Here is a 52,629-nt window from a genome sequence, read left to right as displayed (position 1 = left end):
GAGACTCGGGGCAAACAGTTCTCCACCCGTGCGGATCAGCGGGCTGCCCCATTGGTTGGTGCTCAGGTTGTTGGCATTGGCCATCACCGCCATGCCAGTGCGCCAGTCGTCGCCGTAGATTTGCCGGGCGACACCCTCCAGCGTGTCGCCCTTCTGGACAGCGTAGGTTTGCGGCGCCCTGAGTCTGTCCGTGGCTTCAGTGATGCCCTGGCCACCGCTGCCGCTGATGTTGAAGCCTGCATTCACCGGATAGGCACCGATGCCTGCGGCGCCGAAGTACCGTGATCCGGGGCCATAGCCCGTACTGGCCGTATCGCCCAGGTTCAGCACCCAGTCATCGCTGGAGCCGGGCCCCACCTCCATGGCTTGCGCGGGCAGTTGTACTTCAAGCGTGCCGCCCTGGCCATCGGCCACCGGCCGGCTGGCGCTCTGGCCATTGGCCGCTGCCAGCGAGTCCCCAATCACATTGCCGAACGCATCGGCCGCGATGCTCGCGGCGTTGAGCTTGCCGCCCCTTGCCGCGTTGCCCACGATGCTGCCGCCTAGCCCCGATACCAAGCTTCTGCCCAGGTCGAAGTCCGTGATGGCGTTGGCTGGCGCGGTTAGTCCAGCCACTTGGCCAGGGGCATAGCCCATCGCCGCGTTCAGCCCCTGGCCGATACCCCCACTCAGCGCGCTGGCCGCCACGCCCTTCCAGTCGAAGCTCTTCTGCAGGCCGGTGGCCACAGCAATGCCTTGCGTGACCGTGTTGCGCACCGCCCCACCAAGCGCCCCTCGCACGAACGCGTTGCCTGTGTTGGGCAATAAGCCGGCCGCACCCAGCCCAGCCGTTACGCCTGCACCGACTGCGCCAAGGGCTACGCCCTTCCAGTTGATGCTGTCCTGCGCGCCGATGGCCACGCCTACTGTCTGGCTGGCCAGCGAGCCGGCTGCGCCCCCAACCATTGCGGCGCCGATGCTCGCGCTTGTCAGACCTCCTGCACCCCCCAGCACGGCGAGGCCGCCAGAGAAGCCCCCGGCGCCTGCGGCTCCAGCCGCTCCGAAGTACGCACCCGCCACCCCCGCCGTATAGATGGTCACCACCACGGCCACCACGGCCACAATGATCTGCCCCAGCCCGCCGCACCCGCCGCCGCCATTGCCCTGCGGCATGGCCATCGGGGTGGGCGTGGTGTCGCCGATGACCTTGGTGGGGTCATAGGGCTTGAAGCTGGAAGCGCTGTTGGACGAGCCCACCCGGCTGGGGATGGTCAGCACCTGGCCCGACTTGAGATCGCCATTGCCCGACAAGCCGTTGGCGTCTGCGATCAGGTACCAGAGGCTCTGGTCGCCATAGGCACCCCGTGCAATGCTCTGCAGGGTGTCGCCGGCGCCGACCGCATAGGTGCCGGGACTGGACGACGGATAGTTGCCATCGATGGGCTGGTAGCCGAAGTTGAAGTCGGCCTGCACGTTGAACAGCGGCACGCCGCCGGGCAGGGTCGGATTGTTCGCGTCGCGCACCTTGCCGTAGCGGCCCAGCACCTGGCCGTTGACCACGAGTTGGTACTGCTCCTGGCCTCCCTGATTCGAGTACAGGATGTTGCCCTGCATGTCGCTGACGAATGTGCGGTTGTTCATGGGCGCCATGGCGTCCGTGATACCGGTGAGCTCGCCGGCATTGCCATAGGACCAACTCGTCAGGCCCGGCTGAGTCAGCGTGCTGCTGGCAAAGCTGGTGAGCTGGCGGTAGCCCTCCGCACGGCCATAGGTGTTGGAGTAGTTGGTGATGTTCTGGCTGGTCCAGTCGAAGACCGTGTAGCCCTGCAGGTTGCCGGCATTGTCGTATCCGCCGGTGGTGCCCATGCCCGGGACGGGCGAAGTCTGCAGTGGGCTGTACTCGACGCTGTACTTTGGCAGGTTGTCGCTCTTGAGAACGTCCTGGTGAATGATCTGGCCGTTGGCGTTGTAGCGATTGATGCGGGTCTCGCTGCCAGTGCCGGCGAGGGTCTGCAGGCTCCAGTTGACGCCGTTGAGGGCGTTGACGTAGGCCTGGGGCAGGGCGCCGGCAGGACCGGACTGCACGACGCGGGACGCGCCGTCGTACAGGCGCCGGTCCGTCTGCACGCCGTCGCGCACGACGCTGGCCAGGCGCCCGAGCGCGTCGTACCGGTACTCCTCGCGCGTGTACCCGGTGGTCGTCAGGTACATGGTCGGCGCGGAACTGTAGATGGCCTGGTTGTTGCTGTCGTAGCCGGTGATCTGACTCTGGCCCCCGACGGTGACGACCTGGTTGCCCCACCACCTGTCGCTGGCGCGGTTGCCGTTCTTGTCGTAGGTGATCTCATGGCCCTGGGTGCCCAGGTTGCCCGAAGCATCGATGGCGTCCACAACCGTCTGACGGTTCATGGCGTCGTACTTGAAGAACTTGTCGCTGTCGAGCGAAGAGTCGCCGGCCAGGACATGCGTTTTGATGCGCGTGCGGTTTCCGACCTTGTCGTATTCCAGGGTGATGAACGCCCGCCCGTCGGCGACCCACCGCATGCGGCCCAGCGCGTCGTAGGCGATGCGGTTGTCCTGGTACGTCACACCGGACTGGGCCATCCACTCGCGCACCCGGTTGCCCGCAAAATCGTACTCGTAACGCTGATCCTGGCCGGTGTTGCCGTCCACGACGCGCGCCAGCAAGCCTTCGCTGTTGTAGGTGTAGGTCCGGTTGGTGCCGCTGTCCCGGGTCAACTGGCCTGCGTTGTCATAGGTGTAGCCGAAGCTGTGGCCGCCGAAGTCCGTGTGGGTGAGGGTTCGGCCGAAGTAGCTGTAGCTCCAGGTGGCAAGATAGCCGTTGCCGTCCAGCTCGCCGACCTTGTTGCCCATCGCGTCGTAGGCCACCTTCGTGGTCTGGCCCAGCGGCTGGATGGTGCGGACCACCCGCCCTGCCATGTCATAGACGTAGCGTATCGTCTCGCCATTACCGTTGGTCTGGCTGAGCTTGCGGCCGGCCTGGTCATAGACGTTGGTCTCGACGATGGCTCGGGTCGCCGCGAGCGTTGCCAACTGGTTGTTGTTGTTGGCGACGTAGACCTGAGCAACGCCACGGTTTGTGGTGAGCAGACGGCCAAGGCTGTCATAGGTGAAGGTGGTGACGTTGTTCATGGCATCCGTCGTTGCCACCTTGTCACCGAACACGTTGTAGCTGTTGCGGATCACGCCGGTATCGGCGTGGAGCTCCTGCAGCACGTTGCCGCGCGCGTCATACACCGTTCCCTGTACGTTGCCGTTGGCATCCTTGACAGCAACCTGGCGGCCCAGCTTGTCGTAGAACAGTTGCGTGGTCGCCGCGCCGGCGGTACCTTGGTTGCCGTCGGCATCGGTCTGCTTCTGCTCGATCAGCTGGTTGTTGGCGTTGTAGCGGTAGGTCGTAACCCAGTTTGCAGAGCGTGGGTCCGAGATCGAAATCACATTGCCCCACCGGTCGGTGTTCTGGTTGACGACTGGCCTGACCGTGCTGCTGATACCTTGCACGCCCGTCGACACCGAGGCGTTCGCACCGTCGGTGTTGTTCTCGCTCACGGCTGCGCTGTTGGCAGGGGTGGTCACCGACGTCGAGTAGAGCGCCGGTATGAACGGAGTCCAGGTGCCCGGCGTGTAGGGCGGCGTGTGATCTTCGACCGCGGGCTTCCCACTGCCGACCTGCACTTGATAGGTGTACGGGACGGTCGTGTACTGGGTCTCGTAGCGCGGCTGGTAGCCCGTGATGATGGGTTGCTGAACGGGAACCTGGACCGGATAGGTCTCGGTGTTCCAGCCCGTCACGACCAATGCCCAGCTGTAAGCCGTCCTGTAGCGCGTTTCCCACCAACCGTTGTAGACGATGTTGCCGTTTCCATCGCGTACATAGATGGGCTGATTCTGCTCGTCGTACCCTGCGATCTGAGGAGACCCTTGCACCCAGACGTTGTATGCCTCGGTGTACGGGAACTGTACCCAGCCGTATACCGGCACCTGGCGCGTCTCGTAGTGGGTCTCATAGACCGTTTGGTAGAGGATGTTGCCGGCTTCGTCGCGTGCATACACAGGGTCGGAGCCCACTTGCACTTGCACCGGCACTGTCATGACGCCGCTGACCGTCTGGTAGATCGGCGCTTGGTTGTTGATCAGCGTGCCCTTTGCCTGGGCCATGGGAGCGCCGCCACTTGTCGACGCTGCCACGATCTCGTAGTCATAACGACCATCGGGCAACGACGAGATGTTCACCATCTGATAGCCGTTGCTGGCGCCGGACTCGCTGGTGCCGCCGTTGGTGCTTACCGCGAGCGTGTTCCACTGCGAGCTACCTTCCAAGCGGTAGCGGAATGTCACCGACGGCGTGGATCCAGCGTGCCCAGTCACTGCAGACAGCGGCCATTTGATGGCGTAGCCGTTGGTGCCTCCGATGGGCATGCCGGACTCGTCATTCCCATTGGCGCCCACCGCCATGATTTCGATCCCACCGATCTGTGGCAGGTTCTGGGGAGGGATCCACTGTGGGGCTGTAATGCCTGAGGACGTGATGGTGCCTGTTGCGTGCGCATATGGGACGCCCTCACCAGCGTGGATCCACAGCAGTTCGAACTGGTAGTTTCCGGCCGCCACCAACGCAGACAGATCGACGCCACTGTTTCCGCTTCCGATCGAAGACACCGGCACTGTGGTCCAGGCGCCGGAGCTTCCGGCCGGGCGGTAGCGGAAGACCTGATCGATGCTGGAATCGGGTGACTGCCAGCTGAAGACATTCATGTCGGCCACGCCCGGCCGGTAGAAGCCCATGGGGGCGCTGATCAAGGCCAGGGGAGGCGAGCTCAGCGTGACCGTTCCACTTGCGGTGACCGATGTCGTACCGCCCGTGGTGGTCTGAGTGACCTTGTATTCGTACGAGCCTGCAGCAAGTGCACTCGCATCGAAGCGCAGCATGTCTCCGAAGTTGATCAGCGGCTGGTCCGCCCATCCGCTGTCTCCACTGCTGCCTGCCGGCCGCATCTGCAGCCGCATCGCCGCTGCCGGATCATCCGGTGCGTCAATGTCAATGCTCTGCCCGCTGTAGCCCACCGGTGCGTTGGCGATGACCGGTTGCCAATAGCCGTAGGCGTCCTTCTTGTAGATCGCGACCTTGTTGACCTTGGCGATGCCCTCGTTCACGTCATCCGACCAGCTCATGAGGAACCCATTGGTTCCCTCGGCTGCGTTGGTAATCAACTGCGAGCGGGTCTTGATCGTGCCACCCGCCATCTGTTGCTGGCTGGACTCGTTCGATTGCGCCCCTTCGACGACATACGTCTTGGTGGTGTACTCCACGACGACCTTCAGGTCGCCGCTACCCAGGTTGCGAAGAGGAGACCAGTTCAGGTTGATGGCGTTGGTACCCGTCCAACCCGTCAGCGTTTGAGATTCGTTCCTGACCTCTGAACTTGAGCTGGTTACCACCGCCTGGGTTTGCAGGCGACTGACGGACACACCTCCGGTGGCCTCCGTGCGGACCGCCTGAACGGTCTGCTTGAGCTGACCGATGGCGTTGTAGACCATGTCGGTCCGGCGCAGGTTGGCCTGGGCCGCCTGATCGGGTGCGCTGTACGTTTTCAGGTTTACATTCCCTGAAGTCGTCCCAAAGCTGGTGATGTTGGCGGTCTGGTTGCCCACCAGGTCGTAAAGCGCGATCTTGTCGACGCCATCGCCCGAGTTGGTCCGCCATAGGCGTCCGGCGTTGTCGTAGTCGAAGTATTCCTGCCGCGTGCCATTCACGCCCTTGGCGGTAAGTTCCCCGAAGGCGTTGTAGTCGAGAACCGTGTCGACGACGCCCGCCTGCTGCTGGGTAACCGTCGAGATGGTCCCGTTGCTCACGACGCTGGTCGACGCGGGATCGATGATGTGCGTTTGTTGTCCCAACTTGTCGTACTGATAGGCGCGGAACAGCGTGCGGGTGGTCGCGTCATCGGTGACAAGCTGCCATTCTTTCGCCACATGTCCTGCTGCGTCGTAGGAGGAGTAGTGACTGACCCCCGCTGCATCGGTGGACTGCACCGCGCGTCCCAGGATGTCGTAGCGGGTGTAGCTTGTTCGATCGGGCTGGATCTGGAAGTCGTTGTCTTGCCCAGTCCACCAGACGCCTGCGTTGGCACTCGTATAAAGAACCAAGTTGCCGTCGTTCTGCAGCTTCAGCGACGTGCCGCCCTGGCCTGTGGTGCCCGAGGCCCAAACGGCCTCCGTGCCCTTGTACATGACGAGGTTGCCGTCTGACTGAAGAAGAAGCTTGTCTGCGCCCTTCCCATAGGTGTCGGTATGCCAGATGGGCTGATGGGCGCCATCGTGCATGTCGTACATGACGAGGTTGGAGTCGGTCTGAAAAGTGAGGATGTACCGCCCGTCCGGGGAATAGATGCTGGATCCGGGGGTCAGCACCTGGTTGGGCGCCAGGCTTGTCGTCCCGACCGAAGCCAGCGGGTCGGCACTGGCCGATGTCTTGTAGACATGGGTCTGGGTCTGCGAAACGGCATTGCCATAGGCGTCCCGCTGGTACTTGGTCACCGCGGTGAGATTGCCTGCGGCGTTGACGAGCGACGCCGTCGCGGTCACGCGTCCCAATGCGTCGTAGTAGCTGTAGCTGACGTCGCCGTTGGGGTTCGCGGTGCGCAGAAGATTGCCTACGGCGTCGTAGGCATAGCTGGTGGTGAGATTTCCCCTTGTGCTCGTGGCATTCGACGCAGCGCTGTACTCCACATTGACGCGCGTTTCGCTCGTCTTCTGACCAATGCGGTCATAGGCGTAGGTGGTCTTGCGATCATTGTTGGCGTCGGCCGCGATGGTCGGCGGCGTCGTCGTGCTGGCCGTTCCGCCGTTCCAGCCCGCAATCGCCTTGGCGAACTCTGTTCGGGATGTGAGGTTGCCGACTCCATCGAATGTCTGAGTCGTGGCGTAACCAGCTGCGTCGACCGACGTCGTCAGCTCGCCGCGCAGGCTGTAGTAGTTGTTGGTGTAAACCCAAGTGTTCAGGGAGGCATTCTTCAGCAGCCCGACCCGGATCACGTCGCCGAAGGCGTTGTAGGTGTTGACGGTGGTCCGGCCGGCAGATGCGTATTGGGAACCCGCTGCAGCCGACGAGTCGTAGACATACGACTGGGGTTCGATGACTTTGGCGACTCGCCCGAGCCGGTCATAGGTGGTGGTGATGGCGCGGTCTGCGCCGTGATTGACGCCCGCGGCGCTCACCGCCGAACTGATCTGGGCGACGGTGAGTCGCGCGGGATTTCCACTCACCAGCGTGGTGGCAACAGCAAATCGCTTGAGCTCTGAGACTTCTCCGAAGGTGTTCCGCTGATAGCCGGTGACATAGCCCAGTGCGTCCACCTCATAACGGAGCTTGCCGAGAACGTCATAGGCCTTGTAGCTGTAGCTTCCGGCGACATCGCGGTTCGTGGTGGCATTGCCGAAGACGTCGTAGCTGGTCAGCGTGTAGAGGGCCTGGGTGGTCTCTGTCCGGGACGCCAGACCACTGGCACCGTTCGTGGTCAGCGTGTCTCCGCTTGCGTTGTAGACGCCGACCGACGGGTAGTTGACGCGGATCTGATGCCCCAGTGCGTCATATTCGTAGCTGGTCGTGCGCTGTTCCGGGCGGCCCACAGCTTCTGTCCGCGACTTGAGATTGCCGAGCGCGTCATACGCCAGCTGCGTGATGACGTTCGCAGCGCCCGTCTTGGATGCGTCGATGACAAGATTGCCGTTGCTGTCGGTGGTTACCGCGGCCAATTGGACCGAGGGCGCTGTTTCTTTGGTGAGCCGGCCTCCAGCGTCGTAGGTATAGGTCCAGGTCGAGTTCTTCTTGTTGGTAAAGGAAACCTTCTGGCCGAGTCCGTTGTACGCGTAGCTCTCTGTGAAGTTGAGCGAGTCCGTGGTGCTAAGCAGGCGACCCGCAGCGTCGTAGCTGAAGGAGCTCGTCCGGTCCGACGCGGTCGACTTCACAATGGCTGCCTTGACGGCGTCGCCGGTATTCGCGGTCGCGGGCGGGATCGAGTACCAATAGTCAACGGTCTGTGTAATGTGTCCCAGCCCGTCGTACGAAGTGAGTTTTACGTACCCAAGAGAGTCGACGGTGTAGACGAGTCGGTTCGCCGCGTCGAAGGTGCGCTTCACGGTGCGGTCGTTGGCCGTGTCGGCGCTCATCAACGCCCGGATGGTGCTGACGCTCGCGGTCAAGTTGTTCTGCAGCGACGTCAGTACGATGGGCCTTGCGTATGACTTCGTCATGATCGCATTGCCTGCTGCGTCGTATCCGGTCTCGGTCACCGCGCCGGCTGCATCTACCGCCAAGATCTGCCTGTTGGCCGCATCGTAGGCAGCGCGCGTGACGCGGTCTGCCCCCGCATAGTCGTACACCCGCGCAGCCCTGATCTGGGCTTCGGTCAGCTTGCTGGTTGCCGTCGGCGCAGTAACGGCTGTGGCGAAGGCGTACCGCGTGGTGACGTTGCCATTTTTGTCATAGACAGTTTCGGTCAGACCGCCAAGCGCGTTTGTGACGAACACCTGCCGGTTGGCACGGTCGTAGACCATGTCCGTGATTCGGTCACCCGTGGCGGCGGACGCCGTCGAGGGGACGGCCGTCGCCGAGATTGCAGTGGCGTACTCGACGGTCTTGAGCACGTTGCCGTTGTTGTCGTAGACCCATTGCGTGACTGCGCCTACGCCATCGGCGCGCCACGTCATGCGGTTTGCTCTGTCGAAGATGAAGCGGTCGTGCGCGTCCTTCGCGGAGTTGGCAACCAACGCGACGGCGGTCGACAGGGCAGAGGTCGTGGCGGCCGTTGCTGTTGGCACGGGCGCAGCGTACGCAAAGCGTTCGACGACGTTTCCATTTCCGTCGTAGACGTTGCGGGTGACCGCCCCGATGCCATCAATCGTGTAGGTCGCTCGGTTCAACTGGTCGTAGACCGATCGCAAGCGCAGGTCGCGGCTCGAGTCCGCCGCAGGGGCGGGGAGGGTGCCAACCGTCCACGTCGCGAGGGTGATGCGGTTTGCATAAGCGAGGCGATCCGTCACATTGCCGTTGGCGTCGTAGATGTATCTGACGACCTCGCCTAGCCCATTGACGGTAGCGGTCAATCGGCCGTCCTTGTCTCGTACGCGGTACTCGGTCGCGTCCTTTGCGGCGTTGGCGATCGCCGCTGCCTTGGCTTCCAACTGCGAGACACTCGGAGCCGCGCTCAGATCCGTGACGTCGATGGGCGCCGCGTAGGCCGTCGTCTGGCTCACACGGCCTTCAGCGTCGTACTTGGTTCGCTGGAGATCGCCCATCGGGTCGAGCGTGAAGACCAACCGATCTGCTGCGTCGTACGCATACCGCGTGACCTGCAAGTTCGGATCGGTGCGGCTGATCAGATTCCCGTTCTTGTCGTATGCATAGGCCGTAGTGAGGTTCAGCCCGGCGGGGTCGACTCGCGTTTGGATGCGCCGGCCCAGGTTGTCGTAAACGTACTGGGTTGTGGTGCTGTTGGGATCGACCACGGTGAGTGTGTTGCCGGCACCATCGTACGAATACCGCGTGACAAGATTCAGACCCGTAGGGTCAACAGCGCGGCTGATGACCTGGCCCTTCAGGTCATAAGTGATCACAGTCGCGACGTTGTTTGGATCCGTGATGGTGTATTGCTGGCCCTTGGCGTCGTAGGTGAATGTCGTGACGAGGTTCAGGCCCGTCGCATCGACAGTGCGCGTGAGAACTCTGTTCGCCGCGTCGTACGCAAGCGTGGTGATCGTGCCGTTGGCATCTTTCGTCGTTGCCAGCCGGCCTGAGCGGTCGTATGTGTTCGTGACCGTGGTCAGGGCCGTGGATGTGCTGGTCAGGTTGCCGTTCTTGTCGTAGGCGAAGGTCGTCGTGTTGCCGTTGCCGTCGACAACGCTCTGCTTCTGCCCCAGCCGCGTGTACGTCGTGGTGACGGTGATGTTCTCCGGCGTCGTTACCGCCACACTCCGGGCTGCGGAGTTGTAGGTGAACGTGGTGACTTGTCCCAGTGCGTCGGTTTGAGTCAGTACACGGTCGAATGCATCGTAGGTCGCCGAGCGCACGGCGCCGATAGAGTCCGTGGATCCGACCATACGGCCCAGACGGTCGTATCGTTGTTGCCGAACGTTGCCGTTGGCGTCCGTACTGCTGGTGAGCCGACCGAATGCGTCGTACACCGCGCTCGTGATGGCGTTGACTCCCGAAGCGTCCGAAACTGTGCTTGTGACCTTGCCCCGATGGTCAACGGTCAGCGACTGAGTAAGCTGCCGTCCGCCGCCAAGCGCCTGTGTCTTGCCGGTTAGGTCCCCGAAGGCGTTGTAGGTGGATTGGGTGACGTTTCCGAGTGCGTCCGTCGCAGTCGAGATCTGACCCGTAGCCGTGTAGGTGAAGGTTTGTACGCTGTCCACGGACGCGTTCTTCAGCGCCGTGATCGTTGACGTGAACGCCTGCGTGACCAGCCCGCCTGTCAGGCCTGAAAGGCTTGATAGTCGGGTTCCGTAGCGGGTGGTGGAGTCCAGTTGACCAAGAGCGTTGTAGTGCTGCTCGGTGACTTCGCCCAGTGCGTTGACAGTCTGTGTCAGACGGCTTTCGGCGTCGTAGTAGAAGAGTGTTTTGTTGCCGTACGCGTCGCTGGTGCTCGTCCGCCGCCCGCCAGCGTCATAGGTGTGGGTCAGACCGTATTGCGACCAGATCGAATCGATCTGCGCCTGGGTCTGCCCTGCCACGAGCAGCGCCGAGCCTTCGGCTGTGAGCTCACCTGTCAGGCGGCCTTGAACATCGTAGCGAGCGGTGACCGTCTGGACTTCTGCGGTACCAACTGCACGGGTGGTCTTGAGGAGGTTTCCAAGGCTGTCGTACTCGAACTGGGTGACCGTGCCTTCATAGTTGGTGCGTTGCACCACCCTGTTGAGCTTGTCGTACACGCTGCTCGTTGTTCGTGTGCCGGCGCTGGCGGCCGGTCTGAGCGAGGCTGCGGTAGTGGCGGACGTGACCGTTGCCAGCACAGCGGGATCGACGGCGGTGGCGTATCGAATGGCACTGGTGACGTTGCTGTAGGCGTCGTACACATACTCCGTCATGTAGCCTTCGGCATCGATCTGCGCGGCCACGCGACTGAGGTCGTCATAGATCCAGCGAGACGTCTGATCCTTGCCGTCGAGAGCGGGGACCAACTGAGCCAGGGTGCCGCCTGCGCGAAGGGAGGCGGCCGTCGCTGTGGCGTATGCGATCTGGGCGATGAGCCGGCCCTTCGCGTCATAGCGAGACTCGGTGAGATAGCCTTCGGCGTCCAAGAGGCCGATCAGCAAGCCGTCGCTGTCGTAGAAGCGACGTGTTACTCGGTCGTTGGGATCGAGTACGGCAGTGAGCGCCCCGGCCGCGGGCGCTGGACCGAGATTCTGTAGAGCGTCGGCCGTCGCCCGCTGGCTGTACTCGGTTGTACCAACAAGCCTGGATGCTCCGTCATAGCGCAGATCGACGATGGCGCCCACTGCATCGATGGTCCGAATCAAGCGGCCAGCGCCGTCGTAGATTCGCCATGATTTCTGATCTGCCGGGTTTGCGGCTGGCCGGAGCGAGGCCAGGCGGTTGGCGGGTGCACTGTTCGGATCTGCGTAGTAGGCCGCAACCGTCGTGGCAGCCACGGGCGTCGCATAGACGATCTTCTGGGTGACCTGGTTGTTCTTGTCGAAGATGTATTCGGTAAGCCTGTTCGTCGCGTCGAGTTCTCCGACCAAGCGGCCGGCCTCGTCGTAGACCCGTCCTGTCGCAGCGCCAGTGGGATCCGTCTGGCGGATGAGTCGCCCGTCCTTGTCGTACGAGTTCAGCGTCGTGCCGAGCGCAGCGTTGGTCGCAGAGCTTTGTGCAATGCTGATCAGTCGCCCGTTCTTGTCGTAGGCGCTGGTGGTAATCAGCCCGTTGGCTAAGGTGACCGTGGTCTTGTTGTTGGCATCGTCGTAGCTGGTCAGCGTTGTCTGGCTGAGCGCGTCTTGGCTGGACAACTGTCGGCCCAAGCCGTCATAGACGAACTGCGTACTACCGCCGGTGGGGCTGATCGTGCTCAAGAGCAACCCGGCCCGGTCGTACACGTACTGGGTCACCGACTCGGTTCCGTCGATGATCCCGACGCCGGCTGAATCGACTGCACTGAATGCCGTCGTCTTTTGAACCTGGCCCCGTGCGTCGTAGATCGTGTCTGTCCGGCTCGACTGGGTGAGGTCTTGCGTTCCCGCCCAGCTGACCAGCTGCGATTCGGATGGAGAAGCAGTGCTCGTCAGCGCCGCCACGTTGTACTTGCCACCAGCGTACTGATGGACCGAGACCTGTTGACCGTAGATGTTGTACCTGTACTCGGTCACTCTCCCCTCGGCGCTTAGCACGAACCGAAGCTGATTCTTGCCGGCGGCGTCGTAGACGTAGCGTGTTGTCGCCGGCACCGAGGGCTGGCCCGACCCCGCACCGTCGGGATCGGGGGTCAGGTAGACCGTCTCAGTCAGCACCTGATTCTTCGTGTCGAAGGTCCGACTGATGGTGTTGCCGACCGCATCTCGCTGCAGGGTCTGGTTGCCGTTGGCGTCGTACTGCATCGTCACCGTGAATCCCATGGGATCGGTGACCTGGGTGACGTTGCCGCTTGCGTCGTAGGCGAAGAGGGTCAACTGCGAGACGCCGCCGATCGCAGGTGCCTGGATCTGCGTGAGTTGACCCGAGGCATCGTACGTATAGAACGTCGTCAGCCCGAGCGGATCGACCACTGTTGTACGGCGGTTCGTCGTGTCGTAGCTGTAGCTCGTCGTTTGGCCAAGTCCGTCCTTGACCGTGGCCACCCGATAGTCGGTGCCGACTTGAACATAGGTGAACGCGAGGCTCGTACCGTCGCTCTGCGTGACGGAGGCCACTCGCTTGCTGCTTCCGTCATACGTGTAGGTCGTGACGTAAGTCTTGCCGTCAGCGACGCTGTTGTCGTTGGGGCTTAGGTCGACCGTAACTGTGGCGAGTCTGTTGGACGCGTCGTAGGTGTATCGCACGCGTGTGACGACTGCTCCGCCGCTTGCTTCTGTCCGAATCTGCGTGAGGTTATAGCCAGCGTAGTCGAAGTAAGTGGTCTCGCCATTGGCGTCGACCATCTTCTGCAGCGTGCCGTTGGCGTTGTAGGTGTACGCGACCGTGTTGCCAGCGGCATCGGTCGCCGACACCAACTTTCCTTGGCCGGTGGATTCGTAGCGCTCCTGCACGCCGGTGCCGCCATCGGTCCATGTGAACCGCTGCGCCGCGGAGTCGTACGACACCGTGTCGAAGGCGCCAGAACCTGCTGAGCTCACGTAGAGGTTCCGGCTCGCATTCCAGCTGTAGGTTGCTGCGGCGCCGTCGCGATCGGTCCGCACGAGCGTGCTGCCTGCGGTGGCCACGGTGCCGCTCAGCTTCATGCTCTGCCCGTAGGCGCCCACAAGCCAACCGTCGCCGTTGTCGTCGTTCAACAGCCCTTGGCTGTTATAGGTGCGGACAGCATTGATGTCTAACCCGCGGCCAACCAGCTTGTCGTCGGCGCCCTGAAGGACCAAGTTCCCGTTGGCGATGTTCACGAAGGCTTGCTCGCCGCTGCGGCCTTGTCCCGCCGAACCTTGTAGTCCGCGCTGGCCCAAGGTCGCCAGAGAGGTCAAACTCAGGCCAAGACTGTTGCCACTGACGATCGCTACCATTTTTCTACTCGCCTCTTCCGGTGGAACAAACCGCCGTGCAGTCGGGTTCCCTCCCCTTAAGCCTCGTAGGAAGCTAGACCAGGTAGTTCCCGGCGACTGGCCCTGGCGCGAGCCGGGCATGCGGATTCGAACAACATGTCCGCTGCCGGCGCATTTTGTTTAGCGCTCGTCGAATCACTAGGGCGTCGCGTCCTGCTTGCACTTGCTCTACACCGCTGGGCGCCTTTTAGCCCCCCGTTGGATTAAGCCCACGCGAACAGGGAAGGCGGCGGTACAGCCCGTGCAGCAAATACCCTGGCAGACAATGTGGTTATTAAACGGAGGAGGTAGCGGATGGATATGTGCATCGACGCTGCGTATTGACTGCAGTGCTTGGACTTCTCCAACTTGATAGAGGATTAGACTATGGGCTCCATTCAAAAACCTGGTATGGCTTATGTGGGCGACCAACCGTCCGTCATCCTCAGACGTGACGATCAGCAGGATCTAGACGAAGGCTGGTCCATTACCTCAAGACCCTATCGGCCTGCGATTAACCTGCAGCAGATCCCCGAGGAATTTCTGTGCTGCACCGGCGAGATGACTTGCTTTCTTGCGGGCAACCGCGTGCGCATGGCGGATGGGTCGCGTAAGCCGGTCGAAGCAGTCGCGGTGGGTGACGTAGTCATGACGATGCAGGGGCCAAGCCGGATTCGTCTGCTGGAACGGCCGACTCTTGGTCTGTCCAGAAAGGTGATTGAACTTCGAGGGCTGGGAGATGAATGCTTGGTGATCTCTGATGAGCATCCTTTGTGGGTGCGGCGGCCGAGCGAACTCGGTAGCGCCGAGACATGGGGCACCTACAATCTGAACCATTTGCTTTCCGAGATGCGCAACTCTATTGAGCCTCGCTTTCCGTCAGTGCCTCTTGCGCTGCAAATCGACGTTCCTGAGCAGCTTGCTCATGAAACTGGTTGGGTTCACGCCCAACCTATTTACCACCACATGCCGCCTTCGACGCAATTGTACAATATCGCTACGGAAGTGGGGTGCGCTGTATTTGTGGAGGGCTTTGCTGCTTTTAGCCATTGCCTCAGCTCAGTGGTCCCTGACACTGCATGGAAAGGATTGGCGGGCGACGGTGATCTAGATTCGCTTCGTAGAAAATTGGCTCTCCATCTTGCTTGACTCTCCTGATGCGCGAAGGCTACTCGCCACCTTTGCGCCTCTGTGAGGTAGTCTCTCGCGATAACAGTAATTTGGTTTTTAGAACCTCGACCGACGAAGTCGAGGTTAAAGCACCAAGTGCTGTTTTGAGTGCGTTGCTTGAATGTTGTGACGGCACACTTTCGCTGCGGAGACTGGAGGAGGAGATCGGGAATAAATATCCCTGGGACCCCCTGGGTCGATTTTTGGAGCATCTACTCGCGCAAGGCGTGTTGGAAGAGATTCGAGTGCCGCGTAGCACATCGTTGTCGGCCAGCCATAGCGGAGGGGCCGGGCAGCCAGTAAAGGCGGGCTTCATGGATGTGGAGTTACCGCCCGCTGTCCGATCGCTTGGACTGAATGCCGCACAAGCGGTAATTGACGTCCCTGAAATTGGTCTTATCCGAGGTTTTGGCCGCGCAAAGAATTCCTCCCTAGCCTTGGTAATCGCGCTTTCTGAGGCGGCAGAAAGAATGGCATATAGCCTGCCTTCCGCAAACCTAATCGAAGCATCTGTTTCTGATTTAGGTGACAGTTTAATTCCGCCGCAAAGTGTCGCGAGTTACACCGCTGATCAATACAGGCGGAGTTCTCTCGCGATCCAACCTCTAGATAAGCAGGGAATCCACCAATGGATTGCGGCAACGCGCTTTGCTGACGGTCGTTCCGCGTGGTGTCATGCGGAGCTTGTCTACAGTGCACACGCCCTTAAAAAGAGCCCTGCTATGTCTGCCCTTATGTGGCAAACGACCTCCGGCTGTGCGAGTGATATAAATTTTGCTAGGGCAATCGAGCGCGCCGGATTAGAGGTCATAGAGAGAGACGCCCTCGCGAGGCATTGGCTATCGCAGCGGTCGGCTCTCTCACTTAAGCTTGACTCGCTGCCTCCCGACGCCAGAGAACTGGTCCTTCGTGGGAAGAAACATCAATTTGAAGTTGACGTTGGAATCCTGACGGGTTTAGGAGGGCCCGTTGTTGTAACAGCATGCACATCAAGCGCCCTCGGCATCTGCGCGCTCTCCACATCTTGCGCTAATAGCTTGGAGGCGTCGATTGAGCATTCATTGGGGGAGTCTCTCGTAATAGCGCTTACTCGCGCGTCCTGTGACCGTAAGAGCCGCGCAATTCGGCCTGAAGAGTGCCGCCGCGCTATTGATCACGGCGATCTTTACTCCCAGCATCTTTATTTCCGGCGCGCACATGCAATCTCTCGTGGAGAGGTTTTTTTAGATTATGATAAAGTCCGTCAATTTTGGCCAACGTCTTTGGCTCAGCGCCTGGATTCATATGGGCTTTCGGATGCTGCCTGGGTAGATATTACGCCGCCGTCGGCGCCGTTATCTACCACCGGTGAGGCTATAAAAACAGCACGTGTTATTGTTCCGGGTCTAATTCCATTGGTATTTGGTTTCGATGCTTTGCCTCGCGCAACTGTCGCAGCATTGCACCCCCATGGACTTTTCCCTCATCCGTTGCCCTGAGCTTTCTTAAAAAAATCATGGCTATATCTACGCTTCTGGATCATTTCAAAGCAATAAAAGATTGGGCGTCATCTAATCGCGCCAAAGTAAATCTAGACGTCGAGTCATTCGAACTCGAAATACGGTGTGCAAATCGTTACTATAATTTTTTCCCGCAGTTCAGCATTTTGGCGAGCGGCCAGCTTGCCTATACGAGGGCGTTGACGTCGTCTGCTCAGGGTTTTTGTGGGTGGCGCCCATATGTCGAATACAAAACGCCACTCACTGTAGATAAAGTGCTGTTTAAAAGGTATTTTTCGTCCCAAGGTTTGAAAGTACCAGCTGCTTGGGAAGCTCCCGAGGAATGCACTGGCGCATACATCCTCAAACCCAAAGGTGGTTCCTTCGGTGAGGGAATTCAGGGGCCATTTAAGCCCGGACAGGGAGTCGATAGATCCAAAGCGCCTGGAGATGCACTGTTTGCAGACCAGTTTATCGTTGGACGCAGTGTGAAAGTGTGGTTGTGGGGCGAAAAGCCAGTTTGCGCCGATATCCAAGAATGGCCCTGTATCGTCGGTGACGGATCCACTAGTATTGACGGTCTCATCGAAAATAGGCTATATGGACCAGGAGGCTCTAGGTTTGGAGCGAATGTCGAGCTCACGGAGGCTTGTCTCAGGTTTCAAGGTTTTGATGGATCGACGGTTCTTGACCTTGGGCGGTCGGCATGGATAGATTTCAGATATGGACGAAATTTTTTGCCGCCCCATGCGACGCGAAATATGCCTAACCGGCTGTCAGACTTAGAGGAGCAGTGCGGAGCTCAACTGGCATCCGCAGGGGCAGCGGTCGCACGGGCACTGAGACAAGTCGTTCCGGCGCCGGTGGTGAGTAGTATTGACGCCGTGATGGATGAGCGTGGAGCGCTTTGGTGGCTCGAACTGAATTCAAATCCTCTTTTCCCCCATCACGGTTATAATGTGATGCTGGACGAGCTTTTCGCACGAGCTGTCCACTCTTAGTCGATTTGAGATTCTGGACCGCAGAGCGGGGAATATGCCGCACAATCGCCCACCGTTTCGTAGCGCCTCCATCTGTAGAAAAGCAGTTTTCACCAAGAGGATGCGCCATTCTGGAAATTGTGCGAGCCGCCGGTACTGACGCGGGCGAACGCGGCCTACGGCCCGCCGCTTTGCGCAATCGAAGTTGCGGCGCCGTTCCTAGATAAGCAGGTGCAACCCGCATAGCAGATCTGTGCTCTTAACTTCCTTGCTAGATGTTTAGCCCGCGCCGGAGTATCGATCCACTGGTGTTACCAGCCGCTCGAACTCAGGTTGGCTTTTCCGGAGGCTACCGGCACGCTGACCGCGAAACGATTTCCTGCGGCGGAGGATTTTTCTGACCTGAAGCGTGCAGGATCCTTGATCCTCGCTGCGAGTGCGCCGTGGCGCCAGCCTATGGCGCAGCCTCCAGTGAGATATGGAGCGGGACAGGCCTTCGGCGATTCTTTGGTCGATGCTGGCGTGACTGATTGCGGTGATGCGCATGAAGGCGGGCAAGCGAGCTAGCTCGACAATGGAGCCGGCCTCGGCAATTTCAGGGCGGCGTGGCATTGCAGAAGACCTCCTGATCGTCTGTGGCGTGGCGAGAGTGCCCATGTTTGCCGGTTTGACCAACCCGCTGGAGCGAAGCAGAGCGTAGCCGCGCCTCTGGGAAACAGAGGGCAGCCGACCGTGCTGGGGGGCGTGTCGGCAGCTCCTGCCGTCGGGCTATACGGGCCGCGCCCCAGGCCGACGGTGTCGTCCTGGCCATTCGGCTTCTATCCCTCACGCCTTCGGCTGCCGCTGCGCGGCAGCCTGCGCGCTGCGCTTGCCTCGACGACAGGGGTGGTGGGGCTGGCTTGCTGGTTCCCTTCATCCTTGCACACCGTTCTCGCGCTCAAGGTCTGCGCGTGCGCTGCACGCTTGCGGCCTCGCGGCCGTCTTCGAACCTGTGACCGCTGCGCTGCGATGTGCCGGTTCCGGTCCCGGGCAATTCCGCCCGGTCACTGGAGGCCGTCATGGCGCACGATCTTTTCTCTTCCCTCGATCTCCTAGGTTCTGTTCCCACTGCTTTGCTGATGGTCCAGGGTCGTTCTGGCGCTTACCGACCGGCGACTGCGGAAGAGCTGCTGCTGGCGGCCCAGCAGGTGCTGGCGGGCCAGGTGCGGGGTGCCGATGTGATGGACTCGCCGGCTGCCGTGCGGGAGTTCCTCAAGCTGCGTCTGGGTGTGCTGCCGTATGAGGTGTTCGCCGTGATCCACCTGGATGCGCAACATCGGGTGCTGGACTACGTCGAGATGTTCAGAGGCACGGTGAACCAGACGTCGGTATTTCCACGCGAGATCGTCAAGGAGGCGCTGGTGCGCAATTCTGCGGCGCTGCTGCTCGTTCACAACCATCCTTCGGGCGCGGCGGAGCCCTCGCGTGCGGACGAAGTCTTGACGCGGACTCTCAAGGAGGCATTGGCGCTTGTGGATGTACGGGTCCTCGATCACCTGATCGTTGCCGGGCCGACGGTGCTGTCGTTCGCGGAGCGGGGCTTGCTGTGAGAAGAGGGGCTCAGCCCCTTTTTCTGTTCGGCGTTTCTGCGAGGCGCCTCGGCATGAGGCACCTTGCGGGCTGATGTCGTGCTGGAACCGGAGGGCTTGCTGCTCCCTTCATCCTGTCACGGCGTGCTCGGTCGTCAAGGGCGGCGCGCCGCTGGCGCTTGCGGCCACGCGGCCGCCTTCGGCCCCTGACCACCTGCGCTGCGCCGTGCGGATCACGGTCCCGGGCAATCCCGCCCGAACAACCGGAGGTCCTCATGGACGGAAAATCTTACGTGTCGCTGGAGCAGAAGTTGTGCCTTGTTTGTGGCCTGTCTTTCGATACCGGCAACCTGCTGCTGGACAAGCGCCTGCGCCCGAGCATGGCGCACCACATGGCGACGGGCTGGGGCCTTTGCGCCGAGCATCAAGCACTGTTCGACGACGGCTTTGTCGCGCTGGTCGAATGTGATCCCGAGCGCAGCGGCGTGGCGGCTGGCGCCGGGACGCTCAGGCCTGAACAAGCCTATCGCACAGGGCGTCTCGCCCATCTCCGAAGGGATGTGTTCATGCATCTGTTCAATGCATCCATCACAGACGAGCAGGCTTGCGTCTTCGTCGAGCCGGGCGTGATTGCTCAGTTGGAGACGATGTTGTCTGCGCCACGTTGATCGGTCGCGATGACCGATGACGCGCCGCGCGTTCTGGGCGGCGCGTCGTGCGCATCGACCTGGAGGCGGACTTCCTGTGCCGGACCTTGGACACCGGACCGGCCTAGGATGGTGCCCTTCGATGCCTGCTGGAATCGCCGGCATCCCGCCATCCAGACGCGGCGCGGAACATGCGCGTCGCATTCGTGGCGAACAACAGGGCTCTTCTGTTGGCGCGGCCACGATGCCGCAGGCGGCAGAGGGCGGCAGAGGGCGGCGAGCGCCAGCCATTCCGACGGGCGTCGTCTGCGGAGATCCTATGCGCCATCTCGGTCGGGCGACGTTGCCGCCGACGAATGACGTGCAGCGCGCTTCCGCGTCACAGGTCACGGTATCCACCGTGCGTTGCGCGATCCGTGCTTTCGTGGCGAAGGTGTAAGCCGCGTGGCGAGGGCCTGTGCCCCTAGTTCCGTTCGAGGGGCGGTCTGCTCCCGCGGCCTTGTCTTTGAGCGTGAATCCTGGCGTGGGCACGGCAGGCCTGCTCTTCGCTGTGCTGCGCTTCGGCCCGCCTCGGGCTTGATCGCCGCAACCGGCCTCCCCAACAAATTTCCCCTGCGCTGCGCGCATTCCTCGCGAGGCAAATTTGCCGGGCCTGCCGGTCCGCCACTGTGTTGCGGCCTCCGGTGCGACGCGCCCGCCCCCCGCCGGTCGGATCACCGCACAAGGCCGCGATGGGCGCGGACCTGGCACCACCTTGAAAGGAAACACCATGAGCACCATCGGCCAATTCACCGCCTCGGGCAACAGCTATACCGGCACCGTGCGCACCCTCACGCTGAACGTCAAGGTCCGCATCGTGCCCAATGACAAGGGCAGCGACAACGCGCCGGACTTCCGCATCGTGACCGGCAACGGGCTGGAGATCGGCGCGGCCTGGAAGAAGGTCAGCCGTGCGGAGAGGCCGTACCTGTCGGTGACGCTCGATGACCCATCGTTCCCGTCCACCATCTATGCCCGCCTGGTCGAAGGCGAAGAAGGTACGCACCAGCTGATCTGGACACGCACCAAGGCCGACTGATCGTCGTCCTGGCGCCCCGCTTCGGCGGGGCGCCTTGCTGTTGCATTTCCGCACCCAGGTTGCGCTCGTTCAAGGGGTGATATCTCCATCGCAAGCGCATGTCCGGTTCTCGCGAAGCCGCTTTGGTGGCCTGACGTCTGCCAGGTTCCGTCAGGAGGCGTGAGTCCATGAAGGCTTGACAGCGTAGATGCCATTTGTCGGGTGATCGGTTTGCCTTGTTCGCGTGAAAGCGTGTTTTTGCTTTTGCGGCGGTTGTGCGTCTGCGGCGTTGCCGCACCGCGCTCTCGTGCTGACGCATCGAGCCACCCGGCCACGCCTGTCCGGGCGTCTCGACCCTGCGGGCGTCGATCGCTGACGCCTCCACGCCTGCCGGCGCTGCGCGCTGCGCTTGCCTCGGGGCCATGGTGGGGGGCTGGCTTGCTGTGATGCCCATCGTTCCGCGGCGTTCTGGCCGTCAAGGTCGACGCGTACTGCGCACGCTGGCGGCCTGCGGTCGTCCTGCGGAACCTGTGACGGCGGCGCTGCGCCGTGTGCTCGGCGGCACCGGGCAATCCCGCCCGGACATCTTCGAGGACTTCGCCATGACGACACTTCTGACCGACGAACAACGTGCGCAACTGCTGGAGAACGGTTGGCAGGCGCGCGATCAGCGAGGCGCTGACCCGCGGCCCGTGGTCAAGCTGTTCACGCCCGATGCGGGCGCGACCTGGTTGTTGACGGAAATCGATCCCGAGAACCCGGATCTTGCCTTCGGGCTGTGTGACCTGGGCCAAGGGTGTCCTGAGCTGGGTTGGGTGAGCCTGACGGAACTGGCGGCTGTGCGTGGCCCACTGGGGCTGCCGATCGAGCGGGACCTGGGCTTCCGTCCGGACAGGAGCATTGAGGCCTACGCGCGCGAAGCACGGCTGGCCGGTCGGATCGTGGGCTGAGCGAGCCCCATGGCGCGCAAAGCCACATGCGGGCTTCGGGCCCGCGGCAGCCTGTCGTCTTCGACGAACGGAGTGCGCGCCATGGCGATTCCATCCTCTGCCGACGCGCCCCCTGCGCCCTGGTGCGCGGGAGGTGCCTACCTGTACCTGCTGGACCTGGACGGGCCGGCGCTGGCCTGGGAATACCTTCGCCGGCACCCCGTCTACCGAGGTGGCTGGCACCAAGGGCGATGGTGCAGGTCCGATGCGGAGTTGCACCGCTGGGGCCTGCGATGTCGCCGCTGATCCTGCACGGGATGCGCGTGATGTGCATCCGTCCTGGCTGGTCGAGGAGGATGTGCTGTTGCGTGTGCGTCGCGCTCGCTGCTCCGAGGGCGGGGTGGTCGCTGCTTCAGCGTACGGCGTCTTCGACCTGTGGCGTGTCCCCGGCGACAAGCAGTTGATGGCAGGCGCCGACGCCGTCCTGAGCGTCTCCATCGGTCCGCGACACGCGCGTTTTCTCCTCGACGCCGGGCTGTCGAGTGGCGCTCCCTTTGTCGTCACGGTACCGCTGACGACACACCTGCGCGGGCGATTGCCAGCGTTCGAAGTCGCCGCCGGATTGTTGGCGGGGCGGCCCCTGCCGGCCGTGAGCCTACGCGCTGTGGGGCGCGATGGGCGGCTGCACTGGAGGGCGTTGCAGGCGCTCGATGCGATGCAGGCCGGGGCTTCGCACCGGGACCTTGCGGTCGCGCTTTTCGGCGCGCGAGCCGTGCGGGCGGAATGGCACGCCGATGGTGCGTTGCGTGCGCAGGTGCGCCACCTGATCGCGCGCGCCGAGGGTTTCATGCGCGGAGGCTATCTGCGCTTGGCCGGGCTGCGCCCGGCCCGCGCTGGCGCCCACGGAGGCGACTGCTCGTCCTGAAGCTCTCCCTGTGCGGGCCTCCGCGGTATCCGGAGACTGCCTCCCATGGGCTGTGAATGGATCACCGCCCATTCACCCCGAAGGAGGTCTCCATGGCAGCAGGACATCCGATTCCACCGTACGGCGCGGCAGCGGCTGCGCCTCAGTCTGCGTCCGCCGCATCTCCGGCCGAGCCGGAATTCCTGACAACCGAAGAAGCCGCAGCATTGCTTCGGCTGTCGCCGCGCACGCTGGAGAAGCAGCGGGTGCTGGGCGGCGGGCCGCGCTTCCGGAAGTTCGGCGCACGGGTGGTGTATGCGCGTGCCGACCTGCGCGCCTATGCCGACCGCAACACCTTCGATATGACCTCCGATCCGGGCTACGCGGTCCGGGATTCGGTGCGCTGAAGCGCTGCGAAGGCACGGCGATGTCGAGGTGGTCCGGCGAACGCGAGCAGCTGACGCTGTTCCGTGCGTTGCCCGTCGACGACATGGCCTTGCGCGACGCGCAGGACCTCATGGCCTATCCCTTCTTCAGCCTGGCCAAGTCGCGCCGGGTGGTGCCGATCCGATTCGAGGCCGGCGACGTGTTCTTGACGGTCGAAGGTGTGCCCGAGCATGGCATTGCCACCATCTGGGATGCCGACGTGCTGATCTGGGCGGCCAGCCAGATCGTGCAGGCCCGGGACGAGGGGCGCCCGACGTCCCGCCTGATGGCGGCCACACCCTACGAGATCCTGCGCTTCGCCCAGCGGGGCACCGGCCGCACCGAGTACCTCGCGCTGCGCGCGTCGCTGGATCGCCTGCAGTCCACCACGGTGCAGACCTCCATCCGGCAGGCGGGCCGGCGCATGCACCGCTTCTCCTGGATCAATGAGTGGCGCGAGCACGTGCGGCCCGATGGCCGAAGCGACGGCATCGAGCTGATCCTGCCCGACTGGTTCTATTCCGGGGTGATCGACGACGCACTCGTGCTCACGCTGGACCGCACCTACTTCCAGCTCACAGGCGGCATCGAGCGTTGGTTGTACCGCCTGGTGCGCAAGCACGGCGGACGTCAGCGCAACGGCTGGCGCTTCGAGCTGCGCTACCTCCACGCCAAGTCCGGCTGCCTGCAGCGCTACCGCGACTTCGCGCTGCACCTGCGCGCGCTCGCGCAGCGCCAGGCGCTGCCGGGCTATTGCCTGGCCGTCGAGCAGCGCGGGGCGTCCGAACGGCTCGCCTTCTGGCCAGTGCGCGAGGACGAGTTGTCCACAGATGCCGTGGAAGAAGCTGTGGATGGTGTGGGGACGGACTCGGGAGATCGACGGCGCCAGGCACGGGAGATCGACGGCGCGCGACTCGGGAGATCACCGGCGCCAAACCGCCCGGAAGCCGCGCCCCGCAAGGGTTTCGGCCTTCCTTAACTTGAATTCATAACAGGGACTAACTGTATGAATAGCAGAGAGACCGCGAGCTTGGCTGCTCAACAGATGGGCAGTGCCGCTTGCGTGGCGGTGCTGGGCGAGCCCGCCATCCGCAGCGGCAAGGTCATTGCACTGCTGAACCAGAAAGGCGGCGCTGGCAAGACCACGCTGTCCACGCACTTGGCCGGCGCCTTCGCCAGGCAGGGCCGGCGCGTCACCTTGATCGATGCCGATCCGCAGGGCTCCGCCTTGGACTGGGCCCAGCGGCGGCACCAGAACGGCCAGGCGCGGCTCTATGGGGTGTTCGGCTTGGCGCGGGACACGCTGCACCGGGAGGTGCCCCAGATCGCCTCTCAGGCCGACCATGTCGTGATCGACGGGCCGCCACGGGTGGCGAGCCTCGCGCGCTCCGCGCTGCTGGCTGCCGATTTGGTGTTGATCCCCGTGCAGCCCAGCGCCTACGACGTCTGGGCCACGCAGGAGATGGTGACCCTGATCCAGGAAGCGCAGGTGTTCCGGCCGTGTCTGCGTGCAGCGTTTGTGATCAACCGGCGGGTGGTCGGCACGGTGATCGGTCGCGAGGCGCGCGCCGCGCTCGCCGATCAACCGTTCGCCACGCTGCGCGCGGACATTGCGCAGCGCATCGCCTTCGCCGACTGCGTGGCGGCTGGCAAGCTGGTGTGGGAGGTGGCGCCCAAGGGGGCTGCTGCGCGCGAGGTCGCCGCGCTGGCGGATGCCGTCGAGGAGGCACTTCAATGACGGGCGGCGGCGCACGCCCGCCCTCGCGGCGGACCGCCATCGGTCGTCGACCGGCCGCCGATCCGGTGACGGCCTGGGTGCATCGGGAGAATCCTCGCGGTGCAGAGGCTCGGGCCACCGTGTTCACTGCGCGGCTGACCATCGATGTGACGCCGGCGCTGCGCGGGCGCATCAAGGTCATTGCCTTCCGGCGTGGCCTGACCGTGGCCGACATGCTGCGCGAATTGCTCGAAGACGCCTATCCGGAGGGAGCGGCGTGACCGCCGATCTCGCGTTCAGCGCGGTGCCAGCGGTGATGTGTTGCCTCTGCCGCGTTCTCGGCGCGGGGGCCGACGCGGGGTCGGCGCTTGGAGGCCGTGTGGCTGCATGCGGTCGTAGCGTCGGCGTGCATGCTTTGATGCGCCGCCAGGGTACCCACTGCGCCATCAGGATGCACCGAATATATGCCCGCCTCGCGGCGCTTTGGTGGCTCATCCCTCTGCGGTGCTTGAGGCCGATGGCCGGCTACGGAGTCGGCGCAGCAGTGTGTCGGCCTTGTGCGTCCCAATGCGCGTCGTCGTTGCAGTGGATGCCAGGGGCGCGACCGTCGGCGCGCGAGGGGCGCACATGATGGCCCGAGAAACCCGGGTTGCATTCCTAACTGCCACGGTGCTTGCCGTGGCGGGGGTCGCCGCGCCGTGCGTGCTGCCGCTGCGTACGCAGCTCGTCTTTAACCCGAGCGCCAGCGTGGCGCGGGGCTGGTACCGCATCGATGCCGTGCGGGCGCCTGGCGCGATCCACGTGGGCAGCCTGGTCCTGGCCCGCTTGCCTGCTTCCGCAGCTTCATTCGCGGCGCAGCGTCACTACCTGCCTGCAGGCACGCCGGTGCTCAAGCGGGTTGCGGCGGTTGCGCCTCAGACCGTGTGCGTCGCTCGGCAGCAGGTGTGGGTCGACGCAACGGTCGTGGCCGTCGTGCGGGTGCAGGATGGCGCGGGCCGGTCGTTGCCAATCTGGGCGCACTGTGGGCCGCTGGTCGATGGCGAACTCTTCCTGCTGGGCGACGCGCAGTGGGTGTCGTTCGACAGCCGTTACTTCGGCCCGGTCCGTGTCGATGCCGTGCTCGGCATCGCGCGTCCGCTGTGGGCATGGTGAGTGGCGTGGATGTGCGTTCATCTGTGCCTCGCGGGCGCAGCCGTCCCGCCGCCAGAGCGGCGCTTCGGCAGCACTTCGACGCGCGGTTTGGCCGCTGTCCCGCGATCGCGGACGACGCGACCTCGCGGGGCCCATGTCTGCGCCGTGGGGGCTGGGGCGGCTTGGGAAAGCATGGGTGTCATTGGTGCAGGGAGCGGGTTCGGGGTCGAGGGCGAGGGCGAGGGCAAGAGAAAAGGGTCGGCACGTCCGTGGCCGTTTCCTCCGTCTGCACAAGGGTTTGGCGCGGCACCCCCGCGGCATCCTGCGTGCCGCGCGGGTGCCACGGGCTGCGCGGCCCGGAGCGGGGATCATGAGTCGCTCCGACGACGAGCACTTCCGCGTGCGGCCCGGGGCGCCGAGGGCGCGTGGCGGCGCGCGGCCGAAGGCCTTCGTGGCGCAGGTGCTGAAGGCCGCTTCGGCCTCCGGGGCGAAGTCCCGACGCACCGCGGGTGGGCGTCCCGCTTCGCGATTCGGGCGCGGCCGGGTGGCCGCCGGTGCGGCTGGCCGAAGGCTGCCCGCCAACGCACGGCGGGTGGTCGTGAAGTCGCGCTACGTGATGTTGCGGCGCGCCGGCAAGGCGGGCGTGAGGGCGCATCTGCGCTACATCGAACGCGACGGGGTGCGGCGCGATGGCTCGCCGGGCAAGGCCTATGGCGCAGACACGGACGCGGCCGATCTGGAGGCCTTCGAGGAACGTGGTCGCGGTGATCGCCACCAGTTCCGCTTCATCGTGTCGCCCGAGGACGCGGCCGAGCTGGAGGATCTGCCCGGCTTCACCCGCCGACTGATGGATCAGATGGCGACCGACCTGGAGACCTCCCTCGATTGGGTGGCGGTCGACCACTGGGACACGGACAACCCGCACACCCATGTGGTGCTGCGAGGACGGGTGGGCCGTGGCCGCGATGCGCGGGACCTGGTGATCGCACCGGACTACATCGCACATGGCATCCGTCTGCGGGCGAGCGAGATCGCGACCGAGTGGCTGGGCCCGCGCACGGAGCGCGAGATCCAGCAGGGCTGGCAGCGAGAGGTCGACCAGGAGCGGCTCACGGGGCTGGACCGGGAGCTTGTGCAGCGTGGTGGAACGACCGGCTCCGTCACCCTGCAGTCGGTCACAGGTGAGGCGCGTTCCGTGCTGCGCGAGGACCTGTTGCGGTCTCGCCTGCAGCGGCTCGAGGGACTTGGCCTTGCGCATCGCACAGGCCCGCAGCGCTGGCAGCTCGACGCCGGGCTGCAGGATGCCCTGGCCACGATGGGGCGACGGGGTGACATCGTGCGCACCCTCCATCGCGCGATGGCTGGGGAGCCTCGAGAACTCGTCACGGACCCAGCCCCCGGCGCTCCGGTCGTGGGCAGGCTGCAGGCCAAGGGCCTAGACGATGAGCTGCTGGAACGCCCGTACCTCGTGATCGACGGGCTGGACGGCCGGGCCCACTATGCCACGCTTCCGGTGGGCAGCGACCTGTCTGCGTTGCCCGTCGGTGGGGTCGTTGCCTGCGGGCCACCCCAGCTCGGGCGCAGTGCGGACCGCCTGATCCGGGCGGCCAGCACGGACGGCCTCTACGAGGAAGCCATGCACAGGGCATCGTTGACGGCCAGCGGGCACGCCGAGCCCGATCGGGTGGTGCAGGCGTGCCGGCGCCGGCTCGAGGCTCTGCGCCGAGGCGGGGTGGTTGCGCGCCTCGGTGAAGGCGTGTGGCGGGTGCCGGAGGATCTGGTCGAGCGCGCGCGTGCGCATGACGCGGCCAGAACGGCCGCGCGGGTCGTCGAGCTTCGTTCGGCGCTGGCCATCGAGCAGCAGGTGGGCGCGGAAGGCGCGACCTGGCTTGATCGGCAGTTGGTGGGCGTCGCGTCGCCGCAAGCGCCACCGGCCCCGGCCGGCTTCGGAGCGCAGGTGCGGCAGGCGCAGGACGCGCGGTTGCAGGTGCTCGAGGCGCGCGGATTGGCCGCGCGGCAGGGGCAGCGATGGGTGCTGGCCCGGGATCTGTTGCAGACCCTGACCGCGCGGGAAGTCCAGCGGTCCGGCGAGGAGCTCGCTGCGCGCGCGGGGCGGCTCTGGCGGCCCGTCAAGGATGGCGAGCGGGTGCGAGGCGTCTACCGCGATGCCGTGCAGTTGACCAGCGGGCGCTTTGCCTTGCTCGATGATGGCAAGGCGCTTCGGTTGGTGCCTTGGCAGCCGGTGATCGAGGCCCGGCGCGGTCAGGAGCTGAGCGCGGTCCTGCGGGGCACTTCCGCCAACTGGGAGGTGGGCCGCTCACGTGGCAACGGTCGGTGAGTGCACAGACCGCTTTGTTCATGCGGCGGTGTTTGCCAGTGAGCCAAGCCCGACCTCCCTGCAGGCATTTCGCTGGCGGGGTTGCTTGCAGGCGAGAAGGATGGCCGCTGAGCGGGGCCTTGCGACCCTGCGCACGGTTCTTCGCCTAGCTCAGCTTCGAGCCTGGGCGCCGGCTGCGGCATCTTCACGCACAGGCACGCCCTCACTACGTCGCGCGTTCAGCGCGAAGCTGCAGGCGAACAGGTGCTGGCCATCGATGTCCATCGGCGCGCCGAGACGGGCGTAGGGGATGCCCCCGCGCCTGAGGATTCTCTCGATGGCGACCGGCGAGACGCTGACGAGCTCGCGGGCGCCATGCTGCCGCGCGTCCTGCGTGGCGCGCCGCAGCAGCGCCAGTGCTGCGGGAGAACCCAGGGTGTGACCCGACGCTGGCGCGGACGCCAGGTCGAGGGCGGCAAAGCGCGACAGCTCCCAGACATGATTGGCGCGCGGGCAAGGCTGGCCTCCCATCAGTACCGGGAACACGTCTGCGAGCAGATAGGGGCCCGTCGTCGGCAGGAGCCGGGCGCAGCCCTGGATGCGACCCTGGGCGCCGAGCGCGACCACGTGGACCGTCTGCGGCGTGTCGAAGCGGTCCCACTCGGTGCCATCCCGGGCATCGGGCAGTTTCCATCCAAGGCGCTCCACGAAGACCCGGTATCGGTAGTGTCCCAAGTCGCGCAGCAGTGCAGTGCCGAGTTCAAGGGCGGTGCCCGTCACATAGACCATGAAGTCCCTCCTGATGATGTCAGGGCAATTTCAGAGGGACATGCGGCGCGGGGCTACCCGCTGGATCTGGTAGGTGGGCAACGCGCCGGTTCTACGGCAGGCGAGTCGGCGGGCGCCGCGATGCGGCTCCGCACAAGCCACTTCAACGCACAACGGCTGCTCACCGGTGGCACACCTGTTGCACAAAGAGTTCAGTTTTCATTAATCTTTTGTCACGGAACGTTGTGGTTTCAGAACAGAAGAGGGGAAAGTCATGGAGAGATGGGGCGGGGCGCTGCTGCAGGCGCTGCACGACAGTGCATGCATCGAGCAGGCCTTCGATGCAGTGGCGGATGCAGCACAGCAGCTGGGCTTCGACCTGTGTGCCTATGGCTACCAGTTCCCGTTGCCGTTCACGCGCAAACGCTGCTACCTGATCAGCAACTACGACCCCTGCTGGCGGGAGCGGTACAAAGAAGCCGGTTATCTGCGCATCGACCCGACGGTGCTTCACGCCCGTCGATCTCTGGAGCCGGTGCTGTGGAACGAGGTCACGTTCCGACCGGCAGCGCAGCTCTGGGACGAGGCGCGTTCCTTCGGTCTGCGCCACGGATGGGCGCAGGCGTGTTTCGGACCGGAAGGCGGCGTCGGGCTGCTCACCCTCGCGCGTGCCGTCGAGCCGCTCACGGTGTCCGAACTGCGGGCCAAGGAAATGCCGATGCGCTTCCTCGTGAACGTCGCGCACGGCGCGCTGTCGTCCTGGGTTCTGCGCTTGCCCCCAGGACTTCAGCTCGAACGACTCACGCCGCGGGAGCGCGAAGTGCTGCGGTGGGCGGCCGACGGCAAGACGTCGAGTGACACCGCTCGGCTGCTGTCTTCGTCACCGCACACCGTCGAGTTCCACATGAAGAACGCCACCCGCAAGATGGGCGCAGGCAGCCGTCCCGCGGCCACCGCGCGGGCGGCCGTGACCGGACTGTTGCGCTGAGCAGTGGCCAGCTGGCGCGTTCATGCGGGACCGGGAGGCCTGCGTAGCGCCACCGCACCCGCCGCGGCGATCAGGGCGAGGCCTGCCCAGGTGGCCGCCGATGGCTGCTCGTGCCACACAAGCATGCCGAGCAGCGAGGACCACAGCAGCAGCGTGAAGCGCAGCGGCATGACCCGGCCCAGGTCGGGGCTGCGCAAGGCCTTGACGAGCAGCAGATTGCCGGCGGTGGCACCCAGTGCGGCTGCGGCCAGCCACGCGGCGTGCTGGAACTGCACCGGCCTACTTGGCGTCGTGAATTCCCAGAGCACCCATCCGGCGACCCACACGGTCGCATTGACAAAGAGGGTCAGCTGCTGCGGCGACACCGTGGTTGGGAGTCGGCGCGTGCTCAGGTCCCTGGCCGCCAGGCACATCGCGCAGGTCATCGCGGCAATCACGCCGAGGGGCGCAGGAGCATCGCTCCGCCAGGGCTGCACGACAAGCCAGGCGCCTGCCAGGCCGACTCCCACGGTGAGGAGCCGTGACCACTGCCACGGCGTCCAGCCGAGGAGGAGGGCGGTCAGAAGCGTGAGCAGGGGGGCGGTCATGGTCAGGGCGGCGACGACCCCGAGTGGCGCGAGCCCCAGCGCCCAGGTCGCGCTGGCGGCTGCGGCGAGTTCCAGAGCGCAGCGCAGCGCCACGGCTGGGCGAAGCAGGACACCGTCCACCAGGCGCTCGCGCGCCAGCATGATCAGCGCCAGCGAGAAGGCCACGGCAAAGCTGCCGCGCACGGCCAGGACCTGCGCAAGGCTCAAGTCCTGGGCGCAGAGCTTCACGAGTGCGTCGTTGCCGGCCCAGCAGCCCATGGCGGCAACCATGGCAAGGGGCCCGCTCCGCCCCACCGCTTCAGGCCTCGCAGGCGGGTTCATGGCCGTCCGGCGTGCTCGGATCTGGACGCTGCGCACCCTGGAGGTCGGCATCGTCGAGTGGCGCGCCGCAGGCCTTCAGCGTGTCCCACAGGGCACGTGCCTTGAGGACGATCTCTGCCACTTCGGCGTCGGCGTCCGACAGCGCCACGATCGCGCCGCCGGCCCCGATGCTCAGCATGTCGTCCTGCACGACCAGGGTGCGGATCACGATGTTCAGGCGCGCGGCGCCATTGAGCGAGAGGTAGCCGAGGCTGCCAGAGTAGATGCCCCGCGGTGCGCCCTCCAGCGCGTCGATGATGCGCATCGTGCGCTTCTTGGGCGCGCCGGTCATGGAGCCACCGGGAAAGGCGGCTTTGATGGCGTCGATGGCGGTGAGGTCGCTGCGCAGCGTGCCGCGCACCGTGCTCACCATCTGATGGACGGTGGCGAAGCGTTCGATGCCGAAGAGCACGGGCACATGGACACTGCCCACCTCGCAGCTGCGGTTCAGGTCGTTGCGTAGCAGGTCGACGATCATGAGGTTCTCGCTGCGCGTCTTCTCGTCGGCATGCAGCGCCTGGGCGATCTGCTCGTCCTCCTCTGGAGTGCGGCCACGCGGGGCCGTGCCCTTGATGGGCTTGGACTCGACGGTGCGGTCAGGAAGGATGGCCAGGAAGAGCTCGGGCGAGGCGCTGAGCACCGCCAGTTCGGGCAGCGCCAAGTAGGCCGCGTAGGGCGCGGCATTGCGGGTGCGCAGTGCGTGGTAGAGCTCCAGCGCTTCCACGCGACCGGCGCCGACGAGCTGATTCGTGAGGCAGATCTCGTAGCTCTCGCCCATCCGGATCTCGTGCTGGCAACGCTCGATGAGGCGGCGGTAGTCCGCCAGGGGTGTGTGCCAGCGCATGCGCTGCAGCAGGCTGGCGGCTGCGCCGCGGCTTGGGGGCACGGCGGGCTCTGCGGCACCGGCCTCTGCCTGCAGATAGCCCGCTATCGCCTCCACCCAGCCGAGCTGGGCATCCGGGGCGCCGTGTGGAGTCAGCCAGACGATCCACATCTGGCCCTCGGCATGGTCGAAGGCCAGGAAGCGGTCGACAAACAGCCAGGCGGCATCCGGGCCTGGCGCCGCGTGCGCCGCCTCGCCCTCGAGTTCCTGCTTCAGCTCGTAGCCGAGGTAGCCCACGAAGCCGCCGACGAAGTCGAAGGGCAGGGGCGCATGCACCAGCGCGGGTTCGTTGGCGAGGCGCGTGCCCAGGTAGTCGAAGATGCTCTGGGTGATGACTTCCTCGCCATCCGCATGCTGGATGCGCAGTGCGTGCGTTGTGCTGTCGTAGCTCAGGTACTCGCTCTGCGGTCCGCTGCCGTCGCCCATGAAGGAGAAGCGGGCGATGCCCGGACCGCACTGGCTGCTGTCCAGCCAGAAGGCCGGACGCCGGGTCGCGAAGAGGGCCTGGTAGACCCGTGCCGGATCGATGAAGTAGTCCAGGCAGCGGGCCTGGACCTCCCACGCCGGCGGCGGAGGATCCGTCGCTTCATCCAGCGTCACGAAGCTGCCCCAAGTGTTGCGGCGGATGCGGGACTGCTGCCATTCCAGCGTCAGCTCTCGGAAGTTGCGCAGCAGCCGGGCGCCATGCTCGGTGCAGATGGACTCGGGGTGGAACTGCACGCCCCACCAGGGCTTGCGGAGATGACGCAGGGCCATCAGGGTGCCGTCGGGTGCCCAGGCCAGGGCCTCCAGGCTGCCGGGCAGCTGCGTCACCGCGAGGGAGTGGTAGCGCACCGCCTCGAAACGGTCGGGAATGCCCTGGAAGAGCCCGCGCCCGCAGTGGGAGATGCGATCGACGCGGCCGTGCATGGGGCGCATGGCCAGGTCGACCGTGGCACCGCAGGCATGGCCCATGGCCTGGTGCCCCAGGCACACGCCCAGGATGGGCACCTCCGCCTGTGCGAGCGCATCGGCCGACAGCCCCAGGTCCGCGGGCTGCTGCGGACGTCCGGGGCCGGGCGAGATCACGATGTTGTCGAAGCCAAGGCGGGCGGCATCGGACCATTCCATCTCGTCGTTGCGCACGACGGTGGGCGCAACGCCGTTGCTGGCCGCGAGGTACTGGAACAGGTTGTAGGTGAAGGAGTCGTGGTTGTCGATCAGCAGGGTGCGCACGGTGAAGCTCCGGGTTGGCAAAGGGGAGCGGACATCCTGGCCCTGCGGTCGTGGAAAACAAGCTGCTGGAAATGGGAGGGTGGCTGGCCAAAGCGCATCGCGCCGGAGCGACCCGCGCGATGCGCTGGGCGTATCCGTCAGGCAGCAGGCGTCCAGGCATGGCGTGCATCCTGGGGCCGCCATCGGTCGCACGGCAATGCTTGCATGCGAAGCAACCCGGGCCCCGCGGCGTCGCCGCGTGTGGGCTCCTGGCCGGGCGTCAGTCGGTCATGGACTCAGGAGGCGCGTCGACGGCTGGCCGCGCGCTCCTTGCGCAGGCGGGTAGCCACCGCGTCGATCAGCTCGGCAGGACGCGCGGCCAGTCCTTCGGCCAGGCGGAACAGCGTGGTGAGGGATGGACTGGTCTGGCCCAGCTCCAGCTTGGCCACGAAGGTCCGGTTCAGTCCGCACTGGAAGGCCAGAGCCTCCTGGCTCAGGCCCGCCGCGTCCCGGCGCGCCCGCACCTCGGCCGCGAAGGCTCGCAGAAGGTCGGGATCTTGATGGGCGCGCACGCGCCGACTCTCCCGGTGATGGGCTTCTTATGCACCCGCTTGTATGGTGCAGAACGCGGCGTTGTTGCGGCGGATGCAATCGTCGAGGGCGGTTGGAGGCGGGTGGCGTTCCTGGGAGGCAACGTCGTAGGCACGGGATGGCTGGTTGGCCAGACGCGGGTTGCGTCTCGGGCACAAGCGCACCTGCGCAGGGGTCGCAGTCCATTGCCGCGATGGATGAAGTCCGCTCACGCGTCGGCACGCTTAGGTCCGGTGAATGGCGCCGCAGGCGGTGTCCTTGTGACGACGCCCTAGAGGGCATTGCGGATCTGGCACCGCGACCGGTGCGCGCCCTTCGACACGGGGCCGGCGGGTAGGCCGGCGCTTCGGGGGCGACAGGTGCACTGACATCGGCGAGCACCCACGAAGGGCAACGCCGGGTTCATGATCCCGGCACGTCCACAGTGGTCCGGGACGGGCAGCTTCGCTTCAACGCGCGGGACGGTGCCGAGCCGCGCGTTCCTTGCGCAGGCGACGGCTCACGGCCTCGACCAGTTCGGCCGGCGGGGCCGACAGCCCGTCGGCGAGGCGGAAGAGGGTGGTGATCGACGGGCTGCTCTGGCCCAGCTCGAGTTTGGCGATGAAGGTGCGGTGCAGGCCGCACTGGAAGGCCAGGGATTCCTGGCTTTGGCCCTGCGCATCGCGGCGGGCCCGGACCTCGGCCGCGAGGGCTCGCAAAAGGTCGGGATCCTGATGGGTGCGCACATGGCGACTCTCCCGTTTGTGGCGTTTATATGCACCCGCATGTATGGTACAAAAATGACCCATGGGCATGGCATGCAACACCACGGTGTCCCGCCTTCCTCGGCAGGTGCTGCGGGACTGCAACCGACTGCCGGGTGGGGAGTCGGGGCCACATGACGCACGGCGCGGGGGCTGCGGATTGCCTCTGAGGCAAGCCTTGAGGCGGAGACGGGTTGTTCGAAAACTGCCGGCTTTTCTGACCCGGAGTGCCCATGTCCCGCCCCCTGTCCAATCCTTCATTTTTGCCCGCCTTGCCCCCCGCTGCGGCGTGTCTGGCGTCGACGGCACGCTGGCTTGGTGCCAGGCTGTCCCGCGCGACGCGCTGCGGGGCGCTGTCGTTGATCGCCGCCGCTGCCGCGGGGCTGGGCATCTCGACCGTCGCATCTGGCGCCGAGCCGGTTGCCGATGCAGCCAGCACCCCCGGGTGGCCCAGCCGGCCGCTGCGCATCCTGGTGGGCTTCGGTCCCGGCTCGACGCCGGACCTGGTGGCGCGCATCGTGGCGGAGCCGCCGGCCCGGTCGCTGGGCCAGCCCGTGGTGGTGGAGAACCATGCGGGCGCCAGCGGCAACATCGCGGCGGCGCTGGTGGCCAAGGCCGCCGACCAGCACACCATCGGCATGCTGATCAACGGCAACATGACCATCGCCAAGATGCTCAATCCCGCCACGGCCTACGAGCCGCAGAAGGATCTGCAGCCCTTGAGCCTGGTGTGCGTAGCGCCCATGGTGCTGGCGGTGCCGGCGACGTCGGCGGCCACCAGCGGCGCCAGCTTCCTCGCGGCGGCCAAGGCGGCAGGCAACCGGTGGAGCTACGGCAGCCCGGGCGTGGGCACCTTGGGCCACCTGGGCATGGAGGTGTTCAAGGCCCGCACCGGCCTGGCGCCGGTGCATGTGCCCTATCCGGGCAATCCGCAGGTGATCACCGGCATGGTGGGCGGGCAGATCGACCTGGCCCTGCTGCCGCCGGGACTGGCCCAGACCCAGGTGGACTCGGGCAAGCTGCGGGCCATTGGCATCACGGCCGGTCAACGCTCGCCGCTGGTGCCCGACATGCCCACGCTGGTGGAGGCCGGCTTGCCCGCGCTCTCGCTGGAGATCTGGACTGCAGCGGCGGCGCCGAGCAGCCTGCCCGCGCCCATCGCGCAGCGCCTGTCGCGCTTGATCGCCGAGATCGTGCGCACGCCCGACGTCGGCCAGAAGCTGTTCCGCCAGGGCTATCAGGCCGCGGGCAGCACGGCCGCGGCGCTTGGGCAGCGGGTCCAGGCAGACACGGCACTGCTGGGCGAGATCATTCGCACGCAGCACATCGTGCAGGAATGAGCGGGAGCATCGACATCATGATCGCTTCTTCGAACACGACGGCCCCGATGGGGGAGCAGGCCCATGCCGGCGAGGCCCAGCTCGCGGCCCTGCGCGCCGAATTGGATGAGACCGATGGCCTGCTGCTGGAGACCCTGCGGCGGCGGCTGGATGTCTGCGTGCGCATCGGCCACCACAAGAAAGCCTACGGCGTGCCCATGATGCAGCCGCAGCGCATCGGCGTCGTGCAGGGCCGCGCGGCCGCGTTCGCCGCCCGGCATGGCATCTCGCCCGCGTTCCTGCGCAGGCTGTATGAACTCATCATCCAGGAGACCTGCCGCCTGGAGGAGGACATCATTGGACCCACGCCCGGCGCATGAGGCCCGGCGGCGGCCGGGCGGGCTGCGTGCCTGCGGGTCCCTCGCGACCCGGCGGCGAGGAGGGCGCGCGCCATGAGTCGGCTGCGCAAGGCCTCGCCCCTGCCCACCGGCCGGGTGATCCCGCTTCCGGCGTCGGCGCTGCCCACGCCGCGTCAGCCCCAGGCGGGCGAGCCGGACTCTGCCGTTTCGCGGGTGGGTGCGCAGATCCGTGCGCTGCGCACGGCGATGACGATGTCGGGTCTGGGTCTGGCGCAGGCCAGCGGGGTGTCGCGTTCCATGCTCTCGCGCATCGAGCGCGGCCTGGTGTCGCCGTCGGTGGACACGCTGGAGCGGATCGCGCGCGGGCTGGGTGTGCCGGTGGCGCGCTTCTTCGCGGACCATGCGGAGCGCATGGATTTCAGCCTGGTGCGGCGGGGCCAGGGGATGCCGGTCGATAGGCTGGGCGCCGTGGCGGGCTATCACTATGAATTGCTGGGCCACCTGCTGTCCGGCCAGATGTTCGTCGAGCCGTATCTGGTGCGGCTCGACACCGACGCGCCCGCCTATGCCAACTTCCAGCATCCGGGGCTGAAGTTCATCCACCTGCTGAGCGGCCGGGTGAAGTACCGCTACGGGCCGCGGGTGATGGACCTGGAAGAGGGCGACTCCCTGCTCTTCGATGCCAGTGCTTTGCATGGGGTCGAGGCCATCGAGGCACGCCCGGTGGCTTATCTGTCGATCGTGTTCACGTTGAGGCCCTGAGCAGAGCCCTTGTGCGGAGGCTCGTTGGGGGCGGAGTGCCGGTGTGTCGGTGTGACGGTCGACCGCGGTGGCGCTTCGACCTTGCGCAACGTTTCAGCTGACCGCCTGCGAACATTGCGGCATTACGCGGCGCAAGGCCGGAGCGGCGCGTGTTGCCCTCCGGCGGCTCGCGCAGGCGCGGCTTCGTTTCACTTCTCTGGATTGGGCGGATGGCAGGTGCCTGCCGCCATGTGGGCCGGCACGGCGGCGCCTCATCGCTGCGCTGAAGGTCGCAAAGTGACCGATGTCGGACGCGCCGACAGCCCCCGTCATGTTCGTGGCGGTCATCGTTTCGTTTATTGCGAGTTTCGTTTGTTTCGAATAAGATGGCGTATTCGATACCAGCCAGCGGAGCCGTTCCTCATGACCCAGTCCACCACCTTCGAAGCATCGCTGCCGGTTGCGCGAGAGGTCGCTGCGGCCACCCAAGGTCAGCGTGCACTGGCGGCGTTCCTGTCGACGCAGTTGGAGACCCAGCGGATCCAGATCTTTGACGAGAAGAACGAGGCGCATGCCGTCGAACTGCCCACCTCTGCACTGCGCCTCCTGGTGGACATCCTGTCAGAACTGGCCGAAGGCAATGCGGTCAAGGTGGTGCCGATCCATGCGGAGCTGACCACCCAGGAAGCCGCGGACATGCTCAACGTGTCTCGGCCCCACCTGGTCAAGCTGCTGGAGTCGGGGACGCTGCCTTTCCACAAGGCGGGCAAGCACCGGCGGGTTCGGTTTGCCGACCTGATGGCCTACAAGACTGCCCAGGAGCGGAACAGTGCCGCCGCCATGGAGGAGCTGGCGGCGCAGGCCCAGGCGCTGCAGATGGGGTATGAATGAAGAGCTCGCCGTTCACGGCGGTCTTCGACGCGTGCGTGCTGTACCCCGCCCCGTTGCGGGACCTCCTGATGTGGCTCGCGTTGTCGGGGCGCTTCCGCGCACGCTGGACCGATCTCATCCATGACGAATGGGTGAGGAACCTGCTGAAGAACCGGCCCGAGCTCGACCCCGCCAGTCTCCGGCGCACTGTCGAATGCATGAATGCGGCGGTGCCGGATGCGCTGGTCACTGGCCACGAAGCCTTGATCGACGGGCTCACGCTGCCGGACCCCGACGATCGACATGTTCTTGCCGCCGCCATCCGATGTGGGGCCAGTGTGATCGTCACCTTCAATGCGCGTGACTTTCCAGAGGATCGCCTCGCGCCCTTCGGCATCGAAGTGCAGCATCCGGACGAGTTCATCGACAACCTTTTCGATCTGGATCAGGCGGCGGTCGTTGCCGCCGCGCAGAAGCAGCGCCGGACGCTCAAGAATCCGCCCATCGATGCGGACCGCTACCTGGAGATCCTGCTGAAGCAGGGGCTGACGCGTGTGGTCCGGGATCTGGCGGGCTTTCGGACGGTTCTGTGAGTGGGCCGCTGCACGCACAAGACATCCCGCGCCTATGCCGTGGCATGCGCTTCGAGGCCGTTCCCACGCGGCCGACTTCCGCCGTGCCGTACCGATGCTGATATTGCGGCCTGGCAAATGCGTGCCGCATTCACTTTTCGCCCGCCGCTCGTCTTAGAGCCATGCCACCAGATCGCGCCCGCGTAGTGGAGAGGCTGTAGGAAGCGGCGCGCACAAAGATCTGCCGATAGCCGTTGCGCTGTGGGATGTCCGGTGCTCTTCTTTCAGGCCAAAGGAGATCACCATGTCTGACGACCGCACGCAAGCCCATGGGCAGGACCGCAGCCGCATCAACATCCACGAGGACTATGAAGTCCATGATTGGGCCAAGAAGTTTGGCGTGACGCCGGACCAGCTGCGCACGGCAGTGAAGGCAGTGGGTCCCGAAGCCAAGAACGTCGAGCAGTACCTGAGCGCCGAGAAGAAGTAGAGGCGCGCATGCCCGCCTCCACGCGCCAGAAGCGCGGGCTGCAGGCGTACACCGCCAAGCGCAACTTCGCCCTGACGCCCGAGCCGCGCGGGCGGGAGGAGCAGGGCGCTTCAACACCGCTGAGCTTCGTCATCCAGAAGCACTGGGCGAGCCGGCTGCATTACGACTTCAGGTTGGAGCTTGATGGGGTGATGCTGAGTTGGGCCCTGCCCAAGGGACCCTCCTACGACCCCGCGGTGAAGTCCATGGCCATCCGGGTCGAAGACCATCCGGTCAGCTACAACAGCTTCGAAGGCACCATTCCTGCCAAGCAGTACGGCGCTGGCGAGGTGATCGTCTGGGACCGGGGCACCTGGGAGCCGGTGGGCAACCCTCGCGAGGGCCTGGAGGTCGGCAAGATCCTGTTCCGACTGCATGGTCAGAAGCTGGCGGGGCTTTGGGAGCTGGTTCGCATTTCAAAGCCGGGGGAGAAGAAGCAGGACCAGTGGATGCTCTTCAAGAAGAAGGGCGATGCCTGGGCACGCTCTTCCACCGACTACGACGTCGTCACCGCATTGCCGGACAGCATATTGGCGCATCCCTTGGGGCTGGTCGAAGAGCGTGAGCCCAAAGCGCCGCCGCCCCGCAAGGATGAAGCGCCGGACCTCACCAATGCGCTGTCGATCAGGAAGTTGCCCAAGACCCTCGCGCCGCAACTCGCCCGGCTCACCGAACAGGTGCCGGAGGGCGACTGGATCGCCGAGAACAAGTTCGACGGTTACCGCCTGCTGGCCCGCATCGAGCGAGGCCGCAGCCGGCTCTTCACGCGCAATGGCCACGACTGGACGGAAAAGCTCCAGAGCCTTGCCGATGCGGTCGATGCGATGGGCCTGGTCGATGCCTGGATCGACGGCGAGATCGTCGTCGCGGACAGCCAGGGCATGCCCAGCTTCAATGCCCTGCAGAACGCCATCGACAGCGCGAAGAGCGAAGCCATCACCTACTTCGTCTTCGACCTGCCCTATGTGGGCGATACGGACCTGCGCGCCGTCCCGCTGCGCAGCCGCCGCCTGGTGCTCAAGGAACTCATGAGGGAGCGTGGTTCCGACCGGGTTCGGTTCAGCGAAGCGCTGGATGCCGAGCCCTCACAGTTGTTGGGTGCGGCCTGCCAGCTGGGTCTGGAGGGCCTGATCCTGAAGGACCCGCACGCACCCTACGTGTCCGAGCGCTCCGACACCTGGCTCAAGCTCAAGTGCCAGAAGCGTCAGGAGTTCGTCGTGGTGGGCTACACGGTGCGCGGCGGAACGACCAATGCGGTGGGCGGCCTGCTGTTGGCGGTGCACGAGGGCGATGCGCTGCGATACGTGGGCAATGTCGGGACCGGCTTCGACTCGGCGACGGCACGGGCGCTCTACGACAGGCTCCAGGTGCTGGCGACCGACACGCCCGCTGTCGACCCTGGGACGGTGAAGCCGGGGCGCTGGTCCCGGCGCACGGCCGGCAGCGAGCAGTGGGTGCGCCCCGAGATGGTGGTCGAGGTCGCGTTCGCCGAATGGACGCCCGAGCGGCACGTGCGCCATTCCATCTTCAAGGGCGTTCGCGCCGACAAGCCACCGCAGGACATCGGGATCGAACAGCCGGCGAAAAAAACGGCCAGGCCACGCAAGGCGAAGTTGGCCACGCCTGTGGTGGTGACGCACCCGGAGCGCGTCATCGACCCCGCGACTGGCCTGCGCAAGGTGGACCTGGTGCGCTATTACGAGAGCGTGGCCGAATGGATGCTGCCCCACCTCGCGCACCGGCCGGTGTCCCTGGTGCGGGCACCGCAAGGGGTGACCGGGCAGCTGTTCTTCCAGAAGCATCCGGAGACGCGCGTGCCCGGCCTCGGCCAGCTCGACCCCGGCCTCTGGCCCGGGCATGCAGCCCTGCTCGTGGTGGACAGCGCCAAGGCCTTGGTGGCGGCGGCACAGATGAACACCGTCGAGTTTCACACCTGGAATTCGACCGCCCGAAAAATCGACCAGCCAGACCGGATCGTTTTCGACCTGGATCCGGGGGAGGGCGTGAGCTGGGCCGAGTTGCAGGAGGCGGCCCTGCTCACCCGCACCTTGCTGCACGAACTGGGGCTGGAGGCTTGGCTCAAGACCTCGGGCGGCAAGGGCCTGCATGTGGTCGTGCCGATCCAGCCCCGGCTGGCCTTCGACGCCGTCAAGCAGTTCTCGCGGGACGTCGTGGCGCACATGGCGCGGGTGATCCCGCAGCGCTTCGTGGCCAAGAGCGGGCCGGCCAACCGCAAGGGCCGGATCTTCATCGACTACCTGCGCAACGGGCATGGGCAGACCACGGCCGCGGCCTTCTCCGCGCGCTCCCGGCCGGGCATGGGTGTGTCCGTGCCCATCGCCTGGGAGCAGCTCGGCGAGGTGAAGAGTGGCGCGCAGTGGACCGTGCTCACGACACGGGAATACCTGTCGTTCCAGAAGGACGACCCGTGGGCGGCGTACTGGAAGAGCCGGCAGGTGATTGCGCCGGCAGTCAAAACGCTGGCTGCGGCAGGGTGAGGCAGATAGCGCACGCCGGTGGTCCGGCACGCCAAGCAGATCGCCGAGCCGGCACCCAGAAATAGGACTTCGTTCTAGCCTGGGAGAATTTTCACGGATCGGCCCGCAGCTGCGTCCAGATGGTGATGTTCCGAGGCGTGGCCAGGACTTCCGCCAGGGCGGCATGCCAATCCCTCCGGTAGTGCCGCTGCAGTTGCACTGTCAGCACGTCCTGACGGTCGCTCCAGGTTTCGTGCAGCTGAAACCTGTTTGGCCGGTCCGGATCGACGTGCAGTGCCGCTCGCACGAAGGTGGTTTCGTTACGCATGGCATCGAGCACGCCGTCCAGCAACGCGTGAAAGCGTTCCACCTCCGTCGGCTTGACCTCGAAGGTGATCACGTAGGTCTCGTTCATCGATGGATACCTTTGTCGCGGCGGATCAGGTCAGCACCACGGTCACCAGCGCCTGCGCGATTGCAAGGCCTGTGTCGCTGGCAACTTCCACCCGGACGACATGCTGGCGCGCCCCACTGCGTAGCGCGAGTCCGGTCGCGAGCAGCAGGCAGCTGTCGGCCGGCGCGAGATAGCTGATTGCCAGGTTGGCGGTCGCCCCCCCGGCTGGGGGTCGATGGGCCGCGGACACCGCGGTGGCGACGGCCACGACATCGGCCAAGGTGGCGATCACCCCACCATGCACCATCGCGCCTTCGGTGACGTTGTCGGCCGAAAACGGCAGGCGCACCTGCACCCGGCCAGGTTCTGCGTCGGCGAGGCGCAGGCCGAGCCGCAGCGCGACGGGTGAACCGAGCAGCCGCGCCGCGATGAGTTCGTGCGCGATGTCGGGCGCGATCATGACGCTGCCCGCCGCGCAATGTCGTCGGCCAGCCGGCGCGCATGCGTGACCATGACGCCGTGCGCCACGCCCTCGTAGACGACGAGTTCGGCGCCTGGGATCGTCTGGGCGTACACGCGGCCGCTGAGGTCCAGCGGTGCGGAAGCGTCGCGATCGCCGTGGATGACGGTGACCGGCACGTCGAGGCCCGCTGCATCTGCCGAGAGGTCGCTGTGGGCGATGGTCCGTTGGAACTCCACGACCGCACGCCGAGAGCAATCCAGCACCATGGCAGCCATCCAGTCGTTGATGCGCACAGGGGTGCCAGGCGCGAAGGGCCCGATGTTGGCGTCGATCCAGGCCGACAGGTCGCTGCCGAGTTGTTCGCACAGCAGCTCCACCATCTCGGCCGTGATCCCGCCCTGGCCGATCACGCGCGGACCGGTGGCGCCCACGAGGATCAGCCGGGTAACTCGTTCACGGCCATGGCGCGTGAGATAGCGCAGGGCCTCGCCGCCCGCGCCCGAGTGGGCCACCAGCGTGACGTCGCCCAGGTCCAGGCCTTCAAGCACCGCGGCCAGGTCGTCGGCCAGGGCGTCGTAGTCGTAGCCGGGCCGGTCGGTGGACCGGCCGTGGCCGTTGCGGTCGTAGGCGACGGTGCGCAGGCCGGCGGCATTGAGGTGAAGCATGGTCTCACCCCAGATGCGGCCGTCCATGGCCCAGCCTGCCAGCAGGACCACGGGCGGCCCCTCGCCCCAGTCGCGGACATGGAGCACGTGGCCGTCACCGCGTGGTATCGAGGCGCGGCTCATGCGGCGGAACCGTCGAGGAAGCCGATCACTTCGGCGATGTGGCCCTCGGCATCCAGCCGCACGACGTCCGTCCCGGCGGCTACCGCGGAGCCGCCGTCCGGCGCCAGCGTCCACGAGAAGCGCACGAAGTGCCCGTGCGTGTCGGGCGTGCCGCGAAGGGTGAAGGCATGCCCGGGAAACTGCGCGCGCGCCGCCGAGATCATCGTGGCGATGCCGTCGCGGCCTTCGCCTTGCATCATCGGGTCGGCATAGCGGGCATCGGCCCGCCAGTTGGCGGCCAGGCGGCGGCCGCGCGAGGCGTCGTCGGCGTCGTTCCACACGGCCAGGTAGTCGTGGGCAAGGGTGTTCGGATCGATCATGTTCAGCTCCTGGTTGAGGTGCACCGAGTGTGTGGAGCCGGACGGTGAAAAGCGATGACCTCGCAGGTCATGGTGGCGCCGCGCCGGAGCGCTGTCATGGCCGCATGCAGATGCGAGCGAACGAAGTCGTCGGCCTGTCGCTGCAACGTCAACTGGCATGCAAGGTCAGTTTGAAGCGTTGCTCGTTGCGACAGCAGACCGCCCTCGCGGAAGCGACAAGTGCCTATAACAGGATGAACCACCTTTATCGGAAATCCCGACTCTCCGCTGAGTCGGCCAGCCGCCCCAACAGCGCTGAAAGATCCGCGAGCCGGTGAGCAATGAGATTCCGCACCTCGCCCTCGCGCTGCCATTCGCCGCGCACAGCGAGCAGCCTAGACCGCAGCAGCACCTCACGCTGCTGCTCTCGCAGGCTCTTCCAACAGATCACCTGCACCACGCCCGTCTCATCTTCGAGCGACACGAAGATCGTCCCATTGGCCGTGTCCGGCTGCTGGCGCAGCGTCACGATGCCGCAGTACCGCACCTGCCTTCCGCTGGGCAGGTGATGCAGGTCAGCCGCGGTGCTGAGGCCTTTGGCCTTGAGCTTCTCCCGCAGCAACGCAAGCGGGTGGCGGCGCAGCGTCAGGCCGAGGGATCGGTAGTCCCACACGATCTCCTCACCTTCGGGCGCCTCGGGTAGCTCGAGGTAGTCTTCATCCACAGGCGCGTCTTGCAGCAGGACCGGCGCTCGTCGCAGTGCCGCAGCATCCCAGACTTGCTGGCGCCGGTGGCCGGACAGGCTCATCAGCGCATCGGCTGCGGCAAGGATCTTCAGCTCGTGCTGCTCCAGACCAGCGCGGCGGGCCAGGTCTTCCGCGCTATCGAACGGCGCCTGCTCCCGCGCCTGGACGATCCGATGCGCCGACTCACCCTTGAGCTTGTCGATCATGCGCAGGCCCAGCCGCACCGCCGGCGGATACGGCAATCCCTCCAGCGAGCAATCCACCTGGCTGTGCATCACGTCCGCGGGCCGCACGACCACGCCATGCCGCTTCGCGTCCTGCACCAGCTGCGAAGGCGAATAGAACCCCAGCGGCTGGCTGTTGAGCATGGCTGCCAGGAACTCCGCCGGGTGATGGCACTTGATCCAGCAGCTGGCGTAGACCAGCAGCGCAAAGCTGGCCGCATGGCTTTCCGGAAAGCCGTATTCACTGAAGCCCTTGATCTGCTCGAAGATGCTCTTGGCGAAGGCTTCGTCGTAGCCACGGTCGGTCATGCCGTTGACGATCTTGTCGTAGTACTGCTGCAGCCCGCCCTTGCGCTTCCACGCGGCCATCGAGCGCCGCAGCCCGTCCGCCTCGCCCGGCGTGAAGCCGGCAGCGAGGATGGAGATCTGCATCACCTGTTCCTGGAATACGGGAACACCCAGGGTGCGGCCCAGCGCCTCCTTCAGGGCTTCGCTCGGATAGGTCACCGGTTCCTTGCCCTGGCGCCGGTTCAGGTAGGGATGGACCATGCCGCCCTGGATCGGCCCCGGTCGCACGATGGCGACCTCGATCACCAAGTCGTAGAAGCAGCGGGGCTTCAGGCGCGGCAGCATGCCTTGCTGAGCCCGGCTCTCGATCTGGAACACACCCACCGTGTCGGCCTTGCAGATCATGTCGTATGTGGTGCTGTCCTCCGCCGGGATGTCCTGCATCTCGAAGCGGTAGCCCCTGCGCTGCCCGATGAACTCCAGCGACTTGCGGATGGCGGTGAGCATGCCCAGGGCCAGGCAGTCCACCTTGAGCAGGCCCACGGCATCCAGATCGTCCTTGTCCCACTCGATCACCGTGCGGTCCACCATTGAGGCGTTCTCGATGGGGACCATGCGGGCGAGCGGACCGCGGGTGAGCACGAAGCCGCCCACGTGCTGCGATAGGTGGCGCGGAAAGCCCATCAGCTGCTGCGTGATCGCCACGAGCTGGCGCACCTGCAGGTCCTCGGGATCGAGACCGACCTCGGCCCAGGCCTCCGGTCGCACCTCTCGGCCGTCCCACCACTGGTGGCCCTTGGCCAGGGCATCCACCGTCTCCAGGTCAAAGCCGAGGGCCTTGCCCACATCCCGGATGGCCGAGCGTGGGCGGTAGCTGATCACCGTCGCCACGAGGGCGGCGCGGTCGCGCCCGTACTTCTGGTACAGGTACTGCATGACTTCTTCACGCCGCTCGTGCTCGAAGTCGATGTCAATGTCCGGCGGTTCGTTACGCTCCCGGCTGATGAAGCGCTCGAAGAGCACGGACATGCGCGCCGGATCCACTTCGGTGACCCCCAGGCAATAGCAGACGACCGAATTGGCCGCCGAGCCCCTGCCCTGGCAAAGGATGTGCCGGGAGCGGGCGAAGCGCACGATGTCGTAGACGGTCAGGAAGTAGTGGTCGTAGTGCAGCTCCGAGATGAGTGAGAGCTCGTGCTCAATCTGCTGCTGCACCTTGGCCGAGACGCCCTCCGGCCACCGGCGGCCTGCGCCCTCGTACGTGATGCGCCGGAGGTAGGAGGCTGGGGTCTCGCCCGTCGGCACGACCTCGTCGGGGTACTGGTAGCGCAGCTCGTCCAGCGAGAAGTCGCAGAGCTCGGCCACGCGCAAGGTCTCACGCAGCAGTGAGGCGGGGTAGAGCTGGGCCAGTCGCAGCCGGGTGCGCAGGTGGCGCTCGGCGTTCGGTTGAAGGGCCAGGCCGCATTCCGTGAGTGGCTTGCCGATGCGGGTGGCGGTGAGGACGTCCTGCAGCGGCTTGCGGGAGCGCACGTGCATGTGGACATCGCCAGCGGCCACGACGGGCACACCGAAGGCGTTGGCCGCCTGGCGCAACTGGTGCAGCCACATCTCGTCGCCCAGCACGCGCTCGCGCAGCGCAACCAGCCAGCATCGATCCTCGAAGCTCGCCTGCAACCAGTCGGTAAGGGCGTTCAGGTGGTCAGAAGTGGTGCCGCGCGGCGGGGCGAGCATCACCAGGCAATTCTCGAAGCGTTGCTTGGCCAGGTGGCCGAAGGTCAGCCGGTAGGTCCCCTTGTCCGCGCTGCGCCGCAGACTCGTGATGAACTCGCACAGGTTGCCGTAGCCCTGCAGGTTGCGGGCCAGGACGATGAAGGTGAACGCGGCCTCGTGCTCGACCTTGAACTGTGCCCCGATGAGCAGCTTGAGTCCTGCCTCCTTGGCCGCCACATGCGCGCGCACGATGCCCGCCATCGAGCACTCGTCGGTGAGGGCCAGCGCCGAATAGCCCAGTTCGTGGGCGCGCTCGACCAGCTCTTCAGGATGGCTGGCGCCGTGGAGGAAAGAGAAATTGGAGAGACACCAAAGCTCGGCGTAGTGGGAAAGCGCCATGGGTGTGCCTCACGCAAAGACGCCCTGCAGGAACCAGGCGCTGCGCTCGTCGTCCAGGCGGGTGTGGAACACCCACAGCACGCCGGCGTGTTCGCTCAGCGCGACCCAGTAGTCGCGCAGTACGTTGGCGGTGGACTGCTGGCCCGCGTCGTCGGAGAGCCGGTGCCACCAGCCGCCCTCGACCCGGTGGGGGCCTGACAGCATGATGAGCGGCCCTTGGTAGATCGGCCGGTCGCCGCGCACCGCCAGCTTGAGCGGCTGGGGCAGCATGAACGTGGGCTGCGGCAGCGAGATGTCGTGGACGGCCTTTCGGGGCAGCGGCTGGTCGGCAGGCTGCCAGTGCACCATCCACTCCATGCGGTGGTCTGCCGCGGTCACCGGGCGCAGCACGCGCTCGGGGCCCAGGCGTGCGGCGACGCGCTCCAGCACCAGCGCGAGAGATTCGCCGCTCTGCGCAGGATCGGGCAGCAGGGCGGCGCTGCGCTCCTCCATGGGCTGCACCTCGTCGGCGATCAGTTCCAGATCGCCCACCGGCGCCTTGAGCTCGACCTTGGCCAGGTGCTCGGCCAGCAGGCGCGACAGGTGTTCGACGTTGCGCGTGATCTCGGCCGTGCGCACGGTGAGTTCGCCGCCGTCGCCGGCCGTCTTCGAGCGCATGACGTCATGGCACCACTTCAACGTGATGGCGGTGGTCCCGCTGCGTCGGGCGGCGAGCCAGCCGCACAGCTGCAGCAGCAGGCGCCGCGCCCCGAAGAGCATCGCCGGGGCCAGTTCGACCCGTGACATCAGCTCCAGGCGCTGGGCGAAGCGGTCCGCCGGTTGCACCCAGGCATGCGTCTCCGGCCGCAGCCCATAGGCCTGGTCCATGGCGGTCAGCAGGCCGGCATCGAAGCGCCGACTCAGGCCTCCACGCGGCAGGGCCCGCACATGGCCCAGGTTGCGGCAGCCCAGCCGGGACAGGGTCGCCTCATGCGCCCGGGCGGCGCTCAGCGCGTCGAAGGGCAGGGCATCCAGCACCTCCGCCAGCGGCTTGCTGAAGCCGTTGGTCTGTCCAGCCCGGGCCAGCGCCAGGGCAGCCAGACTCGTTGGCGCCCAACTTGGCACACGCAGATCGAGTTCAGCCGCCTCGTTGCGCACGCGCTCGACCAGCAGGCGCTTGCCGCCGAAAAGGCGCGTGCTCGCCGACAGCTCCATCGCCAGCGCCGAGGCCTCCAGGACCGTGACGCGGGGCGTGTACTGCATGGCCCACTGCGCGGCGCCGTGCAGCAGCTCAGTGGAGGGCGTGTTCTCGAGTGCGGGGAGCAGGGCTGCCCACAGCATGCGAGGCCTCCTTGGCTTGGGTCAGGCGGCTCGGCGTCAGCAGCCGAGGCGTGAGGATGGAAGACAGGCCGCCCGGAATGGAGGGCAGGCGGAGCGGCCCATGCATGGCGGGGCCACGGCGCTTGAAGATGTCGACCTCCAGCTCCCAGTCCAGCAGGAAGGTCGTGTGCAGGCGAAGCGGGGCAGCCGAGGAGTCATGCCGGGCCGCCTCGGGTCTGCACAGGAAGACGGGAGCCTTGCAGGTGAGGGCGCAGACCTGCAGGCGCCGGATCTGCTCCTGGCGCGCCTGAGGCAGCCAGGCCACGATGGCACCTGCGGCGTCGGACTTGATCATCTGCTCGGTGACCCACAAGCGCTCGGCAGGCGTCTCGGCCTTCACCCAGATCACCTGGGCAGCACTGATGCCGGCATGCAGTAGGCCCGGCAGGTGGGGGGGCTTGGGCGGGCCCACCAGCACGATCTGGCCGCCCGCAGACGCCACCTGACCGAGCACGCCGCCCAGCAGGCGCCATTCGCAGACGGCCGCTTGGGGCGCCAACACTTCGGTGAGGGAGCGGCGGGGCCATCCGCCGCCGGGCAACTGAGCATCCAGCGCCGCCCAGCCCGAAGGCACTGTCTCGGCGATCTGGCTGCCCAGCTCACTGCCGCGCCAGACGCCTTGCGGGATCTCGCCGGGCGTCGGAATGGCGCGTGGTCTCGCGGGAGCCATAGGGGGTGGATCCGGCTCGGACCAGTGGGGCAGGGCAGCGGCAGACATGGGGATTGTTAAACTGTATGTGCATACAGTATCTGATCCCGCGCCGGTTTGGAAGGCGCGCCGAGCTGAAAACTTCGTGAGCGGCCTCTAGGAAGGCCAGCTTTGCGGAGCTGTGGCCGAGATCAGCGCAGCCAAAGAAAAGGCCTGCTCGGGGCAGGCCAAAGAGATCGCGAGGGAGGAAGTCTCAGGTCGAAGGCAGTCGAACTGACTGAAAGGTGCGACCTCGTTTTCATCCTCTCACGGTGTCCTTTGTCCAGCGCCTCTTTCTGTGGGAAGTGGCGAGAAAAAAGTCTCGGGATGCGGTCCTATCATGAGCTGCATGTGCGCGAACTACCTGCCCGTCACCAATGCCGATGAACTCCTGGCGTTCTTCGGTGTGCAGCGGGATGCGCAGGCGGAGACGCCGCCAGAGCTCTATCCGACTGGGCTCGGCCCCTTCATTCGCTTGGCGAATGGACGGCGTGAGTTCGAGGCCGGCCGCTTCGGGCTGCTGCCGCCCTGGCGCCGCGAGGTGGCGTACGGGCGCAGCACCTACAACGCGCGCAGCGAGACGGTGAGCACCAAGGCGAGCTTCAAGGACAGCTGGGCACGCGGTCTGCGTTGCGTGATCCCGGCCAAGGCGGTCTTCGAGCCGAAGTACGCCGAGGATCTGACGAGCGAGCGTTGGCGCATCGAGAAGGAAGACGGCACCCCTTTCGGCATCGCGGGCCTATACAGCCAGTGGCTGGAGCATGGCGTCGAGAAGTTCAGCTACACGATGCTGACGGTGAACTGCGATGGGCATCCGTTCTACAGCCAGTTCCATGAACCGGGGGCGGAGAAGCGGATGCCTGTCTTTCTGAAGCCAGACGAGTACGACCAGTGGATGTCATGCTCCTTGGCTGAGGCGCCTCGGTTCTTCCGGCAATGGGATGGGCCGATGAAGGGGCGGCCAGAGGCTAGGCAAAGGCGCTCGGTGTCGGCGAAGCCGGTTGCGGGATTGCCGAGAAGTTCTGACCCAGGTCCGCCGTCTCAAGGCGGGCTGTTCTGATGACTCACGCTCCGCGCTAGGAATAGAGCCCACACGCTTGCGTGAACGGCAGATTCAGACTGATTGCAGTCGCTCGCCTGCCCAGCCATGTAGGGCGGCTTCGATCAGAAGCGGACGCTGGCCACTTGCAAGACCTGATGCGGGCTACGTGGTCACTCGTGGACGGCAGCATCAGGAAGGAGCATCTTCATGACCTATCCACTCGATGGGAGACCATCATGGAAGCCGCCACCCCTGTTGTGAACCGCGAACCCTGGAACAAGGGCAAGATCGTCGGTCAGAAGGCACCGCTCAAGCCCAAAGATATCTGGGCGCTCCGCGCACGCCTCCAGATGGAGAATCGAACACGAGAACTTGCGCTGCTCAACCTCGGGATCGACAGCAAGCTGCGCGGATGTGACCTCGTTGCACTCAAAGTCCGCGACGTCTGCCACGGCGACCAAGTCGCGTCGCGTGCCGTTGTCATGCAGCAGAAGACGCGGCGTCCCGTGCAATTTGAGATGACGGCCGCCACGCGCGAAGCACTGCAGTCCTGGATCAAGGCGAGGTGCCTGAGATCCGAAGACTTCTTGTTCCCCAGCCGGCTGCACGGATCCCCTCACCTCGGCACTCGTCAGTACGCCCGAATTCTGGATCATTGGGTCGAACAGCTTGGCCTGGATCCAGCCGACTACGGGACGCACTCCATACGTCGCACCAAGGCAACGCTCATCTACCGCAGGACCAAGAATCTCCGCGCTGTGCAACTTCTACTCGGCCATTCAAAGCTCGAATCAACCGTGCGGTATCTCGGCATCGATGTAGATGACGCGCTCGAAATATCGGAGCAAACCGAGCTTTGACGGCAATTTGGTCGACGACGGTATGTGCCGCCCGGAAGGGGTACCGGACGAGAATGCGATCCAGGGGGCGAAGGGCCGCTGGACAGGAGCGACGACATCATGAATCTAAGGCGTCATAGCCGGTTGCCCCTCCTTTGAGCCTAGCTCGCGAGGTCTGCTGAGGGCCCTTCGCACCCGTACAAGCAGCGGCTACAGTCGGCCACTACCGGTCCCTCGGCTTCATGGGCAGAATCCGGCCACAACCTGTCATTCGACCGTGCCGCCCAATACTGCAAATAAGCTTGCCCGATGAAAAGGTTTGACGACGTTTCTCCCCTCTCGCGGCAAGACGCTGAGGACGCACTTGCCTCCCGGTCGTCGGCGGTGGTGTGTCGCGCGCTCATTGCCATCGCGTTGCACGAGCCTGATTGGCTCTGGGCTCAGGACCGCTGCTTGGAAGAGCTCTCCAACGCGGACCCAGACATCCGAGGTCTGGCCGCAACATGCCTAGGACACGTTGCAAGGGTGCATCGAAATCTGGAGAAGGCGCGGGCGGTGGCAGCACTGACACCGCTCCTTGCAGACCCAGCGGTCGCGGGAAGGGTTGAAGACGCGCTGGATGACATCGCGGCTTTTGCTTAAGGCAGCCCGCGGCCACCAGCAGACGTTGAGGAATCAATGACTTTGAGGTACCAGCGCGAGGGATTCGCTCAAACCCGCGATGCGTTAGCTTGGGCTGGAGCCTACGCTCCCGACTTCAAGTTCGGCTTGACGCTTGCGGATGTGTTCGTGGGCCTGGAGCACGGGTACGAATCGGTCCGTTCGCTACTCAGAGACCCAGAACGGATTGCCCAGTGGGAAGCATCTCGGAGCAAGCTCAGAGCGGCACACGAGCTGTTCAAAGCCGGCGACGTGCATCGGGGGAAGCTCACGCTTCAGGAAGCCGAAGAAGGGTTCACCAGCCTTCGACGAATCAAGGGCAAGACGCCCACCCGTCAAGAACTTGGCGACACCGAGCATGGCGGAAATGAGCTCGACGAGTGACCGCTTTGCGCGGAGTGCAAAGTCCGCCTAGGGCCCTTCACGCGACTTCGTCCAGAGGCTACAGTCGGCCAGAAGCAGGCATTCGCATCATGTCAAAACTCGAGAAGTTGTGTGCCGCGTACGAGCAGTTTGGCCACTCTCTAGATGAAATGGGCGGCCATGTGCCAGAAACCTGGATCAGGATGTGCACCCAGATCCGGAGCTTCGTGGAATCGGCTCGAAAGGCTACCCCTAGGCCCACACCCTCGCAAATCACTACCGGTCTTGAGCAGAGCTGGCGAGATATGCTAGGGCTTCTGTCCAGCGTTCCAAAGAGCAACGCTCGGCTGTTGCAAAGGCATGGTTCGATGCTTGCGCGAATGCCTATCCGGAATTTCTGACCCTTGAAGAGGCTCGGCTCGCTAGGGTACTTGAGCGCGGAAAGATCCGCACTGAAGCTGAATTCTATCGTGTTCAGAATGAGGTGGATTTGCTCGAAGGCGACCTGGGCAAGGAAAAAGAACTTCACCAGCTTTATGCTTTGATTGACGCATTTGAGAATCGCCCTTGATGCCGCTGTCGGCCAAGAGCTGCCATTCACGGGATAGGCAAAAACCGGCCAAAAGTGGAACCTCCCAATGCGTCATTCAATCCTGCATGTGATCTTCGCCACGTTTCTTTCAATGTCGGCTCAAGCCTCTGGCGACCAGTATGCAGTTGATCTCGCCGGGCTCCACGGCGAAATCCGGCAGGTAGAGGCCATGAGAGATTTGTGCGCCAAAGACTTCCCTGCTAGTGCTGCAGCAAACAGTATTGCGGTTGAGGATTGGCGTGCGCGTAACGCTGCCGTGCTCGGCGAGATTGAAACCCGCTGGCAAAGGTTAGTTGAACAGAAGGCCGGGGGCAGCGTCAGTCGGCGTGAGGCGCTAGATGCTTGGTCTAAAGAGCTCTACGAAAGCACCAAGAAAGATTTCTACATCCAATTGAGAAGGGGTGGCGAAGACGTGTATCGAGCCCGGTGTGAAGGTTTCCCTCGTTACCTGCAGACGGCCCAACGCATGCAACTTGGAGTCGCGTTTTCTGACACCCTTCGCCGTATTCGTCAAGCGCCAAAGTGAAGTTAGCTGTGTGGCACACGAGCGTCTGCATTCTGGCGGCGCGAATGTCTCTGATGGGCCCTTCTCGCCCCCTCGTTCAAAGGCTACAGTCGGCCAGTAGCGGTCAGTCGCCTTCGGTGCCCAAGCTGCTCCAAACCGGACGTCCACTTCAAACCTGAATAGACATGCCCGAATTCTTGCTCT

The 52,629-nt window shown here is 65.1% G+C and carries 39 protein-coding genes and 1 pseudogene; 27 read left to right on the top strand and 13 right to left on the bottom strand.

Annotation, left to right across the window (positions count from 1 at the left end; all coding sequences use genetic code 11):
* Positions 1–13,704: LysM peptidoglycan-binding domain-containing protein (locus ABIC63_RS28370; protein ID WP_354322234.1), on the bottom strand; the 13,704-nt coding region annotated here is incomplete at its 3' end.
* A gap of 405 nt (positions 13,705–14,109) precedes the next feature.
* On the opposite strand from ABIC63_RS28370, the gene ABIC63_RS28365 reads away from it, so the two are divergent.
* The 15 genes and pseudogenes from ABIC63_RS28365 to ABIC63_RS28295 all read left to right on the top strand — a co-directional run bounded on the left by ABIC63_RS28365 (position 14,110) and on the right by ABIC63_RS28295 (position 28,067).
* Positions 14,110–14,871 (top strand): Hint domain-containing protein, encoded by a 762-nt coding sequence (locus tag ABIC63_RS28365; RefSeq protein WP_354322233.1) that lies wholly within the window; start codon positions 14,110–14,112, stop codon positions 14,869–14,871.
* 8 nt (positions 14,872–14,879) lie between these two features.
* Positions 14,880–16,370, top strand: coding sequence for a YcaO-like family protein (locus ABIC63_RS28360; RefSeq protein WP_354322232.1), 1,491 nt, complete (start codon positions 14,880–14,882; stop codon positions 16,368–16,370).
* A 17-nt stretch (positions 16,371–16,387) separates the two neighbouring features.
* Complete coding sequence (locus tag ABIC63_RS28355) at positions 16,388–17,371, top strand: hypothetical protein (protein ID WP_354322231.1); 984 nt, start codon at positions 16,388–16,390, stop codon at positions 17,369–17,371.
* A gap of 1,037 nt (positions 17,372–18,408) precedes the next feature.
* Complete coding sequence (gene radC, locus ABIC63_RS28350; RefSeq protein ID WP_354322230.1) at positions 18,409–18,939, top strand: RadC family protein; 531 nt, start codon at positions 18,409–18,411, stop codon at positions 18,937–18,939.
* Positions 18,940–19,193: 254 nt separating this feature from the next.
* Complete coding sequence (locus ABIC63_RS28345) at positions 19,194–19,586, top strand: ATPase (protein ID WP_354322229.1); 393 nt, start codon at positions 19,194–19,196, stop codon at positions 19,584–19,586.
* 748 nt (positions 19,587–20,334) lie between these two features.
* Positions 20,335–20,643, top strand: a complete 309-nt coding sequence (locus ABIC63_RS28340) for a DUF736 domain-containing protein (protein WP_354322228.1) — start codon at positions 20,335–20,337, stop codon at positions 20,641–20,643.
* Positions 20,644–21,224: 581 nt separating this feature from the next.
* Positions 21,225–21,572 carry a DUF2958 domain-containing protein gene (locus ABIC63_RS28335; RefSeq protein WP_354322237.1) on the top strand — a complete coding sequence of 116 codons (348 nt, stop codon included), beginning with the start codon at positions 21,225–21,227 and terminating at the stop codon, positions 21,570–21,572.
* Between the two features lie 81 nt (positions 21,573–21,653).
* Positions 21,654–21,857 (top strand): transcriptional regulator domain-containing protein, encoded by a 204-nt coding sequence (locus ABIC63_RS28330; protein WP_354322227.1) that lies wholly within the window; start codon positions 21,654–21,656, stop codon positions 21,855–21,857.
* Positions 21,858–21,879: 22 nt separating this feature from the next.
* Entirely contained in the window at positions 21,880–22,476 is a 597-nt protein-coding gene (locus ABIC63_RS28325; protein ID WP_354322226.1) for a DUF2285 domain-containing protein, read from the top strand.
* A 92-nt stretch (positions 22,477–22,568) separates the two neighbouring features.
* Positions 22,569–22,862, top strand: a complete 294-nt coding sequence (locus ABIC63_RS28320; protein ID WP_354322225.1) for a helix-turn-helix domain-containing protein — start codon at positions 22,569–22,571, stop codon at positions 22,860–22,862.
* Between the two features lie 20 nt (positions 22,863–22,882).
* Positions 22,883–23,689, top strand: a pseudogene (locus ABIC63_RS28315) (replication initiator protein A); the annotation flags it as partial.
* A 237-nt stretch (positions 23,690–23,926) separates the two neighbouring features.
* On the top strand, positions 23,927–24,619 hold the full coding sequence (gene parA / locus ABIC63_RS28310; RefSeq protein WP_502935925.1) for a ParA family partition ATPase: 693 nt from the start codon (positions 23,927–23,929) through the stop codon (positions 24,617–24,619).
* Positions 24,616–24,879 carry a chromosome partitioning protein ParB gene (locus tag ABIC63_RS28305; RefSeq protein WP_354322223.1) on the top strand — a complete coding sequence of 88 codons (264 nt, stop codon included), beginning with the start codon at positions 24,616–24,618 and terminating at the stop codon, positions 24,877–24,879. The genes parA and ABIC63_RS28305 overlap by 4 nt, the downstream gene beginning before the upstream one ends.
* A 286-nt stretch (positions 24,880–25,165) precedes the next feature.
* Positions 25,166–25,750, top strand: a complete 585-nt coding sequence (locus ABIC63_RS28300; RefSeq protein ID WP_354322222.1) for a S26 family signal peptidase — start codon at positions 25,166–25,168, stop codon at positions 25,748–25,750.
* 349 nt (positions 25,751–26,099) lie between these two features.
* Entirely contained in the window at positions 26,100–28,067 is a 1,968-nt protein-coding gene (locus ABIC63_RS28295; RefSeq protein WP_354322221.1) for a DUF3363 domain-containing protein, read from the top strand.
* Positions 28,068–28,217: 150 nt separating this feature from the next.
* On the opposite strand, the gene ABIC63_RS28290 is transcribed toward ABIC63_RS28295, so the two are convergent.
* Positions 28,218–28,835, bottom strand: a complete 618-nt coding sequence (locus ABIC63_RS28290) for an acyl-homoserine-lactone synthase (RefSeq protein WP_354322220.1) — start codon at positions 28,833–28,835, stop codon at positions 28,218–28,220.
* 253 nt (positions 28,836–29,088) lie between these two features.
* On the opposite strand from ABIC63_RS28290, the gene ABIC63_RS28285 reads away from it, so the two are divergent.
* A complete protein-coding gene (locus tag ABIC63_RS28285) occupies positions 29,089–29,802 on the top strand; it encodes an autoinducer binding domain-containing protein (RefSeq protein WP_354322219.1) in 714 nt (237 codons plus the stop codon).
* Positions 29,803–29,822: 20 nt separating this feature from the next.
* On the opposite strand, the gene ABIC63_RS28280 is transcribed toward ABIC63_RS28285, so the two are convergent.
* From ABIC63_RS28280 to ABIC63_RS28265, 4 genes are all read right to left on the bottom strand, one after another.
* Positions 29,823–30,710, bottom strand: a complete 888-nt coding sequence (locus tag ABIC63_RS28280; RefSeq protein ID WP_502935924.1) for a DMT family transporter — start codon at positions 30,708–30,710, stop codon at positions 29,823–29,825.
* Positions 30,688–32,847 carry an aminodeoxychorismate synthase component I gene (pabB, locus tag ABIC63_RS28275; RefSeq protein WP_354322217.1) on the bottom strand — a complete coding sequence of 720 codons (2,160 nt, stop codon included), beginning with the start codon at positions 32,845–32,847 and terminating at the stop codon, positions 30,688–30,690. The genes ABIC63_RS28280 and pabB overlap by 23 nt, the downstream gene beginning before the upstream one ends.
* 275 nt (positions 32,848–33,122) lie before the next feature.
* A complete protein-coding gene (locus ABIC63_RS28270) occupies positions 33,123–33,398 on the bottom strand; it encodes a helix-turn-helix domain-containing protein (protein WP_076511092.1) in 276 nt (91 codons plus the stop codon).
* A gap of 468 nt (positions 33,399–33,866) precedes the next feature.
* On the bottom strand, positions 33,867–34,142 hold the full coding sequence (locus tag ABIC63_RS28265; protein WP_354322216.1) for a helix-turn-helix domain-containing protein: 276 nt from the start codon (positions 34,140–34,142) through the stop codon (positions 33,867–33,869).
* A gap of 377 nt (positions 34,143–34,519) precedes the next feature.
* Here ABIC63_RS28265 and ABIC63_RS28260 point away from each other — a divergent pair, with 377 nt between their 5' ends.
* From ABIC63_RS28260 to ligD, 7 genes are all read left to right on the top strand, one after another.
* Positions 34,520–35,500 (top strand): Bug family tripartite tricarboxylate transporter substrate binding protein, encoded by a 981-nt coding sequence (locus tag ABIC63_RS28260; RefSeq protein ID WP_354322215.1) that lies wholly within the window; start codon positions 34,520–34,522, stop codon positions 35,498–35,500.
* A 17-nt stretch (positions 35,501–35,517) separates the two neighbouring features.
* Positions 35,518–35,859, top strand: coding sequence for a chorismate mutase family protein (locus tag ABIC63_RS28255; RefSeq protein ID WP_354322214.1), 342 nt, complete (start codon positions 35,518–35,520; stop codon positions 35,857–35,859).
* Between the two features lie 204 nt (positions 35,860–36,063).
* Entirely contained in the window at positions 36,064–36,600 is a 537-nt protein-coding gene (locus ABIC63_RS28250) for a helix-turn-helix domain-containing protein (RefSeq protein ID WP_354322235.1), read from the top strand.
* 402 nt (positions 36,601–37,002) lie between these two features.
* Positions 37,003–37,470 (top strand): helix-turn-helix domain-containing protein, encoded by a 468-nt coding sequence (locus tag ABIC63_RS28245; RefSeq protein WP_354322213.1) that lies wholly within the window; start codon positions 37,003–37,005, stop codon positions 37,468–37,470.
* Positions 37,467–38,042: a VapC50 family PIN domain-containing toxin gene (locus ABIC63_RS28240; protein ID WP_354322212.1), complete on the top strand. Its 576-nt coding sequence runs from the start codon at positions 37,467–37,469 to the stop codon at positions 38,040–38,042. The genes ABIC63_RS28245 and ABIC63_RS28240 overlap by 4 nt, the downstream gene beginning before the upstream one ends.
* Positions 38,043–38,325: 283 nt before the next feature.
* The gene (locus ABIC63_RS28235) at positions 38,326–38,511 is read left to right on the top strand and encodes a DUF3606 domain-containing protein (protein ID WP_354322211.1); all 186 of its coding nucleotides are present in this window, start codon (positions 38,326–38,328) and stop codon (positions 38,509–38,511) included.
* An 8-nt stretch (positions 38,512–38,519) separates the two neighbouring features.
* Positions 38,520–41,048, top strand: coding sequence for a DNA ligase D (gene ligD, locus ABIC63_RS28230; RefSeq protein ID WP_354322210.1), 2,529 nt, complete (start codon positions 38,520–38,522; stop codon positions 41,046–41,048).
* Positions 41,049–41,139: 91 nt separating this feature from the next.
* On the opposite strand, the gene ABIC63_RS28225 is transcribed toward ligD, so the two are convergent.
* From ABIC63_RS28225 to imuA, 7 genes are all read right to left on the bottom strand, one after another.
* Positions 41,140–41,442: a putative quinol monooxygenase gene (locus ABIC63_RS28225; RefSeq protein WP_354322209.1), complete on the bottom strand. Its 303-nt coding sequence runs from the start codon at positions 41,440–41,442 to the stop codon at positions 41,140–41,142.
* A 25-nt stretch (positions 41,443–41,467) separates the two neighbouring features.
* On the bottom strand, positions 41,468–41,881 hold the full coding sequence (locus tag ABIC63_RS28220) for a PaaI family thioesterase (RefSeq protein WP_354322208.1): 414 nt from the start codon (positions 41,879–41,881) through the stop codon (positions 41,468–41,470).
* Positions 41,878–42,672 (bottom strand): alpha/beta fold hydrolase, encoded by a 795-nt coding sequence (locus tag ABIC63_RS28215; RefSeq protein ID WP_354322207.1) that lies wholly within the window; start codon positions 42,670–42,672, stop codon positions 41,878–41,880. Before ABIC63_RS28215 ends, ABIC63_RS28220 begins: the two co-directional genes overlap by 4 nt.
* On the bottom strand, positions 42,669–43,031 hold the full coding sequence (locus ABIC63_RS28210; protein WP_354322206.1) for a nuclear transport factor 2 family protein: 363 nt from the start codon (positions 43,029–43,031) through the stop codon (positions 42,669–42,671). Before ABIC63_RS28210 ends, ABIC63_RS28215 begins: the two co-directional genes overlap by 4 nt.
* 244 nt (positions 43,032–43,275) lie before the next feature.
* Entirely contained in the window at positions 43,276–46,377 is a 3,102-nt protein-coding gene (locus ABIC63_RS28205; RefSeq protein WP_354322205.1) for an error-prone DNA polymerase, read from the bottom strand.
* Positions 46,378–46,386: 9 nt separating this feature from the next.
* Complete coding sequence (locus ABIC63_RS28200) at positions 46,387–47,697, bottom strand: Y-family DNA polymerase (RefSeq protein ID WP_354322204.1); 1,311 nt, start codon at positions 47,695–47,697, stop codon at positions 46,387–46,389.
* Complete coding sequence (imuA, locus tag ABIC63_RS28195; protein WP_354322203.1) at positions 47,648–48,406, bottom strand: translesion DNA synthesis-associated protein ImuA; 759 nt, start codon at positions 48,404–48,406, stop codon at positions 47,648–47,650. The genes ABIC63_RS28200 and imuA overlap by 50 nt, the downstream gene beginning before the upstream one ends.
* Positions 48,407–48,773: 367 nt before the next feature.
* Between imuA and ABIC63_RS28190 the strand changes: the two genes are divergently transcribed.
* The 4 genes from ABIC63_RS28190 (at position 48,774) to ABIC63_RS28175 (ending at position 52,446) form a co-directional block, all read left to right on the top strand.
* Positions 48,774–49,484: an SOS response-associated peptidase gene (locus ABIC63_RS28190; RefSeq protein WP_354322202.1), complete on the top strand. Its 711-nt coding sequence runs from the start codon at positions 48,774–48,776 to the stop codon at positions 49,482–49,484.
* A gap of 218 nt (positions 49,485–49,702) precedes the next feature.
* Complete coding sequence (locus tag ABIC63_RS28185) at positions 49,703–50,326, top strand: tyrosine-type recombinase/integrase (RefSeq protein WP_354322201.1); 624 nt, start codon at positions 49,703–49,705, stop codon at positions 50,324–50,326.
* 657 nt (positions 50,327–50,983) lie between these two features.
* Positions 50,984–51,349, top strand: a complete 366-nt coding sequence (locus ABIC63_RS28180; RefSeq protein ID WP_354322200.1) for a hypothetical protein — start codon at positions 50,984–50,986, stop codon at positions 51,347–51,349.
* A gap of 617 nt (positions 51,350–51,966) precedes the next feature.
* Positions 51,967–52,446, top strand: a complete 480-nt coding sequence (locus tag ABIC63_RS28175) for a hypothetical protein (RefSeq protein WP_354322199.1) — start codon at positions 51,967–51,969, stop codon at positions 52,444–52,446.
* Positions 52,447–52,629: the final 183 nt, after the last annotated feature.

The sequence above is a fragment of the Pseudacidovorax sp. 1753 genome, from assembly GCF_040544975.1.
Taxonomy (GTDB): Bacteria; Pseudomonadota; Gammaproteobacteria; order Burkholderiales; family Burkholderiaceae_C; genus Xenophilus.
This window is presented reverse-complemented; position numbering and strand designations above follow the sequence as displayed.

What these genes read in the sequence shown, in the direction of transcription:
- ABIC63_RS28365 (WP_354322233.1), top strand. Translation starts at nt 14,110, where the DNA reads ATGGGCTCCATTCAAAAACCTGGTATGGCTTATGTGGGCGACCAACCG.
- ABIC63_RS28280 (WP_502935924.1), bottom strand. Translation starts at nt 30,710, where the DNA reads ATGAACCCGCCTGCGAGGCCTGAAGCGGTGGGGCGGAGCGGGCCCCTT.
- ABIC63_RS28285 (WP_354322219.1), top strand. Translation starts at nt 29,089, where the DNA reads ATGGAGAGATGGGGCGGGGCGCTGCTGCAGGCGCTGCACGACAGTGCA.
- ABIC63_RS28360 (WP_354322232.1), top strand. Translation starts at nt 14,880, where the DNA reads ATGCGCGAAGGCTACTCGCCACCTTTGCGCCTCTGTGAGGTAGTCTCT.
- ABIC63_RS28190 (WP_354322202.1), top strand. Translation starts at nt 48,774, where the DNA reads ATGTGCGCGAACTACCTGCCCGTCACCAATGCCGATGAACTCCTGGCG.
- ABIC63_RS28175 (WP_354322199.1), top strand. Translation starts at nt 51,967, where the DNA reads ATGCGTCATTCAATCCTGCATGTGATCTTCGCCACGTTTCTTTCAATG.
- ABIC63_RS28345 (WP_354322229.1), top strand. Translation starts at nt 19,194, where the DNA reads ATGGACGGAAAATCTTACGTGTCGCTGGAGCAGAAGTTGTGCCTTGTT.
- ABIC63_RS28255 (WP_354322214.1), top strand. Translation starts at nt 35,518, where the DNA reads ATGATCGCTTCTTCGAACACGACGGCCCCGATGGGGGAGCAGGCCCAT.
- ABIC63_RS28240 (WP_354322212.1), top strand. Translation starts at nt 37,467, where the DNA reads ATGAAGAGCTCGCCGTTCACGGCGGTCTTCGACGCGTGCGTGCTGTAC.
- ABIC63_RS28220 (WP_354322208.1), bottom strand. Translation starts at nt 41,881, where the DNA reads ATGATCGCGCCCGACATCGCGCACGAACTCATCGCGGCGCGGCTGCTC.
- ABIC63_RS28300 (WP_354322222.1), top strand. Translation starts at nt 25,166, where the DNA reads ATGCGCGTCGTCGTTGCAGTGGATGCCAGGGGCGCGACCGTCGGCGCG.
- ABIC63_RS28335 (WP_354322237.1), top strand. Translation starts at nt 21,225, where the DNA reads ATGACGACACTTCTGACCGACGAACAACGTGCGCAACTGCTGGAGAAC.
- parA (WP_502935925.1), top strand. Translation starts at nt 23,927, where the DNA reads ATGGGCAGTGCCGCTTGCGTGGCGGTGCTGGGCGAGCCCGCCATCCGC.
- radC (WP_354322230.1), top strand. Translation starts at nt 18,409, where the DNA reads ATGGCGCACGATCTTTTCTCTTCCCTCGATCTCCTAGGTTCTGTTCCC.
- ABIC63_RS28215 (WP_354322207.1), bottom strand. Translation starts at nt 42,672, where the DNA reads ATGAGCCGCGCCTCGATACCACGCGGTGACGGCCACGTGCTCCATGTC.
- ABIC63_RS28295 (WP_354322221.1), top strand. Translation starts at nt 26,100, where the DNA reads ATGAGTCGCTCCGACGACGAGCACTTCCGCGTGCGGCCCGGGGCGCCG.
- ABIC63_RS28235 (WP_354322211.1), top strand. Translation starts at nt 38,326, where the DNA reads ATGTCTGACGACCGCACGCAAGCCCATGGGCAGGACCGCAGCCGCATC.
- ABIC63_RS28355 (WP_354322231.1), top strand. Translation starts at nt 16,388, where the DNA reads ATGGCTATATCTACGCTTCTGGATCATTTCAAAGCAATAAAAGATTGG.
- ABIC63_RS28180 (WP_354322200.1), top strand. Translation starts at nt 50,984, where the DNA reads ATGACTTTGAGGTACCAGCGCGAGGGATTCGCTCAAACCCGCGATGCG.
- ABIC63_RS28340 (WP_354322228.1), top strand. Translation starts at nt 20,335, where the DNA reads ATGAGCACCATCGGCCAATTCACCGCCTCGGGCAACAGCTATACCGGC.
- ABIC63_RS28225 (WP_354322209.1), bottom strand. Translation starts at nt 41,442, where the DNA reads ATGAACGAGACCTACGTGATCACCTTCGAGGTCAAGCCGACGGAGGTG.
- ABIC63_RS28290 (WP_354322220.1), bottom strand. Translation starts at nt 28,835, where the DNA reads ATGGTCTATGTGACGGGCACCGCCCTTGAACTCGGCACTGCACTGCTG.
- ABIC63_RS28245 (WP_354322213.1), top strand. Translation starts at nt 37,003, where the DNA reads ATGACCCAGTCCACCACCTTCGAAGCATCGCTGCCGGTTGCGCGAGAG.
- ligD (WP_354322210.1), top strand. Translation starts at nt 38,520, where the DNA reads ATGCCCGCCTCCACGCGCCAGAAGCGCGGGCTGCAGGCGTACACCGCC.
- imuA (WP_354322203.1), bottom strand. Translation starts at nt 48,406, where the DNA reads ATGGCTCCCGCGAGACCACGCGCCATTCCGACGCCCGGCGAGATCCCG.
- ABIC63_RS28330 (WP_354322227.1), top strand. Translation starts at nt 21,654, where the DNA reads ATGGCGATTCCATCCTCTGCCGACGCGCCCCCTGCGCCCTGGTGCGCG.
- ABIC63_RS28210 (WP_354322206.1), bottom strand. Translation starts at nt 43,031, where the DNA reads ATGATCGATCCGAACACCCTTGCCCACGACTACCTGGCCGTGTGGAAC.
- ABIC63_RS28205 (WP_354322205.1), bottom strand. Translation starts at nt 46,377, where the DNA reads ATGGCGCTTTCCCACTACGCCGAGCTTTGGTGTCTCTCCAATTTCTCT.
- ABIC63_RS28200 (WP_354322204.1), bottom strand. Translation starts at nt 47,697, where the DNA reads ATGCTGTGGGCAGCCCTGCTCCCCGCACTCGAGAACACGCCCTCCACT.
- ABIC63_RS28305 (WP_354322223.1), top strand. Translation starts at nt 24,616, where the DNA reads ATGACGGGCGGCGGCGCACGCCCGCCCTCGCGGCGGACCGCCATCGGT.
- ABIC63_RS28320 (WP_354322225.1), top strand. Translation starts at nt 22,569, where the DNA reads ATGGCAGCAGGACATCCGATTCCACCGTACGGCGCGGCAGCGGCTGCG.
- ABIC63_RS28185 (WP_354322201.1), top strand. Translation starts at nt 49,703, where the DNA reads ATGGAAGCCGCCACCCCTGTTGTGAACCGCGAACCCTGGAACAAGGGC.